The sequence below is a fragment of the bacterium genome, assembly GCA_035529855.1.
In the GTDB taxonomy this organism is placed as follows: Bacteria; RBG-13-66-14; B26-G2; order WVWN01; family WVWN01; genus WVWN01.
The window spans coordinates 1-57,671 of record DATKVX010000039.1 but is presented as its reverse complement, the minus strand read 5'-3'; the positions used below and the strand labels follow the sequence as shown (position 1 = coordinate 57,671).

48 protein-coding genes (1 of these 48 running past the window's edge) are annotated in these 57,671 nt (G+C 63.0%); 33 read left to right on the top strand and 15 right to left on the bottom strand.

Features of this window, described 5'->3' with window-relative positions:
• The 4 genes from VMX79_03590 to VMX79_03575 all read left to right on the top strand — a co-directional run.
• A protein-coding gene (locus tag VMX79_03590) for a DsrE family protein (protein HUV86174.1) crosses the window boundary here: on the top strand, positions 1–207 show its 3' portion. The gene continues 147 nt to the left of window position 1, outside the view; only the last 207 of its 354 coding nucleotides appear in the window; its start codon lies beyond the left edge, outside the window; the stop codon is at positions 205–207.
• 27 nt (positions 208–234) lie between these two features.
• A complete protein-coding gene (gene ftsE / locus VMX79_03585; GenBank protein HUV86173.1) occupies positions 235–900 on the top strand; it encodes a cell division ATP-binding protein FtsE in 666 nt (221 codons plus the stop codon).
• Positions 897–1,760 (top strand): permease-like cell division protein FtsX, encoded by an 864-nt coding sequence (locus VMX79_03580; GenBank protein HUV86172.1) that lies wholly within the window; start codon positions 897–899, stop codon positions 1,758–1,760. The genes ftsE and VMX79_03580 overlap by 4 nt, the downstream gene beginning before the upstream one ends.
• Positions 1,761–1,850: 90 nt before the next feature.
• Positions 1,851–3,968 carry a DUF5916 domain-containing protein gene (locus VMX79_03575; GenBank protein ID HUV86171.1) on the top strand — a complete coding sequence of 706 codons (2,118 nt, stop codon included), beginning with the start codon at positions 1,851–1,853 and terminating at the stop codon, positions 3,966–3,968.
• 46 nt (positions 3,969–4,014) lie between these two features.
• Here VMX79_03575 and VMX79_03570 read toward each other — a convergent pair whose 3' ends face one another.
• Positions 4,015–8,631, bottom strand: coding sequence for a GAF domain-containing protein (locus VMX79_03570; GenBank protein HUV86170.1), 4,617 nt, complete (start codon positions 8,629–8,631; stop codon positions 4,015–4,017).
• Positions 8,632–8,979: 348 nt separating this feature from the next.
• Here VMX79_03570 and VMX79_03565 point away from each other — a divergent pair, with 348 nt between their 5' ends.
• The 8 genes from VMX79_03565 to VMX79_03530 all read left to right on the top strand — a co-directional run bounded on the left by VMX79_03565 (position 8,980) and on the right by VMX79_03530 (position 16,857).
• Positions 8,980–10,470: an aldehyde dehydrogenase family protein gene (locus VMX79_03565; GenBank protein HUV86169.1), complete on the top strand. Its 1,491-nt coding sequence runs from the start codon at positions 8,980–8,982 to the stop codon at positions 10,468–10,470.
• A 78-nt stretch (positions 10,471–10,548) separates the two neighbouring features.
• The gene (locus tag VMX79_03560) at positions 10,549–11,811 is read left to right on the top strand and encodes a CBS domain-containing protein (protein ID HUV86168.1); all 1,263 of its coding nucleotides are present in this window, start codon (positions 10,549–10,551) and stop codon (positions 11,809–11,811) included.
• Position 11,812: 1 nt separating this feature from the next.
• Positions 11,813–13,069 carry an Nramp family divalent metal transporter gene (locus tag VMX79_03555; protein ID HUV86167.1) on the top strand — a complete coding sequence of 419 codons (1,257 nt, stop codon included), beginning with the start codon at positions 11,813–11,815 and terminating at the stop codon, positions 13,067–13,069.
• Positions 13,070–13,144: 75 nt separating this feature from the next.
• Positions 13,145–14,092: a hypothetical protein gene (locus VMX79_03550; protein ID HUV86166.1), complete on the top strand. Its 948-nt coding sequence runs from the start codon at positions 13,145–13,147 to the stop codon at positions 14,090–14,092.
• 27 nt (positions 14,093–14,119) lie between these two features.
• On the top strand, positions 14,120–15,007 hold the full coding sequence (locus VMX79_03545) for a decaprenyl-phosphate phosphoribosyltransferase (protein HUV86165.1): 888 nt from the start codon (positions 14,120–14,122) through the stop codon (positions 15,005–15,007).
• A 19-nt stretch (positions 15,008–15,026) separates the two neighbouring features.
• Positions 15,027–16,070 carry a lysylphosphatidylglycerol synthase transmembrane domain-containing protein gene (locus VMX79_03540; protein HUV86164.1) on the top strand — a complete coding sequence of 348 codons (1,044 nt, stop codon included), beginning with the start codon at positions 15,027–15,029 and terminating at the stop codon, positions 16,068–16,070.
• On the top strand, positions 16,063–16,443 hold the full coding sequence (locus VMX79_03535) for a PilZ domain-containing protein (protein HUV86163.1): 381 nt from the start codon (positions 16,063–16,065) through the stop codon (positions 16,441–16,443). Before VMX79_03540 ends, VMX79_03535 begins: the two co-directional genes overlap by 8 nt.
• A gap of 12 nt (positions 16,444–16,455) precedes the next feature.
• Entirely contained in the window at positions 16,456–16,857 is a 402-nt protein-coding gene (locus tag VMX79_03530; GenBank protein HUV86162.1) for a septal ring lytic transglycosylase RlpA family protein, read from the top strand.
• Between the two features lie 2 nt (positions 16,858–16,859).
• Here VMX79_03530 and VMX79_03525 read toward each other — a convergent pair whose 3' ends face one another.
• The 9 genes from VMX79_03525 to VMX79_03485 all read right to left on the bottom strand — a co-directional run bounded on the left by VMX79_03525 (position 16,860) and on the right by VMX79_03485 (position 27,890).
• The gene (locus VMX79_03525) at positions 16,860–17,966 is read right to left on the bottom strand and encodes a M20/M25/M40 family metallo-hydrolase (GenBank protein HUV86161.1); all 1,107 of its coding nucleotides are present in this window, start codon (positions 17,964–17,966) and stop codon (positions 16,860–16,862) included.
• 6 nt (positions 17,967–17,972) lie between these two features.
• On the bottom strand, positions 17,973–19,016 hold the full coding sequence (locus tag VMX79_03520) for an NHL repeat-containing protein (GenBank protein ID HUV86160.1): 1,044 nt from the start codon (positions 19,014–19,016) through the stop codon (positions 17,973–17,975).
• Between the two features lie 98 nt (positions 19,017–19,114).
• Positions 19,115–20,413 (bottom strand): MFS transporter, encoded by a 1,299-nt coding sequence (locus VMX79_03515; protein HUV86159.1) that lies wholly within the window; start codon positions 20,411–20,413, stop codon positions 19,115–19,117.
• Between the two features lie 2 nt (positions 20,414–20,415).
• Positions 20,416–21,681, bottom strand: coding sequence for an imidazolonepropionase (gene hutI / locus VMX79_03510; GenBank protein ID HUV86158.1), 1,266 nt, complete (start codon positions 21,679–21,681; stop codon positions 20,416–20,418).
• Between the two features lie 2 nt (positions 21,682–21,683).
• Positions 21,684–22,646 (bottom strand): aminopeptidase, encoded by a 963-nt coding sequence (locus VMX79_03505; GenBank protein HUV86157.1) that lies wholly within the window; start codon positions 22,644–22,646, stop codon positions 21,684–21,686.
• 58 nt (positions 22,647–22,704) lie between these two features.
• Complete coding sequence (locus VMX79_03500) at positions 22,705–24,498, bottom strand: sulfatase (protein ID HUV86156.1); 1,794 nt, start codon at positions 24,496–24,498, stop codon at positions 22,705–22,707.
• Between the two features lies 1 nt (position 24,499).
• Complete coding sequence (locus VMX79_03495; GenBank protein ID HUV86155.1) at positions 24,500–25,234, bottom strand: hypothetical protein; 735 nt, start codon at positions 25,232–25,234, stop codon at positions 24,500–24,502.
• Positions 25,235–25,294: 60 nt separating this feature from the next.
• Positions 25,295–26,440, bottom strand: a complete 1,146-nt coding sequence (locus VMX79_03490; GenBank protein ID HUV86154.1) for a glycosyltransferase family 9 protein — start codon at positions 26,438–26,440, stop codon at positions 25,295–25,297.
• Positions 26,441–26,465: 25 nt separating this feature from the next.
• Positions 26,466–27,890: a glycosyltransferase family 39 protein gene (locus tag VMX79_03485; protein ID HUV86153.1), complete on the bottom strand. Its 1,425-nt coding sequence runs from the start codon at positions 27,888–27,890 to the stop codon at positions 26,466–26,468.
• A 131-nt stretch (positions 27,891–28,021) separates the two neighbouring features.
• Here VMX79_03485 and VMX79_03480 point away from each other — a divergent pair, with 131 nt between their 5' ends.
• The 4 genes from VMX79_03480 to VMX79_03465 are packed head-to-tail and all read left to right on the top strand — an operon-like array spanning position 28,022 to position 33,349.
• Entirely contained in the window at positions 28,022–29,464 is a 1,443-nt protein-coding gene (locus VMX79_03480) for an NCS2 family permease (protein HUV86152.1), read from the top strand.
• 18 nt (positions 29,465–29,482) lie between these two features.
• The gene (locus VMX79_03475; GenBank protein ID HUV86151.1) at positions 29,483–31,450 is read left to right on the top strand and encodes a DUF2723 domain-containing protein; all 1,968 of its coding nucleotides are present in this window, start codon (positions 29,483–29,485) and stop codon (positions 31,448–31,450) included.
• A 5-nt stretch (positions 31,451–31,455) separates the two neighbouring features.
• Entirely contained in the window at positions 31,456–32,265 is an 810-nt protein-coding gene (gene rsmA, locus VMX79_03470) for a 16S rRNA (adenine(1518)-N(6)/adenine(1519)-N(6))-dimethyltransferase RsmA (GenBank protein ID HUV86150.1), read from the top strand.
• Between the two features lie 4 nt (positions 32,266–32,269).
• The gene (locus VMX79_03465; GenBank protein ID HUV86149.1) at positions 32,270–33,349 is read left to right on the top strand and encodes a sugar phosphate nucleotidyltransferase; all 1,080 of its coding nucleotides are present in this window, start codon (positions 32,270–32,272) and stop codon (positions 33,347–33,349) included.
• 54 nt (positions 33,350–33,403) lie between these two features.
• Here VMX79_03465 and VMX79_03460 read toward each other — a convergent pair whose 3' ends face one another.
• Entirely contained in the window at positions 33,404–34,726 is a 1,323-nt protein-coding gene (locus tag VMX79_03460) for a multiheme c-type cytochrome (GenBank protein HUV86148.1), read from the bottom strand.
• Positions 34,727–36,151 (bottom strand): family 10 glycosylhydrolase, encoded by a 1,425-nt coding sequence (locus VMX79_03455; GenBank protein HUV86147.1) that lies wholly within the window; start codon positions 36,149–36,151, stop codon positions 34,727–34,729. It abuts the gene before it with no gap.
• Positions 36,152–36,227: 76 nt separating this feature from the next.
• Here VMX79_03455 and VMX79_03450 point away from each other — a divergent pair, with 76 nt between their 5' ends.
• Both VMX79_03450 and VMX79_03445 read left to right on the top strand, forming a co-directional pair.
• The gene (locus tag VMX79_03450) at positions 36,228–38,408 is read left to right on the top strand and encodes a tetratricopeptide repeat protein (protein HUV86146.1); all 2,181 of its coding nucleotides are present in this window, start codon (positions 36,228–36,230) and stop codon (positions 38,406–38,408) included.
• 13 nt (positions 38,409–38,421) lie between these two features.
• The gene (locus VMX79_03445; protein ID HUV86145.1) at positions 38,422–38,910 is read left to right on the top strand and encodes a hypothetical protein; all 489 of its coding nucleotides are present in this window, start codon (positions 38,422–38,424) and stop codon (positions 38,908–38,910) included.
• Positions 38,911–38,982: 72 nt separating this feature from the next.
• Here VMX79_03445 and VMX79_03440 read toward each other — a convergent pair whose 3' ends face one another.
• Positions 38,983–40,083 (bottom strand): hypothetical protein, encoded by a 1,101-nt coding sequence (locus tag VMX79_03440; protein ID HUV86144.1) that lies wholly within the window; start codon positions 40,081–40,083, stop codon positions 38,983–38,985.
• Positions 40,084–40,280: 197 nt separating this feature from the next.
• On the opposite strand from VMX79_03440, the gene VMX79_03435 reads away from it, so the two are divergent.
• From VMX79_03435 to VMX79_03425, 3 genes are all read left to right on the top strand, one after another.
• Positions 40,281–40,754: a superoxide dismutase [Ni] gene (locus tag VMX79_03435; GenBank protein ID HUV86143.1), complete on the top strand. Its 474-nt coding sequence runs from the start codon at positions 40,281–40,283 to the stop codon at positions 40,752–40,754.
• A gap of 98 nt (positions 40,755–40,852) precedes the next feature.
• The gene (locus VMX79_03430) at positions 40,853–41,935 is read left to right on the top strand and encodes a DUF1028 domain-containing protein (GenBank protein ID HUV86142.1); all 1,083 of its coding nucleotides are present in this window, start codon (positions 40,853–40,855) and stop codon (positions 41,933–41,935) included.
• The gene (locus VMX79_03425) at positions 41,919–42,287 is read left to right on the top strand and encodes a hypothetical protein (GenBank protein ID HUV86141.1); all 369 of its coding nucleotides are present in this window, start codon (positions 41,919–41,921) and stop codon (positions 42,285–42,287) included. Before VMX79_03430 ends, VMX79_03425 begins: the two co-directional genes overlap by 17 nt.
• Positions 42,288–42,458: 171 nt before the next feature.
• Here VMX79_03425 and VMX79_03420 read toward each other — a convergent pair whose 3' ends face one another.
• Positions 42,459–44,111, bottom strand: coding sequence for a glycosyltransferase family 39 protein (locus tag VMX79_03420; GenBank protein ID HUV86140.1), 1,653 nt, complete (start codon positions 44,109–44,111; stop codon positions 42,459–42,461).
• A 45-nt stretch (positions 44,112–44,156) separates the two neighbouring features.
• On the bottom strand, positions 44,157–44,678 hold the full coding sequence (locus tag VMX79_03415; GenBank protein ID HUV86139.1) for a gamma carbonic anhydrase family protein: 522 nt from the start codon (positions 44,676–44,678) through the stop codon (positions 44,157–44,159).
• Positions 44,679–44,816: 138 nt separating this feature from the next.
• Between VMX79_03415 and VMX79_03410 the strand changes: the two genes are divergently transcribed.
• From VMX79_03410 to VMX79_03355, 12 genes are all read left to right on the top strand, one after another.
• On the top strand, positions 44,817–45,656 hold the full coding sequence (locus VMX79_03410) for a hypothetical protein (GenBank protein HUV86138.1): 840 nt from the start codon (positions 44,817–44,819) through the stop codon (positions 45,654–45,656).
• Positions 45,657–45,692: 36 nt separating this feature from the next.
• On the top strand, positions 45,693–47,372 hold the full coding sequence (locus VMX79_03405) for a methyl-accepting chemotaxis protein (GenBank protein ID HUV86137.1): 1,680 nt from the start codon (positions 45,693–45,695) through the stop codon (positions 47,370–47,372).
• A 58-nt stretch (positions 47,373–47,430) separates the two neighbouring features.
• Entirely contained in the window at positions 47,431–48,639 is a 1,209-nt protein-coding gene (locus tag VMX79_03400; GenBank protein ID HUV86136.1) for an ABC transporter substrate-binding protein, read from the top strand.
• Between the two features lie 39 nt (positions 48,640–48,678).
• Positions 48,679–50,259 carry a glycosyltransferase family 39 protein gene (locus tag VMX79_03395; protein ID HUV86135.1) on the top strand — a complete coding sequence of 527 codons (1,581 nt, stop codon included), beginning with the start codon at positions 48,679–48,681 and terminating at the stop codon, positions 50,257–50,259.
• Positions 50,260–50,420: 161 nt separating this feature from the next.
• Entirely contained in the window at positions 50,421–50,591 is a 171-nt protein-coding gene (locus VMX79_03390) for a hypothetical protein (protein ID HUV86134.1), read from the top strand.
• A gap of 71 nt (positions 50,592–50,662) precedes the next feature.
• Positions 50,663–51,565 (top strand): branched-chain amino acid ABC transporter permease, encoded by a 903-nt coding sequence (locus VMX79_03385; GenBank protein ID HUV86133.1) that lies wholly within the window; start codon positions 50,663–50,665, stop codon positions 51,563–51,565.
• Between the two features lie 11 nt (positions 51,566–51,576).
• Entirely contained in the window at positions 51,577–52,593 is a 1,017-nt protein-coding gene (locus VMX79_03380) for an SH3 domain-containing protein (protein ID HUV86132.1), read from the top strand.
• Positions 52,594–52,650: 57 nt separating this feature from the next.
• The gene (locus VMX79_03375) at positions 52,651–53,766 is read left to right on the top strand and encodes a branched-chain amino acid ABC transporter permease (protein ID HUV86131.1); all 1,116 of its coding nucleotides are present in this window, start codon (positions 52,651–52,653) and stop codon (positions 53,764–53,766) included.
• A gap of 61 nt (positions 53,767–53,827) precedes the next feature.
• Positions 53,828–54,802 (top strand): hypothetical protein, encoded by a 975-nt coding sequence (locus VMX79_03370; GenBank protein ID HUV86130.1) that lies wholly within the window; start codon positions 53,828–53,830, stop codon positions 54,800–54,802.
• Between the two features lie 24 nt (positions 54,803–54,826).
• Positions 54,827–56,428 (top strand): protein translocase subunit SecD, encoded by a 1,602-nt coding sequence (secD, locus tag VMX79_03365; GenBank protein HUV86129.1) that lies wholly within the window; start codon positions 54,827–54,829, stop codon positions 56,426–56,428.
• 679 nt (positions 56,429–57,107) lie between these two features.
• Positions 57,108–57,350: a DNRLRE domain-containing protein gene (locus tag VMX79_03360; protein ID HUV86128.1), complete on the top strand. Its 243-nt coding sequence runs from the start codon at positions 57,108–57,110 to the stop codon at positions 57,348–57,350.
• A 128-nt stretch (positions 57,351–57,478) separates the two neighbouring features.
• Positions 57,479–57,671 (top strand): hypothetical protein (locus VMX79_03355; GenBank protein HUV86127.1); only part of this gene is annotated, 193 nt, incomplete at its 3' end.

Here is a 57,671-nt window from a genome sequence, read left to right as displayed (position 1 = left end):
GACATCCCTCAACCCGAGAATCCGGAATACGACGCCGACACCGAATTCGAAGTAGCGGCGTGCTCCGGCGTAACGTTCAAGACCTGCGGGACTTGTCTCAAGAACCGTGACCTTCCGGCGGACAAAGTGCACTCCCAGGCGCCGGCGGCGACGTTGAAGGACCTTGCCGATTGGCTCGCGTGGGCCGATAAAGTCTTGACCTTTTAGGGGAAGTAGAGCCGTATGACGGCGCCTATGATAAAGATGCGCAACGTTACCAAGGTCTACGAGAACGGCGTCGTCGCCCTCGACGACGTCACGGTAGACGTAGGTAAGGGCGAGTTGGCCTTCCTCACCGGCCCTTCGGGGGCCGGCAAGTCGACGTTTCTCAAGTTGATAACGGTGGAGGAAAAGGCTACCGAAGGGTTGGTGGAAGTAGCCGGCCACGACTTGGAAGCGCTCCGGAGGCGCGACATCCCGTACCTGCGCCGGCGCATCGGCGTCGTCTTCCAGGATTTCCGGCTCTTAAGCGAGCGGACGGTTCTGGAGAACGTAATGCTGCCGCTGACGATTCTGGGGTTAACGCCGGCGGAGCAGCGCCGCCGGGCTTTGCAAGTCCTTACCGTCGTCGGCCTGGCCCAACGCAAAGACGCGAGACCGCTCGAGCTTTCGGGGGGCGAGCAGCAGCGCGTCGCCATCGCCCGGGCCATAGCGCTCGACCCGGCCATATTGCTCGCCGACGAGCCGACCGGCAACCTCGACCCGGACATCACCTGGCACATAATGAAGCTCTTCCGCGCCATCAACGCCCGGGGCACCGCGGTCGTCATCGCGACCCACGACTATGACGTCGTCAGGAAAATGGACGCCCGAATAATAAAGATCCTCGATGGGAAATTACCCCCGGGGCCGCCGGCGTGAAAAACACCGGCTTTTTCCTGCGGGAGGCTTTCAAGAATATAGGCCGCGGCGGGACCCTCACGGCGGCGGCCGTACTGGCGATAACGTTCGCGGCGCTTATCGCCGGGATATTCGGGACGGTGTACTATAACCTCCGGATGATATACGAGGAGGTAAGGCAAGAGCTTTACGTCGACGTCTATATGAAATACGAGGTCGACGAGGAACGGGCCGCGGCGGTCGGCAAGCATTTGCGGAGGTTGCCGGGGGTAGCGCGCGCCGACTACATATCGCGCGAGAAGGCCGCGGAAGAATTCGTCGGCCTGTTCCCCGAGGACAGCGACCTCTTGAGCGCGTTAGGCGAGAACCCGCTGCCGGCGTCGTACCGCGTGTACCTGGCCGGCGAAGAGCGGGCGCCGGAAGAGGTCGCGAGGTTGGTCGAGGAAATAAAAGCGGTGGACGGCGTGGACGACGCCGTGTACGCCCAAGAGTGGCTCTCGAATTTGGAGCGGGCGGCGCGGGTCGTCGGCGTAGCGGGGGCCGCGGTGGCGGTCGTGCTCGGCGCGGCGGCGATATTGGTCGTTATTAGCACCATCGGCCTGGCGGTATACGCCCGCCGCGAGACTATAGCTATTATGAAGATGGTCGGCGCTACGGACGGTTTCGTGCGGGCGCCTTTCGTCGTGGAGGGTTTTTTAATCGGCGTCTTCGGCGGCCTGCTGGCGTTGGCCGCGTTGTACGGCGGCGTCCAGTTTCTGCAAACGTACGACGTGGCGGTTCGCTTTTTGCCGGAGACGTACGTCGGCGCGGGCTTGGGCGCGTTCGCCCTGGGCGGCGCGTTGGGCTCGAGCGTGGCGGTGCGACGCTTCTTGAAAGTTTAAATCCCCCCGAAATGACGGTGAGTTAAGACGGCGGCAACCTCGCAGCCGGATATACGTATATATCTATATTAAATTAATCCGAGGGGTAGTATGAAGCGAGTCGAGATTGTAGCCTATTTAATTTCGTCCGCCGTCGCGGCGGCCTACGGCGCCGAGGGCGACGAGTGGGTCATGCGCGCGCGCCGGGTGGATACGCCGCCCGTAATCGACGGTGTGCTGGAGGAGGTTTGGCTCGAGGCCGAACCGGCCGGCGGCTTCCGGCAATTCCGGCCCGCGCTGAACGACCCGGTCTTGAAAGACACCGAGGTATACATATTGTACGACGACGAGGCGTTGTACGTGGGATGGGTATGCTACGAGGACGACCCGACGCGTCTCGTGGCCTGCGCTACGGTGCGAGACATGTTTATGAACGACGACGATTGCGTCGACCTCATGCTCGACGCCAACAACGACCGCCAGTCGGCGTACGACTTCATGGTAAACTGGCGGGGCGTGCGGTACGACGGGAGCATTGCGAAAGACGGTTCGGTGGGCGGCTCGGCGTGGGACGGGTATTGGGAGGCGAAGACTTCCGTCGGCGACGACGCCTGGTACTGCGAGATAGCGATACCGTGGTCGACGCTGCGCTACGACCGGGACGCGGGTCACTTCGGCGTCCAGTTCTTACGCTTTAGGAAGCCGACGTTCGAGGAGACGTATTGGGCCAGCGACGGAAGCTTCCTCAACCGCGTTTCGACCTTCGGCCGGGTCGAGGGTTTAGAGAACCTACCCCGGCCGCGGCCGTTGAAGTTTACGCCGTACGTGACGGGGCGCGGCGAGGAAAAGAAAGATACGCCCGCCTACGGCTTAGAACCCACCGACGGGTGGGGGTTCAAACCGCGCTACGGCCTGGACTTCGAATATCGGGCCGGCGCCAAGGCCAGCGTTCTGGCTACGGTATTGCCCGATTACGCGTACATCGAGGCCGACCCGGCGCAGATAAACCTCGAGCCCTCCGAGATATGGCTGGAGGAGAAGCGGCCTTTTTTCACCGAGGGGTACGAGCTTTTCGATACTTACTCCGACCTCGTTTATACGCGGCGTCTCACGGAAATCGCGGCGGGCGCGAAGGTAACGGGACGGACGGGGCCCGTAAACTACGGCGTCCTGGACGCGGCGTTGACGGGGGACGACTTGCTTTACCCCCACAATAACTTCGGCGTGGCCCGGGCGACGTACGATACGCCGGGCGGTTCGTCGTTGGGCTTTATGGTCGTCGACCGGCACGAATTCGGCCGGGAGGCGGCGGGCGAGGAAGAGCCGGGTAACGACTTGCCGCGGTACAACGACGTCGTGATGGCGGACGGTAGGGTGGTATTGCCGGCGCGGTTGGGTTTCGGTTTTGAGGCGGCGAGGTCCCAAACCGCGGGCGACGGCGGCGACGACTACGCGGTCATCGGGAGCTTCGGGAGGTACGGCATAACGGAAAACCTGGAAGCGTGGGCCTCGACGATAGGGGAGGATTTCCGGGCGGACATGGGTTTCCTGCACCCGGAAGATTTGGGCAAGCGCGAGTTCGGGTGTTCCGGGTTGAGGGAGCTGCAGATCAACCGGGGCGGCGTGCGCGCGCTCAGGTTAAACGGGTATTACGAACACGAACGCAACGTAGCCGGCGAGACGGTGAACAATTTCGTATCGTCCACGGCGAGGTTGGCCTCCGAGAACGATTATTACGTAACGTTGAATTACCGAGGCGGGAGGGATTTGCGCTACGTCCCTTCCGGGTACCCCGTATTCCACAACGACGTCTTCGACTTGGCGGCGGGCCACAGCCCGGCGTCGTGGGGGAGTTTCCGCCTGGGCTACTGGCGCGGGATGTGGTACGGCTACTTCTACCATTACTACACGTTGCAAGGCACCCTAATACCCGTCCCCGTCGTCGTCGTTAACGGCGACGTGGAAGTGGGCGACCGGCGCCCGGCGGAGCGCTTCGTAGTCGGGAACGTGAAAGTTACGTACAATTTGACGGATAACATTTTCTGGCGGGTTATCGTACAGGGTAATTCGGACAACCGTATGAGCTCCGCGAGTACGCTTTGGGGTTGGGACTTCCTCCCGGGTAGCACGGCCTACCTCGCGTACGAGCAATGGCGGGATTCCACGGGCCATTTCTCGTTGGTCGAACAGGTGGTGTTCCTGAAGGTATCGTATATGATACCACTGTAGGGGATACCTTTCCGCAATAAGAAACGGCCCGGGCGGGCCGTTTTTTTTATTCGGTTTCGGCGGTAGGTTCGGTTCGAAGCGGCAGGAGGATGGTGAAGGTCGAGCCGACCCCCACTTCCGACGAGACGTCGATGCGGCCGCCGTGGGATTCGGCGGCCCTTTTCGCGATCGTTAGGCCGAGGCCCGTTCCGCCCACCGCGCGCGTGCTGGAGCCGTCCACTTGGTAGAACGTCGAGAAGATGGTCATGAGTTGGTCTTGGGGGATGCCGGGCCCGTCGTCGGCGACGGCGAGCGCCACGTCGCCGTCCCGGGCCCCGGTCGATACGCGCACGCGGCCTCCCGCCGAGTTGAACTGAATGGCGTTTTTTATCAGGTTCGCGAGCGCGCTTCGGACCAGGTTCGGGTCGGCGTACGTGCCGGGGATGCTTTTACCCGGGTCGAATTCCAGCGAAATGCCGTTCCGGTCCGCCATCGGTTGGTACTTTTGGGTCGTCTCGGCGGCGAGGTCGTTGATTTCTACGTACTCGAGGTTCAACTCCAACCGTCTCGATTCCAAGAGAGAGAAGTCGAGGATGCTGTCTACCAGCTCGCGCAGCCGGCGCGCCTCTTTGTCGATGATGCGTACGAATTGGGAGTAGGGAAAGGTGCCGGCTTTGTCGTCGGCGATTATGAGTTCGGCGCTCCCGATTATCGACGTGAGCGGCGTCCGCAGCTCGTGGCTCACGTTGGCGATGAAGTTCTCTTTGAGGAACGTCAGCTCTTTGGATTCCGTGACGTCTCGGAACGTCGCGACGTACCCGACCCTTTCGCCGGCCTGGTTGGCGACGGCGTTGACCAACACGCGGTAATAACCGGTCTTGCCGCCCCCGCCCGGCGGGGTTAACGCGAGTTCGAATTCCGCCACGTCCTTGTCCTGCAGCATGGCGCTTGCCTTTTCGAACGTCTCGTGGAGCGTAGGGGTTTCGATAATCGAGCGTACGTGGTGGTTGATGATGCTCTCCGCTTGCCGCCCCAGCATCTTCTCGGCCGCGGGGTTGACCTCGACGACGCGCAGGCCCATGTCGGTAACGACGATGGCGTCCGCGATGCTCGCGAAGATGGCGTCCAATTTGCGCCGGTGCTCTTCGGCGATCGATATCGACGACAATACGCGGTCGAAAAGGCGGGCGTTCTCGATCGAACCCGCGACCTGCCCGGCGAAGAGGGTAACGAGTTGTAGGTCGCGGTCGGTGAAGACCTCGCCCCCCAAACGCCCCAGCGTCATAACCCCGATGACTTCTTCGCGGGAAATCAACGGCACGCACAACAGCGATTCCCTTTCCTCGTACGGGGTGCCGGGGACTTCCAGCGAGCGGTGGTCCAGGCCGGCGTCGTTGACGTATTCGCCTACGCCGGTTAGCGCCACGTGGCCGGTAATGCCCTCTCCCAGTTTCAGCCGTATTTTCATTACCTCCTCGGGGTACGCGGTCAGACTGACTATGGGCTCGAGGACGCCGGCGTCCCGGTCCAGCAGGAACACGGTACACGCGTCCGTACCGATAAGGTCTTTAACTTTTTGGGCGATGTTATAGATGATTTCCTCGGTGTCGAGCGAAGAAGATAACGTTTTGGAGGTATCCAATAAAGTTACCAACTCTTTCATACGGCTGGCGTTTTGAGCGAAGAGTTGAGCGTTCTCGATAAAGACGGCCAGCTGGTCGCATATAGTTTTGAGCAGGTCGATATCCTCGGCGAGGAACGTCCTCTCTCTTCCGGAGAACAACGTCAGCCTGCCGAGCACTTCTCGCTTGGCGACCAGGGGGAGCGAGACGTACGACGCCGGCCCCTCGGCGTCGCGGGCCGGAAGGCCGAAGGGGTCGGCCTCCGCCGGACGCTCCCGCGTTATCGTATCCTCGGTCAATAAGGCCGCGGCGCGTTCGCCCCCGATGTCCGCGAGTCCCTCCCAACTTTTCGATTTTTCGTCGTCGACGCTCGCGGTCGCGGTTAAGACCAACGAACGGCGTTTCGCGTCGTATAAGTGGACGACGCCGGCGTCGAGTCCGGCGAAGGAACGTATTTTTTCGAGGGCGGCGTCCAGCAGTTCGTCGAACGGCGGCAGCCGGCTGGCGTCGGCGGCGATCGAGCTCAGGATGGCGAGGTAGTCGGTTTGTCTTTTAACGTTTTCAAGGTACAGCAAGTTTTCGACGCCGATGGCGGCTTGGAAGGCGATGCCCTCGAATAACGCGAGGTCCGATTCCGAAACGGCCGGGCGGGGCGTTTGCCAAATAGACAGTAGAAAACCCAAAACGCGATTTTTCTTTTTTAGGGCCGCGACGGCTAACGACCGGGCGGTTAGGCCCGGTAGCAAGTCGCCTTTTACCTTATCATCCGTCGGGCCGACGTCGGCCAGGAATACCGGTTTGTTTCTGGCCGCCGCCTCCTCGAATATGGGGTGGCCCCCCACGTTGATTTCGCCCGAGCTGAGGAGTTTTTCGCTTTCTTCGGACAGGCCGGCCGACGCTTTAAATTGTTTGGGTCCTTTCGCGTCGTCGAGGAGAATTAACGCCGACGCGTCGGCGTCCATAATGGTCCTCGTCTCCTCGACGAGGAACTCTAATGATTTCTCCAAGTCGGGCGTTTGGCTTACTATGTGGCCGATGTGGAGGAGGGTTTCGGCGTTGTGGGTAGCCTTTTGTTCGTCGGTGAGTAGCTTTACGTTCTGGATGGCGACCGCGAGTTGGTCCGCGAAGGTCCGCAGGAGGTCCAGGTCGTGTTTGGTCAGCGCGTCTTTGGCGTTTTCCTGGACGTCGAGAACGCCCACGACGCGGTCGCCGATTTTGATGGGGACGGCGATTTCGGAGCGGGTATCGCCGGGGATGGGGTCGGGTGCGTAGCGCGGGTCGTTGGTCGCGTCGTTGGAGAACGCCACTTCACCCTTCTCCGCGGCCCAGCCGATAAAGCCCTCGCCGAGTTTGATGCGCGGCGGCCTTTCGAGCGCTTTCTCGTACGCCCCCTCGACGACGCTGCCGATAATGGTCTGAACGTCATCCGGGTCTACCAGGAAGGCCGCCACGTTGAAATATTTAAAGTGTCTCCTTATGGCCGCCGACGCCTTCCGCAACAGGGCCGGTACGTCGTGCGCCGCGAGTATTTCTTTACCGAGGTCTCCGATGAGCGCTATCTCGCTCGCCCGCTGCCGTTCCTCGCGCAGCAAGCCGGCGTTTTCGATTATCACGCCGACCTGGTCGGCCAGCGTCGCTAATACCAGCGTATCGCTTTCCTCGAAAGCGCCGGTGCGCCTGCTTTGGATATCTATCACGGCCGCTACCGCCGCCCCGCCGCGACCGATTACCGGTACGCACAGCTCGGACTTGGTTTCCGTCAACGACGGGTTGGCCGCGAGGAATCGGTCGTCTTTTGTTACGTCGTTGACCAGTATTGTGCGTTTCGCTTCGACCGCGGCGCCGACGAGGCCGTCGCTGCGACGCTGACGGTAACCTACCGGAAGGTAGTTGGCGTAACCCCCTACTATGGTCTCGAGGAACAGCTCGTCTTCGCGCGCGTCGACCGAGAATATGGCGACGTTGTAGTAATTGAATTTGTCCTTTATGGCGGCCGCTATTTCTTTATATAACTCGCGCGTGGATGCGCTGAGGAGGGCTTTTTTGCCGATCTCATTTATGAGACTTAGTTGGAGCGCGCGCTTCCGCTCGCCCTCCAAGCGGCGGGCGTTTTCGACGGCGGACGCCGCGCAAGCCGCGAGCGCTTCTACGAAGGTTACGTCCTCTTTTTCGAAGGCGCCCCGTACGTCGCTCCCCAGCGTGATAACGCCGAAGGCGGTTTCGCCGACGGCTATGGGGACGGCGAGGGAGGAACCAACGCTCGTTTCGGCGGTCATCAGGCCGCCGGCCGCGGCGGAGACGTCGACGACGTAGGCCGTTTCGTTATCCTGCAGGGCCTGGTAGGCCAGGCTCTCTCGGAAAGTCTCGGTTATGAGTTGCGCCTCTTCCGGCGTGTAGCCGACGGTGGCCAGTTGCTTTACGGCGTCGCTCTTCTCGTCGTAAAAGTATACGGCGCCTTTGTCGAACGGGATGCCCTTTCTTGTTTCTTGCAGGAGCCGTTCCAACGGCGTCTGCAGGTCTTGGGCCGAGGATAGGGCGGGAGCGGATTCTATGACGAGGCGGAGTTGTTTGTTCTCCCATTTCAGGCGGTCGAGTTCGGCGGACAAATTCTCGCGCCCGCTAATCGCGGTTAGCGTCGCCGCGATTTCGTCGGCGAAGGACCGACTTTCGGCTTCGTCTTCCGGCGAAAAGGCGCCGGCTTCGGCTCCTTTTACCAAGACGGTTACGCCGGTTACGCCGTCCGCCGATTTTAACGGTACGGCCAATACCGAGCCGCCGGCGTAACCCTTGACGAGGGGAAGCCCCGCGAGGTCGTCCGCGGACGCCGACGGCAGGTTCAAGACGCGCCCCGAGCGCAGCGCTCGAGTGGCGACGTTTTCGTCTGCGACCGGCGAAGAGAGTTGACGGTATTTCCCGGAAGGCCCGGTTGAGAGCGCGATTTCGAGTTGGTCGGTGCCCTCGCGCGAGACGATGGCGCACGCTTCGGCGCCGAAGTATTCGGCCAGGCCGCTCGTCGCGAGCGGCAGCAATTCGGCCCGCGACGTCGTACCGTGAACCCGCATTTTTAAAGCGCGGGCGTCTTTTCGGCGTCTCGCGTCGGCGGGTTCGTTATTCCGGGAGGGTGAAGCCATAACTCTAAGTACCTACCTAATTTAATTTTAACCTCGCGTAGATAAATATCAAGGTTAATTTTAGGTGACGCGGCGTTAATCTCGCGCGGCGGCGGCCTTATCCGGAGTCGGGCCTACGCTTCAGCCGGCCGTCGGTTTTTTAACCTACCGCTAAGACGTCGTCGGATGGGCGGCGGAGTTAGGCGCTTTTTGAAAAACCTTGATTTCTATTGCTGAAAACTATACCATATGGCAACGTTCATTTATAGTTCACGAGTTTAAAATCGGAGGAGTGTCGCGATGGCTCATCACTTTAAAAATTATATCGCCGGCGAATGGGTACCGGCGAAATCCGGTAAAACGGTCGAGAATCGTAACCCGGCCGACCAGGACGACCTGGTCGGCGTGTTTCCCGACTCGGCGGCGGGGGATTTGGACGAAGCGGTGGCGGCCGCCCGCGACGCGTACGGCCGGTGGCGGAAGGTCCCGGCGCCGGCCCGGGCGTTAAAGATACAGCGGGCGGGCGAACTTATGCGCGAGCGTAAGGAGGAGATATCCCGCCAGATGACCCGCGAAATGGGCAAGGTCGTCGCGGAGACGCGCGGCGATACGCAGGAGGGCATAGACACCGCGTTCTATATGGCGGGCGAGGGTAGGCGGCTCTTCGGTATAACGACGCCGGTCGAGCTGCCGAGCAAGTTCGGTATGGCGGTTCGGCGGCCTATCGGCGTCGCGGGCCTCATTACGCCGTGGAACTTCCCGATGGCCATTCCTACCTGGAAAGTGTTTCCGGCTCTTATCGCCGGCGATACGGTCGTCCTTAAGCCCGCCACCTATACGCCGGCGACGGTGTGCGAATTGGGTTTAATCTTGGAAGAAGCCGGCGTTCCGTCGGGCGTATTCAATATCGTGTGCGGCTCCGGGTCGACGGTGGGCGAGGCGATACTGGGCCATCCGGACGTCGACGTAATATCGTTCACCGGCTCGAGCGCCGTAGGCCGGCGCATCAACGAGGTGGGCGGAAAAAGCCTCAAGCGAGTGTCGCTCGAGCTCGGCGGCAAGAACGCGCAAATCGTCCTCGCCGACGCGGACCTGGAGCTGGCTCTCGAGGGCGTATTGTGGGGCGCCTACGGTACCGCGGGACAGCGGTGCACCGCCACCAGCCGCCTGATACTCGAGAAAAAAATACACGATAAGTTCGTGAAGATGCTCGTCGACGCCGCGGCGGCGTTGAAGCTCGGCAACGGCCTGGACGAATCGGTCCAGGTGGGCCCGCTGGTAAGCGCCGCGCAGCGCGAGACGGTCCATTCGTACGTCGAGGTGGGGAAGGAGGAAGGAGCGGAGCTCGCGTTGGGCGGTGAATTCTACGAGGAGGGCGAGTGTAAGAAGGGCTTCTTCTACAAGCCCACCGTCTTCCTGGGGGTAAAGCCGACGATGCGGATCGCCCGCGAGGAGATATTCGGGCCCGTGCTGTCGGTTCTCAAGGTCGGCGACGCCGACGAGGCTATCCGCGTGCTGAACGATTCCTCGTACGGCCTCTCGAGCTCGATATACACCCGCGACGTTAACCTGGCCTTCAAGGCCGTCGAAGACATCGAGGCCGGCATCACGTACGTCAACGGCCCCACCATCGGCGCGGAAGTCCACTTGCCCTTCGGCGGCGTCAAGGATACCGGCAACGGCCACCGCGAGGGGTCCTTTACGGTGTTCGATATCTTCACGGAGTGGAAATCCGTATACTTCGACTATTCCGGAAAGCTGCAGCGGGCGCAGATAGACGTCGGGGAATAAGTAGGAAGGGCCGCGAACCGTGGCGTTACGCGCGGGGCGGCCGCAACCGCCCCGTTTAGCTTAGAAGTTGGTGCGGCGATGGACGTCTTCATATTTATGACCGACATAATCGGCAAGGCGCTGCGCGCGTCCGACGGGCGGCGGCTCGGTGAAGTCGTCGATTGCGCGGCGGACGGCCGCGAGCAATATCCCCGCGTCGGCTACTTCGTATGCCGGCAACGGCGGCCGCGCGGCAAGGTCAGGGTCCCGTGGGAAGCGATAGGCCGTATGGAACGCGACGGCGTATTCCTCCGCGAGGGCGAGCCGGCCTTGTTCGAACGGTTCGAGCGGCGCCTGGGCGAGGTGCTGCTGGTGGCGGACTTGTGGGACAAGCAGGTCGTAGACATGAACGGCGCCAAAGTGGAACGCGTTAACGATATCCACTTGTTGAATACGAACCGCGATTTACGCGTAATCCACGCCGACGTCGGCGTGCGGGGGATACTGCGGCGGCTGAACGTACTGCGGCCCTTCGACGCCGTTACGACGTGGTTGTTCGATTACACCGTCAAAGAGCGGTTCGTCAATTGGCGCTACGTCCAGCCCCTCGGCGAGCAGCTGGTAGGGAGCCCTTTGCAGCTCAACGTCGCCGGCCAGCGGCTGAGCCGGCTGCACCCCGCCGACCTGGCCGACATCATCGAGGAGCTGCCGCAACCCGAGCGCGCGGCCGTCTTCGCCGCCTTCGACGACGAGAAAGCGGCCGAGATATTGGAGGAGGTCGACGAGCCCGAGTTGGCGGTCGACCTGCTCGAGACGGTGGGCGAGGAACGCGCGGGCGACATCATCGAGGAGATGGACCCCGACGAGGCGGCGGACGTGCTGGCCGAGCTGGACGAAACGCAGGCCCAGAAGCTCATCGGCGCGATGGAGGACGCGGAGCTCGCCGACGACCTGCGCGAGCTGCTGGACCACGAGGAGGGGACCGCCGGTTCCATAATGACGACGGAGTACGTGGCCGTGAAACCGGACGAAACGGTGGCGGCCGCGTTCAAACGGATTAAGGCGTCGGAGGACGTCGAGGCGTACAGTTACGTGTACGTGGTTAACGACGACGACGTTTTGGTGGGCGTCTTCTCGTTGCGCGACGCGCTGTCGGCGAAGCGCACGACCCCCGCGGCCGAGCTCGCGAGCGAACGGGTGGTCGCGGCGAAATTAGATGACCGGCCCGAGCGCGTCTTCGAGCTTTTCGGGAAGTACGGCTTCGCGACGCTGCCGGTGGTAGACGACGACGGCAAGCTCAAGGGCGTCGTAACGCTGTACGACGCCGTGGCGGCGATGTATCCGGATTTCGAGAAGGAGTAGGTTGGCTCTTAACTTCAAACCGCGCACCTGGCTTACGCCGCGCGTTAAGGGCTTCGCGCTCTTTCTGGCGCTGCTCGGCCCGGGCATCATCACGTCGAACGTGGATAACGACGCCGGCGGCATCGCGACGTATTCCATCTGCGGCGCGCGTTTCGGCTACGCCATGTTGTGGGCGTTCATCCCCATTACGGTTTTCCTTATAGTCGTCCAGGAGATGGGCCTCAGGATGGGCGTCGTAACGGGCAAGGGTTTGTCGGACCTCATCCGCGAGCGCTTCGGCGTACGCGTCACTTTTTATTTGATGTTTGCGATGTTGGTCGTCAACCTCGGCAACACCGTCGCGGAGTTCGCGGGGGTCGCGGCCAGCCTGGGGATAGTCGGCGTCAGCAAGTACGTCTCGGTGCCGGTGGCGGCGGCCGCGTTGTGGCTGCTCGTCGTCAAGTGGGATTATAAACGCGTCGAGAAGGTCTTCCTGGTAGCGTGCCTGGTGTACGTCTCGTACGTCGTGGCCGGGTTCATCGCCAGGCCGGCGTGGCGCGAGGTAGCGGCGAGCGTCGCGGCCCCCGAGATATCCTGGGACGGGGCGTACCTGGCGATGCTGGTCGGCCTGGTGGGGACGACGGTCGCGCCGTGGATGCAGTTCTACCTCCAGGCGGCGGTCGTCGAAAAGGGCGTAAAGATCTCGGAATACCGCCTTTCAAGATGGGACGTCGTCATCGGCTCGGTGGTAGTGAGCGTGGTCGCGTTCTTTATCGTCGTCGTATGCGGCGCGACGTTGTTCCCGCAGGGTATCGTGATAAGCGACGCCGTCGACGCGGCGTTGGCGCTCAAACCGCTCGCCGGGCGATACGCGTCGGTCTTGTTCGGCTTCGGCCTTTTGAACGCGTCGCTCTTCGCGGCGTCCATCCTGCCGCTCGCGACGGCGTTCTTCATATCGGAGGCGTTCGGCTGGGAGGCGGGCGTCGACAAGAAGTTCGCGGAGGCGCCCGGGTTCTACGCGCTCTACACCGCCATCTTGGCGGTGGGGGCCTTGGCGGTGCTATGGCCCGGCGCGCCGCTCTTCAAGATAATGTACTGGTCGCAGGTCGTGAACGGCGTCGCCCTCCCGGCGGTAATCTTCTTCATGCTCGTGTTGGTAAACGACCGGCGCTTGATGGGGGAGTACGTGAACAAGCCGTTACAAAATATCATTTCGGGCGTTACGGCCGTGGTCTTAACGGCGTTATCCATCGCCATGGTAGTAATCTCGGTTTTCTAAGCCGTGGCGACCCGGCCCCAAAACCTCCCTAAAAACTTGGCATCGAATTTTCGGGCCGACCCGGCGCGTTGGCTCTTGAAGGCGCGGTCGCCGCTCGTCAGGTACCGCGCCGCGGTGGACCTCCTGAAGTGGCCGGCCGATTGCGTCGAGGCGGCGGCCTTGTGGGAACGGCGGTACGAGGACCCGAACCTGGCCGCCGTAGCGGATGCGCAGGCCCCGGACGGCCTGTGGTACGCGCCGGGGCCCTTTTTTCAACGGCGCCCTAGTTTGTACGTACCGAAGTACCTGGGCGCTGTTTGGCAGCTGTCGGTCCTCGCGGACTTGGGTATCGGTTTGAACGAGCCGGTAGCGGCGCGGGCGGCGGAGGCCGTACTCGCGCGGCGGACGGCGGACGGTTTCTTCGAGCTGGGCCCGGGCGGCCCGTTCGTCGCGGGTAATGCGCTGGCCGTAAGCTCGCTCGCGGCGTGGGGCGTCGACGACGCGGCGTTGGCGCCTGTGCGGGCGTGGCTGCGAGGACGCCAACGTCACGACGGCGGCTGGGCCGACGAATTCGAGGTGGACGGGGACGCGGCGCCGAGCACGGCGGGTACGACGGCCGAGGTCCTTCGCGCGCTGGCCGGCGGCGCCGGCCGCGACGACAGGACCCTCGCGACGGGGAGAGGGTGCCTTCTCGGGAACCTATTTACGGACTACAACGGCCGCTTCCCGCGCTCGAGCCGGCCTTGGCGGCGGCTGAGCTGGCCGCAATATCGGTACGACGCGCTTACGGTGGCGTCGGGGTTGGCGGCGGCGGGGGCGTCCCGGCTCGAGGTCGCGCCCCTCGCCCGGGCCGTCCGCGAGCTGCAGACGCGACGCGGCTTCTGGCGGCAGCAGGTACCGTTCGGCGAGCCGTGCTGGCTTAAGCCGGTCCGCGCGGGCCGCGCGTCGCGGTGGGTCACGTACCGCGCGACGAAGCTGCTGTTGTGGTATTACGACCCCGACGGTTCGGAAAGTGATTGCGATGTCGGCCGTTATCAATTATAATCGCTTCAAACGAGCGGAGTCCGTTTAATGATAGCGGCAATCGTAAAATTAATGAGGCCCCGGCAGTGGACGAAGAACCTTATCGTCTTCGTAGCGGTGGTTTTTTCGGGCCGCGCGTTGATATTGGCGGACGCGTTTCACGCCGTACTGGGGTTCGTTTTATTCTGTTTTCTCTCGAGCAGCGTTTATATTCTAAACGACGTCTTAGACGCGCGGTACGACCGACGGCACCCGGAGAAGAGAAACCGGCCCATAGCTTCGGGCCGGGTTTCTCCGCTCGCCGGCGTCTTATTGTTCGCGGCCTTTGCCGCGGCGTCGCTCGCGCCTTCGTTCTGGTGGTTGGGCTGGAAGTTCGGCCTATGCGCGGTGACGTACTTCGTCATCAACCTCTCGTACTCGTTCGGCGTAAAGAGGGTCGTGATCGTCGATTCCTTGGCCATAGCGTTGGGTTTCGTGTTGCGAGCCATCGCCGGCATCTACGCCATAGTTTCCGAGCCGGGCCAACTATCGGAGTGGCTGCTTATATGCACCTTCTTCCTGGCGCTGTTTTTGGCGTTCTCGAAGCGGCGCGGCGAAATTACGGACCTCTCGGAGAACGCGGCGGACTACCGCCCGATACTGGCCTCCTATTCCCCCAAGTTAATCGACGAAATGATAGGCGTCACGACGGCGTCGTCGGTGATGTCCTATTCCCTCTACACCATTTGGCCGGGTACGGTCGCGCGTTTGGGCACCAATAAAATGATATACACCATCCCGTTCGTGGTCTACGGGATATTCCGTTACCTCTACCTCATGTACAAGAAGGGTAAGGGCGCGCGACCCTCCGCGATTCTAATCACCGACCGGCCGCTGCAGGTGAACATCTTGCTGTACGTGGCGGTCGTCTTCATCATTTTATACGTCGTAAAATGACCCAGGCCGGCCGCCGGGCGTGAAGATTACCAAAAGAACGCGCATCTTATTGGGACTAGGCGTCAGCCTGGCCTCGGCGATTTTCCTGGCGGTGGTCATCGACTGGCGCGAGTTCGCGGCGACCCTCGCGCGGTTCAACTATTTATATTTAATTCCCGCTACCTGTTGCGTCGTGGCTTCCTATTACTGCCGGGCGCTGCAGTGGCGGTACGTTCTGGGCGGCATCCGGCGGCTGCCGGCCTATCCCCTTTTCCGCATCACGATGCTGGGGTTTTTGGCCAATACGCTGCTGCCGGCGAGGTTGGGCGAAGTCGTGCGGGCGTACATCCTGGCCCGTAAGCAGCGGTTGTCGAAAGGGACCGCCTTCGGCTCCGTCATCGTTACGCGCCTGTTGGACGGCGCCATCCTGTTCCTAATATTGGGCGGCTTCGCGATATTGATACCGGCTAAAATCGCGGGCTTCAAGGCCGGCGGTACTACCGGCTTCATAATTTACGCCGCCATCGTGAGCTTCTTCGTGTTATTCTATTTCAACCGGGACGCGGCGACTTCCATCATCAAGTTTATTTTCGCGCCGTTCTCGAAAAGGCTCGCCATTAAGATCGTCCGCTCGTTGGATAAGTTCACCCACGGCTTCAGCTGCTTCCGGAGCCCGGCGGATTTGGGGAAAGCGTTCCTCTACTCGGGTGCGATCTGGTTGCTCGTGGCGTTGTCGTACTATTTCGTGAACCTCGGGTTTAAGTTTACGTCGACGTTGCCGCTCTACGCGCCGCTCCTACTCGTCGCTATCGTCAGCCTCGCGATATCCATACCGTCGTCGCCGGGCTTCATCGGAACGATGGAGCTGGGCGTATTGGCCGCGCTCCACATTATCGAGCCGGCCCTCACGCGTAACGAGGGGTTGTCGTATGCCATCGTCGTCCACCTCGTCCAGGTCCTGCCCGCGGTTGGGATCGGCCTAGTCTACCTTTGGACGGAACACCTGACCATCGCCGAGTTAGCGAAGGCGGAGGAAATCCAAACGGAGGCCGCATATGCCGAAAAGGGAGGAGGCTATGAATGATACCTTTATCGAACGCCGCCGGTACCCCCGCGCCGCGGTCGACTATAAGGGCGTTTTAGAGACGACCTCCGGGGACAAGGTCTACCTCCGAACCCGGAATATATCCGGCTCCGGTATCTATTTCTATACCGAGAAGAAGCTCACCGAGTTCACGGAGGTATCGCTCATGGTGTCATTACCGCCCGTAGGAAAGGCGGGGGAGCTATCCTTCCGGTGCGCCGGCGTCATCGTCCGCGTCGAAGAGAAGGCGGATAAGCCGGATTGGTCGTTCGCCGCGGCGGTACATTTCACCAGGGTAGACGAGGCCTGCCGTGCGGCTATATGCGCGTACGTCGACGCGGTGTCGGCGGAGCGAAAAAGAGAAGGCCGGTAGCGGAGTTTCGAAGTGAAGGCCGCGGCTAGATACGGCATATCGGCCGCGCTGTGTGCGGCGTTGGCGGTTTCGGCTTGCAGCTTCTCCAGGCGCTATCCGCGCAGTTACGGCCGACCCGCCGCCTATCGCGAAGTAGGCGAGGCTTCGTATTACGGCCGCGAGGCCCACGGGAAGGCCACCGCCTCCGGCGAGAAGTTCAATATGAACGCCTACACGGCGGCCCACAAGACGCTGCCGTTCGGGACCAACGTCCGCGTTACCAATTTAGCCAATAAGAAGAGCGTCGTCGTGCGCGTCAACGACCGCGGGCCCTTCGTCGCCGGCCGCATAATCGATTTGTCGTACGCCGCCGCCAAAAAAATTAAAATGCTCGGCGCCGGCGTCGCCGACGTCGAGCTCGTCGTCGTAAAATAACCCTAGGGCGTTCGGGCCAACGCCGTCGCCAACTCCCCCAGTTTGTAGAGGGAGGCGACGGCGATTCTTTCGTCGACGGTGTGCGGTTTTTCCATGCCGCAGCCCAGTACGATGGCCGCGATGGCGCGTTCGTTGAAGACGTTGGCGTCCGAGCCGCCGCCCCCGGCGACGAACTTGGGCTCCAGCCCTACGGCTCGAGCGGCGCGCGAGAATAGCGCTACCGGCGTAGCGTCTTCCGCTAAGCGGTACGAAACGTACGCCTTCTCCCACGTTATATCGACTTCGCCGCCGAATTCGGCGGCGGCTTTTTTCGCGACGTCGGTTACGTTCTCGAGCTGAGCCGCGAGCTTGGAGGCGTCGTGGGAACGGACCTCGCCTTCGATCCGGGCGGTATCGGAGACGATATTCGTCGCCCGGCCGCCGGAGATAAGGCCAATATTGGCGGTCGTTTCGTGGTCGATGCGGCCGAGCTTCATCGCGGCTACGGCCGAGGCGGCCATTTGGATGGCGTTGATGCCTTTTTCGGGCTCGATGCCGGCGTGGGCCGCGCGGCCGCGGAAGGTCGCCTTGACCGTTTCGGAGCCGGGCGCGGCGTTGACGGCGTACCCGGGCGGTTCCGACGCGTCGAGGACGAAGGCCGTCTTGCTTGTTATGGGGCCGTAGTCGGCGTGCTTCGCCCCCAGGAGGCCGACCTCTTCGGCGACGGTGAATAATATCTCGAGCGACCGGCGCTCTTTTAGGCCGCCGGCGATTTCGGCCAGCTCCAGCAGTACCGCGACCGCGGCGCGGTCGTCGGCGCCGAGGATGGTGTCGCGCTTGCTGTAGACGTAACCGTTCTTAACCCGCGGTTTGACGCCGGCGCACGGTTCGACCGTGTCCATATGTGCCGTCAGTAGGACGGGTTCGCCCCGGCCGTTTATTTTTAGCAGGATGTTGCCGGCGTCGCCCCCTACGACGTCGCCGGCGCCGTCTTCGGCGAGGGGCCATAAGCCGTCGAGCCGATTTAGAATATAATCGGCTACGTCGCGTTCCCTTTTGCTCGGGCCGTACAAGGCGGCGAGTTCTTTAAAGGTCCGGAGCAGTTTGCGTCGGCTTATCGTAGCGGCCATAGACCCTCAGTTTTCGCTCCAAGCGGCCAGCGCCGCGGGGCCGCTGAAACCCGGTATGGTATTTACGGCTTTCCCGTCGCGGTCGTATATCTTGACGTTGCCGCCGCCCATTTCGGCGACGTATACACGGTCGGTCTTCTCGTTGACGAAGACGTCCTCGGGGTGGGCGAGGCCGGACACGACGAAGGTCGCGACGGCGGCGTAATTTTTATGCGTACCGGTTACGCCCCGCGGTAACGCTACCAGTAAGCCTTTTGCGGTATCCACGACGTACACCGCCTTCGCCGTCTCGTCTACCGCGAGAGCGACCGGCGCGTCGAAACCCTCCACCGACGCGAGCTCGGCGGCGTCGACCGATAGCCTGACGACGCGCCCCTCCGCGCGGCTGCAAGCCCAGCCCTTGCCGTCCGCGTCGGCCGCCACCGCCCACGGGTTTTCCATACCCGTGAAGCGGCCTACCTCCACGGCCCGGACCGAGATGTCGCCCGTCGCCGTCGCCGCCACTTTCACGACGGCGTCGTTACCTTCGTCCGCTACCCACACGTCGCCGGCGGCGGGGTCGGCCGAGATGCCGCGCGGGTACTTAAAAGCGGAAACCTTGGCCAGCACGTTGCCGTCCGCGTCGAGGCGTATTACGCGGTTGTTGCCGCGGTCCGAGATCCAACATTCGCCGGACGATTGCGATACCGAGAGGTCCGCGGCGTTGAGAACGAGGGCTCCCACCTCCGGGTCGGGCGAAGCGTAGAGCGGGTTGCCGTCGGCGTCGAACTTACGTATTCGGTTGGTATAGAAGTCGCAGATCCACGCCGCGCCGTCCTCGGCGTATATGTCTATGGCGTTGGGCTTGCTGAATACAACCGGGCCGCCGACGAATTTGAGGAGGTTTCCCGTATCGTCGTATATAACGACCTCCGAATCGGGTTGGTCGGCGACCCAGAGCCTCGTACCGGCGATTGGGGCGCCGTTGCCTTCCGTGTCGGGGCCGCAGCCGGCCGGCACGCCCGCTAACGTCAAGACGGCGCCGTAAAGTATCCATTTTTTCGAAAGCATTTTTTATCCTTCCACGCGCGCGGATGAACCGCGGCCTTTAACGGCGAGTCTTAGTTTATGGCACGAGCCGAGGTAACGATAATATATGTCGCCGTTTTTCACAATACGCCTTTCGCCGCGCGCGGTTTCGCGCGTGTTTTAATAGAGGCGAATACGAAAGCCGCGGCCACCTCCAGCACGGCGAGGGAAGCGACGGCGAGGCGGTACTTTCCCACGGGCCACGCCGCGCCGACGTATATTATGGTTCCCCACAGCAGCGGCCCTATTATCGCGGCGACCCGGCTGGAGAGCGAGTAAAGGCCGAAGAATTCGCCCTGCTCGCTTTCGCCGACCAGGCCGGCTAGAAAAGGCCTCGCCGCGGTCCAGGTGAAACCCAGGCCGACGCCCACCAACGAGCCTCCCACCCAGAACAATATCGGACGATTCGCCGCCGCGATCAGAATGAACGTCGCCGCCCAACCCACGGCGGTGGCGATGGTCGTCTTGCGCGGGCCCCACCGGTCCGTTACGAAGCCCGCGGCCGCCGCGCCCACTACCGCGAACGTCGTCGCGACTATAAATAGGGGTATCTTGGCGGCGTCGGGCATGCCGAAGACGACGTTGGCGTACACCGCCATGAAGACTATCGCCGTCGCGACCGGGTCCTGTAGGAGTACGTTCCCGATGAGGAACCTAAATACGTCGGGCCGTTCGCGCGCCCGCTTGAGCGTGCCGACGACTTTACGGAGCCCCCACCACGCGGACCGGCGTTCCGCGCCCGCCGCGGCCTCTTTTACCAACAGGAAAGTCGGTATAGAAAAAATCAGGAATAATAGACCCGTCGGCACGAAGGCCGACGGCCGGCCTTCCGCGAACCCCGGGACCCACCCTTTGACGAACGGCCACACGAGTAATAGGCCGGCGATGGCGCCGACGTACCCCAGCGCCGTCCCCAGGCCGGAGACGCGGCCCGTTTGCCCGGGCGGCGCCGCGCCGCGAAGGAGCGCGTTGTAGAACGTCTGGCCGCCGATGTAGAAGTAGTTGGCCAGGGCGAACGCGGCGAGCGCCAATACCCCTTTCCAATAGACGGGGCGTATGAGCGCCGCGACGTTGCCGACGGTTATGGTGAAGGCGACGCAGGCGCCGGTATAGACGAGCAGGCAGCGCAGGCGATTTTTACGCGCGTCGGCGAGCGCGCCCAGCGCCGGCATCGTCAAGGCCACCGCTACCATCGACGCGGCGTAAGCTATGCTGTACGATATGTCCTCGAACCCCAGGTCTACGATTATCCACTGGGCGAAGTACATCGTGATGACGTTCATCGAGAAGATCGTGTTGGCGAAGTCGTACGTCGCCCACGCCCACGCCCGCCCGGGGAGGGAGAGGTACGGCGCGTCGGCTATGCGCCGCCGAAACATTTTTAGGGGTTAAAACGAGGCGGGTTGTCGCGACATACGACTTTTCCGTCCGCGACCGTGGCCCAGGCGCGCGTAGGCCCCCAGTCGTAGAACAGCTCGTTGACGTCGGCCGCGTCGAAGACGGCGACGTCCGCGGCCTTGCCCGGCTCGAGGGAACCGAGCCGGTCCGCGCGCGCCAGCGAATAGGCGGCGTTTACGGTTACGGCGTGGAGTATCTCGGCGGGCGTCATCTTCAAATAAGTCGCCGCCGGCGTGAGTACGGTTCGCAAGGACGCGGCGTGGCACGAGCCCGGGTTGTGGTCGCTCCCCACGGCGACCAGGGCGCCGGCGTCGACCAGCTTCCGCGCCGGCGCGAAGCGGCTCGAGCCCAGGAAGACGGTCGTCCCGGGAAGCAGGACCGCCGCCGTGTCGGAGCCGGCCAGCGCTTCTATCCCGGCCGCCGTCACGACCGCCAGGTGCTCGACGGACGCCGCGCCCATCTCGACCGCCAACTCCGTACCGCCCAGCGGCTCGAATTCGTCGGCGTGGAGGCGGAGCTTCAGGCCGGCGTCGCGGGCCGCGGCGAGGACCGCGCGCGTCTCGTCGACGTTGAAGGCGCCGCGGTCGCAGAAGACGTCGGCGTATTCGGCCAGGCCCTCCGCGGTTACGGCCGGGAGCATTTCGTCGGTCACCAGCGCGACGAAGTCGCCCCGGCGGTCGGCGTACTCGGGCGGAATCGCGTGCGCGCCCAGGAACGTGGGGATGATTTTAAGGGGTGTTTCTTTGGCGAGACGGGCCGCGGCGCGCAGCATTTTGAGTTCGTCTTCGGTCGTCAGGCCGTAGCCGGTCTTCACTTCCGCCGCCGTGGTCCCGTGACTTAAGAATACTTCGGCGCGGCGCCGGCTCGAGGCGACGAGCTCGTCTTCGCTCGCGGCGCGCGTGTCCCGGACGGTGGCGTGGATGCCGCCGCCGGCCTCGAATATCTCCAGGTAAGAAGCGCCGCGCAGGCGGCGTTCGTACTCGTCGGCGCGCGAGCCGCCGTAGACCAGGTGGGTGTGGCAGTCTACCAGGCCGGGCGTAACGAGGCGGCCGCCGCAGTCGAGCCCTTCGGCGTCGGAGGCCGCGAGCTTCTCGACGTCGGGCCGCCGTCCGACCGCGACTATGACGCCGTTCCGGGCGAGCAGCGCGTCGCCCGCGGCTACCGTTTTTTCGGCCAGCGCGGCGCCCCGCCTCGGCCCGCCCGCCGCGGTGAATATCTGGCCGGCGTTGTATAGCAACAGCTCGCCCATCTTCAGAAGCGGGGTGTGCCTTCCTCCAGTACGGCCTCGCCGCGGTCGGTTACGAGGGTCGGCGAAAGGATTACGCCGTCGACGTGCACGGCCACGTCGTTGGCCCCGCCGAAGCCGACGTTGTTCCCGAGCGCCAGGTGGACGGTGCCGGCGATCTTCTCGTCCTCCAAAACGACGCCGGTGAGTCGGGCCGTAGGGTGGGTGCCGATGCCTATCTCGGCCAGCACCCTCCCGCCCTCGCCGAAGGGCTCGAGCAAGGCGCGTAGCGCGTCGGCCTTCTCGCCGTCTTCGATGGCCGTCGCGACGCCGTCCTCGAAGGTGACCGTAATCGGTTCCCCCAGAAGGCCCAGGCCGGCGAACGAGCCGTCGAATACCGCCGTCCCCGCGCTGCCTTCCAGGACCGGCCCCGCGCACACCTCGCCCGCGGGCAAGTTGCCGAAATCGCCCGGCTCGCGGTACGTGCCGGTGTCGGCGAAGTATTCGAGGTCCGTGACGTTAATCGTAATGTCGGTTCCGGCGGGCGACGTAAGGCGGAAATATTTTACGCCCGCGAGCGACTCGGCCAGCTTTCGGCTCCGGGCGGCGACGTCGCGGTAGTCGACGGCCATCGTGCGGACCATTATATCCTCGGTTATACCGGGCATCGACGCGCAGCGGGCGCCCGCCTTGCTGGCGGCCTTGCGCGCGCGCGTATGCGACAACGAGGCGTTCGTCGCCAACAACAGGACCGCGCTCTCGAGCATAAGGGCCGCTACGGGCTCCGGCGGCTCCTCGCCGCTGACGCGCCGCGGCGCCATTACCGCCAGTACCGGGTCCGCCCCCAGCTCGCCCGCCTCGCGCGCCAGCGCTTCGCCCACGGCGCGGACGACGTCGTCGGTCACTACCGTTACGACCTCGCCGGCGCGCACGCCCATGCAGTCGGACAGCGTACGCCGCGCGGCTTCTCTCAAGTTGTCGTCGGCCATATCGTTCCTTCGGCCTTAAAATTTTTTATGTAGGGGCCGACCTTCAGGTCGGCCCGGTTTATACGTAACCGAGCGTGCGCAGCTTCTCCATCATCTCGGCGTCGGCCGGGGCGCCCGCCGGTAGCGGCGGTTGCGCCGCGAAGTGTTCTTCCAACCGCTTGAGCAGTACGCGCGTTACCTCCAATCGGTCCCGCGCCAGGTTTTGCGTCTCTCGCGGGTCGGCGTCGAGGTCGTACAGTTCAACCGCACCGGTGCCGGCGTCGAGGATGAGCTTGTAGAGGGGGCTCGAGCCGTCGACGCGCGATATCACCATTCGATAGTTGAGGTCGCCCTCCAGCGACTCGCCGAAGACGGCGGCTTCGGCCGCCGGCGCCGGCTCGTTCCGGCCGCTTGCCGAATCGGACGAATAGGCCGCGATATTATCTAACAAGAAATCGTACAACGAGGCCAACGTCACCAACCCGGGTTCGCTTTTAATAACCGCGCCGCTTAGGCCGCTGAATCCGGGCGGGGCGGCGACCAGCAGCGGTACGCGCATGCACGGCTCGTAGACGTACCGGCCGTGGTCGTAGTAGTAGTCGTGTTCGCCCAAACTCTCGCCGTGGTCGGCTACGGCGACGACGACCGTATTCTCGCGCACGCCCGCGTCATGCAAAGCAGCGAGTAATCCGCCTATCTCGGCGTCCATAAACGCGACCTCGCCGTCGTACGAGCGGACTTGGGGCGGGTCGGCGTCGGTTAATCCCCGGTATCCGTCCGGCGGCTCGTACGGCGTGTGGGGGTCGAAGTAATGGACCCATAGGAAGAACGGCCTGTTCCTCTCGTCGCCCAGCCAACGGAGCGCCCGCGGCGTCACCTCGTCGGCCGGTCGTTGGAGGCGGGCTTTGACGTCGATTATCCCGAACGAACCGGCGAGACGTACGAAGGTAAGGCGGGTTAATGCGCCGGCCGCGGCGAAGTCGTCGTCGAAGTATTCGAATCCCCGGGCGAAGCCGAGCTTGGACGAAACGGGAAAAGCCGCGACGACGGCGCCGGTACGATAACCGCGCGAGCGGAGGGCCTCGGCTAAAGTAGGCGCGTCCGTCGCAAGCGGTGCGCCGTTTTGGACGACGCCGTTCTCGCGCGGCGTAAGGCCGGTGAGGAGCGCCGCGTGGCTGGGCCCCGTCAGCGGCATGGGGCAGTAGGCGCGCTTGAAGACGATACTTGAAGCGGTTAAACGGTCGAGGTTCGGGGTGAGGCCGGGGGGCCCGCCGTACGCGCCCAGGCGGTCGGCGCGCGTCGTGTCCATAGTGACGAGCAATAAATTCGCGGCGCCTTTGGGGGGCGGCGTTTGGGGCGGGCCGAGGCGCCGGCTCGAGCCGGCCGCGGTTACGCTTACGGTTACGGCGCCGGCAAGAAGCACCGCGAACGCCGCGGCCAGCCAGCGACGTCGAATCTTGAAGGATGGCGCGAACCGTACGGCGAGCCAGCATACCGCGAGCAGCGCGACGTCGGCCGCGAGGCTGGCCGGGTGGAGTTTAGCCGGGAGGACGTTGGCGTTCAAATAGTACCCGCCGTAGAACAGGAGGGCCGCGGCTGCGGCGAACGTGACGCCGTCGGTCCGTTCGCCCAATATAAACCGCCCGGGCGGGCTCCGACGGGCCAGGGCGAATATTAACCCGGCCGGGAAAGCGGCCGCCGCGGCGAGCGCGAACGCGGCGCATAAGAGGAGGGCGGCTCCTCCCCGCGAAGTCGTTAGTTCAACGTCGAGTACGACGAGGGCCGCCGCTTCCCAGGCGCCGATAAGGCCCCCTGTCAAGGAGGCCCCCACGGCGAACGCTATTATGGACGGTTTGTTTACGCTGGTTTTCATATTAACCGAACTCGACGTAGAATTCTGTAGTCGTTTTTATCAGGCCGTCGAGCGCCGCCCACCGCGTTTCGGGGTCGGGCGCATCCGCGAAATTCTCGACGCCGTCGTATGCTTTATCCTTGAGGTCGTCGAACTCCGCTTCGCGGCCGCGCGCGGACGGCGGCATCGTCGAACCGAAGAAATTTTTCTGAGCCTCGCGCATGCTAGGCATAATGTGCTTCATGTCGTTGAAACGCTTCTCCCGGAACGCGAGGTCCATCTCGTAGGATATAACGAGAAGCCGCACCGCTTCGTCGCCGGCGGTGTTGACGTTGTTTTTCTCGTGCAGCGCCAAAATTATCTTTTGCGCTTCGAGGGCGCTGACCCGAGCTTCTTCGAACTGGTCCGCTCCAACCTGGTTCTTGATGTCGCCCATTATCTTCGTAAGCGACGCGATATGGTCGCCCCACTCGGTGTCGCCCTGGAATTCCTCGGGCGGTTCTTCGGGCCAGGCGCGTTTAACTTCGCCGAAAGCTTCTTCGCTTCGGCCGGCCGCTTCGGCAGCCTTCCCTTTATTGGGCGTTAGCGAGGTGTAACGAATAGCCTCCCGGAGACCGGCGTAGCCCTCGTCGAATTTGGCGATATCGGTTACGCCCGCCGTTTCGCTCGTACCGGGCGCTTCAACCTTCTTCTTGGCGCAGCCGAAGGCTATAATCAGCAGTATAACAACGCCCAGAAAAACGAACGCCTTTTTCATCTTATCCTCCTAGGCAATTTATTACTGAATACGCGGCGCCGCCGCGATAACTGCCGGAATTTAACACCTCGTTCCGAGGCTGTCAAGGAAATCGTGAACGCGAGTAGCGGTGTACGAGGCCGTTATCGCCGTTAAGCAGCGGCGGTCGTTGCAATCGGGGAAGTAGCCGTCTTCGTAACAAGGTCGGCAATCGGTTTCGTGCGTGAGAATCAGCGCCGGCGTACGCCACGGGCCGTTCACTTTTGGGTCGGTCGGGCCGAAGAAGGCGACGGTGGGCGTTCCCGCGGCCGCGGCCAGGTGCATGGGCGCCGAGTCGTTGCCGATAAAGGCCTTGGCCCTTTTGAATAGAAGATATAACGCCGGCAAGGAAGTCTTGCCGGTAAGGTCGATTGCACCGGTGGCGGCGGCGACGCCGGCGTTTAACGCGGCGTCGGAGGGGCCGCCCACGAGCGCTACTTGGTAGTCGCGTTTCAAAATATCTACGAGTTCGACGTAACGTTCGGCGGGCCAGCGTTTGGCCTCCATTCGGGTCTTGGGGTTAACGCCGCCGCCGGGAGCGACCAGCACCGGCGCTGACGCGGCGAAGGGCGGTTCGCTCAAAAAATGCTCGGCTTCGGCTTCCGCTTCTTCGCCCGGCACGACCGCTAGCGGGCCCGGGTCGCCGGCGGCGCCGCACGCCCGGGCGAGGTCGAAGTATTCCTCCACCTGGTGTCGGCCCCCGAGGCGGGGCACCTTCACGGTATGAGCGAAGCCGTCGCCGCCGCGGTCGAAGCCCACGCGGTTGGGTACGCCGGCCCAAGCGGCGAAGGCCGAGAATTCCCAGGCTAGGTGGAAGACGACGGCGAGGCCGAATTTTTCGCGCGCGAGCCGTTCGCGGAGCCGGCGTAACTCGCGGATACGCCTTTTTACGAATATTCCCTCCGGTATGGTCCAGACGCGGTCGAAGGCGGGCGCCGCCGCGGCGAGGGGCGCGGTCGCGACGCCGGTAAGCAGCGCTATCTCGGCTCGAGGGAACAATTGGCGCAGGGCGGCGAAGGCCGGCGTGGCCATCAAATATTCGCCGATAGCCCATAGTTTGATAACTAGGACCTTACGGATTTCTTCGCGCGGCGGGAGCGCGGCTTCCCGCGGCCTGAGGACCGTTTTGGCGGCGGCTTTCGCCGCGGCGCGTACGGCCCTTTTGAATATATTCCGTTTCTTCGACAAATGGAGGAACCCTAACGCGGCGGCCTTATTCGCCGGCTTTGTATCGCCGAAGCGTTACGCCCCGGCGGGAAGTCGCTTTTTCGAAGTGTTCGGCTAAGGTCGGCTCGAGCGCCTCGGGCGTGTCCAGGCCGTCGAGCGCGAACCGGGCTTTGCCGGAGGCGAGTACCTCCGCCGTTTCGTCGTACGTCATCAAGTGGTAGCGGCGGCGGTCCGCGGCGTTCAGCCTTTCGCCGACGCGGTGCGTGAAGTAGCCGAGCTCCCAACCCGGCAATACCCGCCGCCGGGCGAGGGCGGCGTAGCCGGGCCAACCGGTGTACACGACGTCGCTTTCACGCGTGGCGTCGGCCAGTAGGCGGGCCGCGGCGTACACTTCCGCCGGGCCGACGAGCTCTTTGTGCGCCCGGTCGAACACGACCTTGGCGGCCGGTCGGGCGGCGCCGACGAAGGCCGCGGCGCCCACCACCGCCAGCGCGACGGCCTTTTTCCGGCGCCATAACCACGCCGCGCCGACGCCCGCGGCGGCGGCGAAGGCGGGTACCGCCGGTACGAAGTATTGGCGTTGGCTGCTGCCGGGTACGAGGTGGCCGAGGAGGATGAGGACGCCGGCGGCGAGGGGGAACGCTAAAATTTTACGCCCCTCCGCTCGAAGCGCCAGAAACGCGGCGACGATTAGAATCGCCGGGTCCGGCGGCAGCAGGAGACTCAACGCCGCGGCCCATCGCCCCGTCGCGCCGCCCCCCAGGAACAGCTTGTGTATGCCCCAAACGTTAAAAGCGAACGCGTCCCCCGCGACGGCGCGGAAGTAGACGATTATCGGCGTTACGGCCAAGAAGCCGATGCATAGCGCGCCGACGGCGGCCGCCCGCCGGCCCGGCCGCCGGGGTAGCGAGAGCCAAATGCCGAAGGCCGCGGCCGGGAGGGTTACCGCGACCGTTAGCCGCGCCAGCGTGGCCGCGCCCAGCAAGACGCCTATGACCAGCGCCCGGCCTAAACCCGTTTTCTCGATATCGCCGGGCCAGAGCCAGACGGCGACGGCGAAAGTTAAAGCGGCCGCAGCCGGCGCGTACGCCTTGACCGGGACGAGCCAGGTAAGCGCGAGCGACGACGAACCGAGAAAGACGACGGCGAAGAACGACGCCGGCCCGCCGAAGCGCCGCGCGACCGCTAAGCCGAGGAAGGCCGCGGAGACGGCGAACAGCGCGACGTTCAAACCGCGCAGCGCGTAGAGCGAAGGCCCGAAGACCTTTATTGCGCCGGCGTAGTAGAGCGACGCGAGCGGCATGTGCGGCAGGGCGAAGTCGCGGTAGGGAAGGTCGCCTTCCGCGAAGCGCCACGAAGTATAGAGCCAGAAACCCTCGTCGCGGTCGACCGGGCGGTACCAGATCTGCGCGACGGCGAGTACGAAGATGACGGCCAATACGGCCGCGGCTACGGTTTTTTTAGCGTCCAACGGCTCGACTCCTCTCGCCCGCGCATCATAATATACGGCTCGGCGGCGGTCAAGGCCGAGGGTGGCCGCGGGCGAAATCGTTTGCGCGGTAGGGCTTCATTTGGTATATTGATGCCGTTTGAGAGGTCGCTATGCTCGAGCGATTTTTCCATATAAGAGAAAGAAACTCCACCGTTCGTCGCGAGCTTTTGGGCGGCGTCGTCACTTTCATGACGATGTCGTACATTATTTTCGTGAACCCGGCGATTTTGAGCGCCGCGGGTTTGGATTTCGGCGGCGCCCTCGTCGCGACCTGCGTCGCGGCGGCGACCGGTACGCTCCTCATGGGCCTTCTGGCCAATTACCCCATAGCGCAGGCGCCGGGGATGGGGCTTAATGCGTACTTCGCGTACACCGTCGTCCTGATGATGGGGGTGCCGTGGCAGACCGCGCTCGGCGCCGTCTTCATATCGGGCGTGATATTCACGGTATTGACCCTACTGCGCATCCGCTCGCTCATAGTCGACGCGCTGCCCCCGTCGGTGCGGAAGGCCATAGCCGCGGGCATCGGCCTGTTCATCGCGTTTATCGGCTTCGAGAAGGCGGGTTTTATTAGATTGAATCAGGCCACGTTCGTCACGTTGGGCGACCTGACGCACCCCGCGGCGCTGCTCGCCGTCTTCGGCCTCGTCGTAACCGCCATAATGTTGGTATTGAAGTGGCGGGGCGCGTTGCTCTACGGGATGCTGCTCACCGCCGCGGCGGCGCTCGTCTTCGGCCAGGTCGAGTACACCGGCGTCGTTGCGGTTCCGGAAAGTGTCGCGCCCGTTTTCGTCGGGCCGCTGAAACACCTGGTCGAAGTGGGGCCGCTTCCCAAAGCGACGTTGTTCTTACAGATGGACCTGGCGGGCGCGTTCAAGTTGGGCCTTCTAAACGTAATTTTCGTTTTCCTCTTTATGGATATGTTCGATACGCTGGGGACTTTCCTGGGCATAGCGGAGCAGGGCAAGTTCTTGGACGAAAAGGGGCGGATGCCCCGCATCAACCGCGCCCTTATTTCCGACGGCGTCGCGACGTCGGTGGGCGCGGCCTTCGGCACGTCGACGACGACTTCCTATATCGAGTCCGCGGCCGGCATCGCGGCCGGCGCCCGCACCGGCCTCGCGAACGTCGTAACCGCGGCGCTCTTCTTGGTCGCGCCGCTGTTCTTGCCGCTGGCCAGGATGGTCGGCGGCGGCATAATGGTAACGCAGGGGGCCCCGCTGGAGGGCGTACTCGGCGGCGCGTCGGTGCGCGGCTTCTTCGAGATGACGCGCTTCCTACAGCCCATAACGGCGCCGGCGCTCATAATCGTCGGTTCGTTTATGTTGACGGGGCTCAAGGATATCAAGTGGGACGTCCCGGTGGAGGCCATCCCGGCGTTTGTGACTTTGATCGCCATACCGTTTACGTTCTCGATCGCGAACGGCATCACGCTCGGTTTCATATCGTACCCCATAGTGATGGTCGTCGCGGGGCGGTGGCGGGAGGTAAGCCCGCTGGCGTACGTGCTGGCCGCGCTCTTCGTCGCTCGTTTGATATTCCTGGCGGCGTAGGGCGGATTATCTTTTGTTATGAAAGCTAGATTCCCCTTGCCCGGCGAGCGTTTCTACGTAGCCGCGGCGGTCGCTTTGGCGGCGTTCGTCGTATACGCCAAAACGCTGTGCGGCGACGTCTTCTGGCAGGACTCGGGCCTGTTCAACCGTTCCGTCGGCCTCCTCGGCAGCGGCGTGCCGCCGGGGTTCCCGGGGTGGCATTTAGCGTGTTATCTCTTCGCGATGCTGCCCGGGGTAACCCCCATCGTGGGGATGAACCTCTTTTCGGCGGTCGCGGGCGCGGCTACGGCCTTTTTCGTCGTTCTGCTGGTTTACGAAATAGCGGACGGCGGTTGGGCTACTTCGGTGGGCGCGGCCGTCGCGGGCCTCGCGTATTCGGTGGCCCCTACGGTTTGGATTCAATCCACGACGTGCGAAGTTTACACGATGAACATGGCGCTCACGGCGGCGACGATGCTCGCGCTTTTCGCGTGGCGCCGCCGCGCCGACGTCAGGTGGTTTTACGCCGCGGCCTTCGCGTTCGGTATAGCTTGCACCAACCATCCCCAGCAAGTGGTCCTCTTGATTCCGTACGCGGCGTTCGTCGTTTGGCAGCGGCGCGCCGCCGGCCTTCGCCCCCGCCACCTCTACGTAGCGGCGGCGTTGTGGCTGCTCGCGATGTCCACTTATCTTTACCTGCCGGTGCGGTCCGCGGCCGGCGTCGTCCAGAATTGGGGCAAGCCGCGCACCCTGTACGGCTTGTACTTCCATTTAACCTGTAAGGAGTTCCAGAGCCAGATGTTCAGCGCGCCCTGGGCGGTAGTCGGGTGGCGCGCCAAGACCGCGGCGTGGTTATATTTGGACCAATTCCGGTGGGTGGGTATAGGCGCGGCCGCGGTCGGCGCGGCTTGGCTGGCGTGGCGGCGCCGGGGCTATTTCCTGTATTTCGTCGGCATCTCTTTCTTCACGTTGATCCTCATCGTCAACTACCCGTCTTTCGGCTTTCGGGCGTGGTACTTCCCGTTCTACATGTTGACGGCGATATGCGCCGGCGTCGCGGTAACGCGGGTCGGCGAGGCGTTGGCCAAATGGCGACGGGCTGCGGCTTACGTCTTTTTGGCGCCGGCGGCGGTCGTCGCTCTGTCGCCCGTGCTTACGCGCTTTTACCAGGCGGACAGGACTTACTACCCGTACGTCCGGGATTTCGGGGCGAATTACTTACGTCCGGTAGGGTACGGCGACTTCGTTTTCCTGGGCGAGGAGAACTCGGCGGCTACGACCGGCATACAGGCGTTGACGACGTTGGAGTACGCGCGGCCCGACATTTTCTTCGTCGATACCACGGGTAACGCGAATTATTTCGACGTCTTCGACTTCGGCGGCCGGGACCTGTCGCACGCGCCGGTCAACGTAATAGTCAAATATTTCTACGAAATTATGAGCGACGTTCTCTCGGACAAACGCCACGATTATTATTTCCTCTACCCGTACGATTTCGTAGCGTCGTGGGGCTACGGCCTCGCGAAGGACGGCGCGGTTTACCGGGTTGTACGACGCGGTTCGCCGCCTCCCCGCGCCGACGTCATAGGCCGTTACGTAATTCGCGGCGTAGACCCGCCCGCCACGTACTTGGACCACTGGGCGCAGGGGACGGTGGGGAATTTCCTCTACGATTTGTATACGCGTTTTCGCCCCCGCGACGAGGGCCGGGCCGAAGAGTATTTTACGCTCGCCGACCGCGTAGGCCGCCGTTCGCACGAGGTGCAACATAACTTGGGGACCGTCTTTTACCTTAAAAAGGATTACGCCGGCGCCGTACCCTATCTCGAGAGGTCCGTGGCGCTCGAGCCGACCGATTCCTTCACGCGTTATTTGCTTGCCGACTGTTACCACGAGCTCGGGCGGAAGGACGACGCCCGCCGCGAGGTCGAGACGTCGCTGCGGTATAAGCCGGGTTTTAAACCGGCGGTTTTTACGCTGGAAACGGGTTACTTTATTAAGTGGTAAAGCGGGTGCGTAAAGGCCAGGTATTCCTGGTCGATAACGACGTATTGCGGCGCATCGCCGACGCCGCGGAGATAGCGCCCGACGAGAGCGTGCTCGAAATCGGAATGGGGCGGGGCGAGCTGACGCAGCACCTCGTCCGGCGCGCCCGCGAAGTGGTAGCGGTCGAATTGGAGGAGCGCTTCGTAGACGCCGCCGCGCGCGACTTCGACCGGTACGACAACCTTACCATAGTGCACGGCGACATCCTGGACGTTGACTGGGCCGAGCTGATTCCGGAAGGCCGGCGCGTGGTGGCGGTCGGTAACGTCCCTTTTTATATTACGGGGCCGATACTTAAACTCCTGGGCGAGCACCGGCGGCAGCTTAAGCGCTGGGTGCTTACGCTCCAGAAAGAGGTCGCCGAGCGCATCTGCGCCCCGCCCGGCGGCAAGGCTTACGGCGCGCTGTCGGTAAAGATGCAAACCCGGGGCGAACCGTATATCGCGTTCGTGATACCGGCCGATGCCTTCGAGCCGAAGCCGGAGGTGGACGCCGCCCTCGTAACGTACCGGTACTACGACGAGCAGGCGGTCCCGTTAGCGGGGTCGGAGCTCTTCGGCCACTTCGTGGACTTCGTCTTCGCCGCGCGGCGTAAGAAGGTCGGCAATCGGCTGGCCACCCTTCTGGGCGGCGGCCTTTCGGCGGCGGAGGTGGCTTCCAAGCTCCGCGAGGCCGGCTTCGAGCCGGCCGCCAGGCCGGAGAGCTTTTCGCCGGGCGAGTTCGCCGAGATGTACGCATTACTCGAGCCGTATTTAGACGCCGAGGTCAGGAGGTAACCATATGCCGGGCCCACGCAGGGCGGCCTTGATTATGGCCGGCGGCCGGGGAACGAGGCTCTGGCCTCTCTCCCGGCGCGACAGGCCGAAGCAGTTTCTTTCGTTGGTGACGGACCGAACGCTGCTCGAGGACGCGTACGAGCGCGTCGCGCCGCTGCTCGAGCCGTCGCGGATATACGTCATAGCCGAAGAGGACATCTTGCTCCAGGCGCGGCCGCTGTTGCGGGAGATACCGCTGGCCAACTTCGTCGCCGAGCCGGCGGCGCGCAACACCTGGCCCGGTTGCGTTTTGGGGACGCTGGAGGTAGCGGACCGCCTCGGCTCGAAAGCCGCGGTCCTCGTCCTGCCGGCCGACCACGCCGTCGACGACGGGGACGCTTTTCGCTGCGCGTTGGCGGCCGGTTTCGGGCGCGCCGCGGAGGGGGCCATAGTTACCTTCGGCATAAAGCCGGACCGTCCCGAAACCGGGTACGGTTACGTCAAGTGCGGCGAGGTTTTGGAGGCCGGCGCGCCGCGCGTTCGGCAAGGCCTCGCGTTCAAGGAGAAGCCGGACGAGGCGACGGCGCGCGATTACCTGGCCTCGGGGGACTACTTGTGGAATAGCGGGATGTTCGTTTGGCGCGCCGACCGCTTCCTCGAGGTGGCCGCCGAGTGTTGCCCGGACCAGTTCGCGGTCGCGAAGAGCCTGAAGAGGCCGTTGGCGGCGGGCGAGACGGCGAAAGTGGCGGATTTGTACGGGAGGTTCGAGGCGACGTCCGTGGATTACGCCTTTATGGAGAAGTTGCCCGCGTTCGAGGTGGTCGAAACCGATTGCGGGTGGGACGACATCGGTTCCTTCGACGCGCTCGAGCGCGTGTTGCCGCGCGACGACCGCGGCAACATAGGCCGGGGCGACGTTTACCAGCTGGGGGGCGTGGGGAACATCGTCCTCGCCGGCGGCCGGCGGCCGGTAGTGTTGTTCGGCGTGGACAACAACGTCGTCGTCGACGCCGGCGACGTCGTCCTCGTATACCCGAAGGGGGCCGGCCAGGACGTACGGAAGGTCGTCGAGCTGTTGGAGGAGGAGCGGCCGGACCTCGTTTAAAGGCGCTGCGACGGACGTTGAGGGCGGGCCCCGGGCCCGCCTTTTCGTCGCCGCTTAGTGGCGGACCGGCTCGAGGAACTTGGCGTAGTCGAACGCCGGGCTGCGCTCCGCGTCGTGGCAGCGGGTGCAGGTATTTCCGTTGATGGGGGGCGTTTTGACCGCGGGCGATTGCGCGTGCCCTTCACCCGGGCCGTGGCATTCCTCGCAGCCGACGTTCAATACAGCCGGTTTCCGGGCGCCCACGAAGCCGCCGCGGAAGCCGTAGCCGGTAACGTGGCAGGCGACGCACTCCGGGTCCGTCTCGCGGCCCGCTTCTTCGAGGGATGCGTACGCCGCGGCGTGGGCCGTCGCGCGCCATTGTTTCGTTTGCGAGCCGTGGCACTCGGCGCACCGACTCGTGCCCACGTAGATGAAACCGCCCGGCGGCACGTCTTCCGGCGGTTTCAACAGCTTCTTTTCGTCGACCAGTTCTCGCAGCGCGGCGTAGTACTTCTCGACCAGTACCTGCGCAGCCTCGTCTTTCGCCGTCTCTCTCGTCACCGGCAAGACGTGGTTTTCGGCCGCGACGACGTTTAACTCCTCGTCGAGCGAGAGCTTGAGCATGCCGACGTAGCGGTTGCGGCTTCGCGTGTAAACCATCCAGCGGCCTTTGACCTTTTCCGCTTGCGACGTTTGGCCGCCGCGGTGCCCCGCGATGACGACGTCTATCTCCTTGGGGCACTTGGCGGCGAAGGCGCGGGCTTTGTCGACGTTGCCGACGTGGGCGAGGCAGATGACGACGTCGGCCCGGCGCGCGAGTTCGGACGTCGCCGCTTTGAGGCTCTTTTTATACGGCTTGACGTCGACGCCGCGGAAGTCTTTTCCGGCGACGAGCTCGGGGTTGAGAAAGCCCACGATGCCGATTTTCAGGCCGGCGCGGTCGACCACGCTGAAGGCCGGCGCGAACGGTTCCCCCTCCGCGGCGACGTTGGCCGATATTATCGGGATATCGTTGGTTTCGACCAGGTTCGTTAAAAAACCCAGGCCGAAGTTGAAGTCGTCTTCGCCCAGGTTGACGGCGTCGTAGTCGAAAGCGCCGTACGCCTCGGCCGAGATTTCGTTTTTAAGGCGGTCTTGTTCGCCGACGTTGGGGCTGAGGAAGTCGCCGGCGTCGACGAGGACGGCGTCGGGATGGGCGGCGCGGATGACGTTGACGAGCGCGGCGCGGCGGGCCAGGCCGCCGTAAGCGAGCAGGTTGCAGCCGCAAGATTCGACTTCGGCGCCGCTGTCGCCGGTATATATAATTACCAGTTCGCGGGGCCCGGTGCCTTCCGGCGAGACCGATAAGGCCCATAGGACCAGGCCGCAAACCAGGGCCGCTCTAAGGTGCCGATTCATCTAATAACCGAGACGCGCGAGCTTGTCGCGGAGTTCGGCCGCGGCGGGGCGCTCGTCGTACGCGCCGGCGTAGACGCGGTACGTTCGGTCGGACGCGGCTTTTATGAATACGTCGGCGTTCGCGCGCGCCGAGATTTCTTTGGCGAGCAAGTAGGCGTGGCGGCGCGGGACGTCTTGTTCGACGCGTACGGCGAATCTCGGCTCGCCTTTTACGTAGACCGTAACGACGGCCGCGCCGGCGGCAAGCGGTACTTCGCCCTTCCAAGCCATTTCGGGGGGCTCGGCCGGTTCGGCGAACAATCCCTCGCGCATCGCCCGGGCGACGAGCGCGTCTTCCTTCAACGCGCCTTTGCTCGAGAATACCACCAATCCGTCGGCTCCGGCCTCCCTGGCTGCGCGACCCTTCGCGACCATCTCCTCGCCGACGGCGTCGTCGAATTCGTCGGCCGCCACCTCCGGGACCATAATGCCGGCGTAAATGTGGCGGCCTGACGCGACGCCCACGGCGTCGTCGATTTGCTTGCCTACTATGCCGGCGTCGCGGCTGTACGCCATCGGCATTACGGCGTCTACGTAGCCGCCCTCGAGCCAGGCGGTCCAGTCCTGGAGGCAGTCGTTATAGGCCGTCCCCTTTCGCGAGGCGAAGGCGGCCGCCGTAAACCGGCAAGCGGGCTTAAGCGCGGCAAGGCCGTCGTAAAGCCGATTCAGGAAGGCGTTTATTTTTTGCCGGCGCCAGTCCGCGAAGGCCTGCGCGTCTTCCAGCGTCTTCCCGGTTTCGGCTTGATATAATTCTATGGCTTTAGGGTGCCGGCCGAAGGCGGGCGAGGGGTAGCGGACGTAATCGAGGTGCAGGCCGTCGACGTCGTAGTTGGCGACGATATCGCCGAATACATTATAGAGGTAGTCCCGGACTTCGGGCAGCGCGGGCTCGAGCCAGGCCATGCCGTGCGGGTCCCACGTTTCGCCGCGGCCGTTCTGGCTCAACCACTCGGGATGCTCGAGCGCGGGGTGGCCGGGCGGCGTGGGCGTCTTCCGGTTCAAAACGACGTACGTCGTTACCCAGGCGTGGACCTCCAGGCCGGCGGCGTGGCCTTTTTCGATTATCTCTTCCAGCGGGTCGAAGTCGGCCGGTTGGCCGGCGAGGTGGGGGGAGCGGGGTTCCGGATTGGGGAAGCGGCCGTCGTTCTTGTTGGGAACGTAGAGCGCGTCGCCGCGGTAGCGAACCTCGACGAAAAGGGCGTTGAAGTTGTACCTCGCGGCGGCGTTTATAACGCGGTCCACGGCCGCGGGGGAGTTCACGTCCCACGGACATACCCACAGGCCGCGCAGTTCGTCGGTCGGCGCGGCGCCGCCGGGCAACGGCGAGACCGCGAACGCCAATAGCATAAGCAGGCACGGGGCTTTCGCGCGTTCCACGGGAACCATAATATGTAAAAACGCGGGCGGAGGCAAACCTTTATTTGTGTTGAGGAAGGCGTAAGGCCGGTGTTATATTCCCGCAATGGTAACGGAAGAAGTGGATAAGGGTTGGACGCGGCGCGATTGGTTAATACTGGCCGGCGTCGTGGTGTGGGCCGTCGCCGTCCGGTTGCTCTTGCTGGCGACGGCCGGCGACCACGCGTACTACCGGACCCCCGTTATGGATATGTCCTACCACGACGCGTGGGCGCGTCGCATCGCCGGCGGCGACTTCTGGGGGGACGAGGTTTTCTTCCGGGCGCCGCTGTACCCGTACTTTTTGGGGTTATTGTACTGGTTGGGTAAAGGGTCGGTCCTGTTTGCGCGCGTAGCGCAGGGTTTCGTAGGCGGCTTAAGCGCGGGGCTTTGTTTCCTCCTGGGCCGCGAGTTCTTCGACCGGCGGGTGGGCGCCGTAGCGGCGGTCGCGCTGGGCACGATATGGACCGCCGTCTTTTACGACGTTGAATTGTTGTTGGTGGTGCTGGAGGTCCCGCTGGGGCTCGCGTTCGTGTACGCCGTCGTGCGTTCGGCGAAGACCGGCAATTACCGGTGGGCCGCGGCGGCGGGCGTAGCGCTGGGGTTGGCCGCTATAACCAGGCCCAACGTTCTCGCGGTGGCGGCCTTCATCTGGCTGGCGTACGTCGCGGCCCGGGCCGGGAAGCGTTTGCCGCGGCGACGTATAATCGTATCGCTCGCTATCTTGTACGGCCTCGCCGGGGCGTTCGTGGGCGCGGTGGCGGCGCGGAACTACGCCGTCGCCCGGGAGCCGGTCCTGATATCCTGGCAGGGCGGCGTCAACCTGTGGATAGGCAACAACCCCGAAGCGGACGGTATGACGGCGATGGTGCCGGGGACCCACGGCGACTGGTGGCGGGGCCATTACGAATCGATACGGATGGCGGAGGAGGCCGTCGGCAGGCCGCTAAGCCGTTCCGAAGTAGATCACTACTACCTGGCTCGCGTAGCCGAGTTCGGTCGCACGGAGCCGTTGACGGCGCTCAGGTTACTAGCGCAGAAAACTTATTTCTTCACGAACGCGTACGAGGTCGCGAACAATTTCGACCTCTATTATTTGAAAAAGCATTTCTGGGTGTTGAAATACGACCCGGTGAGCCTGTACGTCGTTTTACCGTTCGCCTTCTTCGGAATGATTCTATATGCGCGGCGGTGGCGGCAATTGGCGCCGTCGTATATTTATGTCGTCGCCTATTCGGCGTCGGTGATATTGTTCTTCGTGAACGCGCGTTTCCGGATGCCGGTCGTGCCTTATTTTTGCGTTTTCGCCGCCGCGGCTTTCTTCTATTTCTGGGAAAATTTGCGGCGGTGGCGCGGCGTACGAATCGGTTGGCGCGTCGCGGCGCTCGCGGCGCTGTTCGTATTCTGCGATGCGGACCCGTTCGGAATAGGCCGGCAGTCGAAGTTCGAGGCGCAAGGGCATTATGCGATGGGTACGGTATACCTCGCCGACGGCGACTTCGACGCCGCCGAGCGCGAGTACGAGGCGGCGCTGGAGGCGGATTGGGAAATCGCCGGCATGAACACGCTCAACGACCTCGGCATCATCGCCGCGCGGCGGGGCGATATGGAAAAGGCGGAATATTACTTCCGGCTGGTGGCCAAGGTAGAACCCACGTACGCCAAGGCGTGGAATAACATAGGCAACATCCGCGCGCAGGCCGGCGACGTGGAGGGGGCGCGCGAGTGCTACGAGCGCGCGCTAACTTTGGAGCCCGAGGACGGCCGGGCGTATTATTTCTACGGTAAACTCCTTTTGGGGGAAGGCGACATCGACGGCGCCGCCGAGAAATTAGAACGTTCCGTTCACTTCCAGCCCAACTTCAGCGCGGCCTGGTACGAGCTGGGCAACGTCACCCGCGACCGGGGCGACCTCGAGCAGGCCCGCGACTATTATGAGGAGGCGGCGTACTACGAGCCGAAGGCCCTGGACGTCAGGCACAGGCTGGCCGAGGTCCTCCATCAAATGGGCGACTACGCCGCGGCGGCGCGGGAGTACCGCGTTATCTTAAAGATGGGCGAAGACCCCCGGGCGAGGTACAACCTGGCGTGCGCGCTGGCACAGCAAGGCCGCGGCGACGAAGCGATGGCGGAGCTAGGCCGCGCCGTAGAACTCGCGCCGGCCCGTTATAAGAAAATGGCTGCAGAGGACGGGGACCTCGCGTCGCTGCGCGGCAGGTCCGATTTCGAGCGCCTGGTAGTCCGGTAAAAAGGTGAACATTATGTTGGTGTGGAACCCGGAAATTACGATGGGCAACGTTATCCTGGCCAGTTTGTTGTTGCTGACGTTCGTCGGCCTGATAACGAACTTCGTTCAGATGCGGAAGAACCTTCTGCAGAAACGCGCCGAGTTTTTAATTACGCTCGCCCGGGATTACTTGTTGGACCCGGACCTGGTGGAGCTGTATTACGAAATAGATTACGAGCGGTTCAAGTTCGACGAGAGCGTGCTGCAAACCGACCAGGAGAAAAAGCTGGATAAACTGCTCTATGTCTACGAGAACATCGCCCGCATGTACGTAATGGACAATATAAATAAGAACGACATCAGATACTTCGCGTACCGCTTCATCCGCGTCTACCAGAACCCGGAAGTGAAGAAGTACGTCGCATTATTGAACGGGTGGTACGGGAAGAAGTTGTCGGTCAAGCCGTTCGAGGCGTTCCAGAAGGTCGGGCCGATACTGGAGAGGGAATTCCGGCGCCGATAAGGGCCGTATCGATTTTGGAAAAAACCGCCGGCTTAGCCGGCGGCTTTTTTTACGCACCGTCCTCTTGGGATATTAGGCCGGTGCCCGGGCGCCCTCGACTACGCAGTCGAATAGCGCCGACGTGCTCGCGCAGTATCCGCCGCCGAGGCAAGCTATCGCTATTACGATCAATACGACGACGATTACCGCGACGACGACGGCGATTACTATTTTCGTTTTGCTTACGGGTTTCTTGCCGGTCACGGCTCCCGTCACGCCGTCCATGACGCAATTGTACGCCTTGGCCTTGTACGAATAAGTGAGCCACCAGAAAGGGTGATACGAGAGGCGCGCGGTGAGGTTCGAGAGCTGGGTGCTGCACGAACCGAGGCGCTCCACCTCGCCCTCGCAGGCCGCGCGCTCGAGCGCTTCCACCTTCATCTTGGCCCGCCGTTTGGCCTCGGCGGCGTCGAAGGCCGTGCGCTCCACCGGGAAGTTATCCTCGCGGACGGCGCGGCCGTACGGCTCGGCCCCCTCGTCGCTCGTAAAGTTGCCCGGGTCGCCGACGAGCTTGTCCAGGTCGTCCTGGGGGATGCCGCTCGAGGCCGCCAGCGCGACGCGGTAATGCCCCACGTGGGTCCCGGAGGCGCTGTGCCATTCTTTGTACGGTTCCTCCTCCTGATACGTTGAGCGCGCGTCCTGGGCGTCGGTGCGGGTCTTCGTTACGGTGCGGTGTTCGGTAGTGCTGTTCCGGCCGGTCCACGCGGAGGTCGCGTCGCAGTTGCAGACGTACAGCGGAACGTATTTGGCGGTTGCTTTGGTTACGGCCGCGGCGGTGTCCGCGTCGCCGGCGGTAAAGACCCCCTTATCGAGCCACTTGTTCAGGTGCTCGAGCATATCGTTCTGGAAGATTTTGAACGTCGTAATATATTCCGGGACGTCGGCCTTGGTGACCGGCGCCGCCGCGGCCGGCAGCAGGTACGACGCGCCGCAATATTGGCACAAGGCCTCCGCCATCCCCGGCTGCAGGTCTATCGTGCCGCCGCAGCCCGCGCACTTCAGGCTGATGAGTTTTTCGGCGGCCTCGACCGCGAACACCTCGGCGCCGCAGCTCGCGCACTTGACGGCCTTTCCCGCGTCGGCGTCGGTATAGGGTATGGCGGTGTCGCACTTGGGGCATTTTACCTCGGGCATCGCTGGCTCTCCTTTCGACGTTGACGCCGGAAATTATCATAACGGCGGCGTCAAGTCAAAACGAAAACGGAAAGCGGCCCGGGGATAAAAGGACCTATTCGGCGCGGCTGAAGAAAGGTTTGCATAAAAATGCGGCCGTGGTAAAATGCCGTTGGGTTACGATATCCTTTTAGGCGGGGTGAAATAGGAGGTGCGAGATGAAGGGGGCTTTCGCGGCGATGTGTTTGATGTCGGCCGGGGTGGTTTTAGCGCCGGCGGCCTTTTCGCATTGCCAGGTTCCGTGCGGTATTTACGACGACGAGATCCGTATAAAGGTTATCGCCGAAGATATAACCACGGTCGAAAAGTGCATGAAGATGATAGACGAGCTTTCGGCCGAAGGCGAGCTGAATTTTAATCAAATCGTCCGCTGGGTCAACACCAAAGAATACCACGCCGACGATATTATGGGCGTCGTCGCCGACTACTTCATGGCCCAACGCATCAAGGCCGTCGGCGCCGACGAGGGCGGGGCGTACGGCGAGTACGTTACCCGGCTCACGTTGCTACACAAGATAATGTATTACGCGATGAAGGCCAAGCAGTCGACGGACCCGGCGCACGTGGCCACGCTGCGGTCGCTGCTTCGCGAGTTCGAGGTGGCGTATTTCGGCCATCCCGTCGGCGAGTAGGGTTATGGACGTTTATGGGATGTGGTTAGGCCGGCCGGTTCGACGCGACGGCGGCGAGCCGGTTGAGCAAACGGACTACGAGGTGCTTTAACGTGAGCATGAAAATACACGGCATTATGGCATTAACCGCCGCCTTTTTATCCCTCGGGCGTTTGCCTACGTACGGCGGCTCGGTAGGGAATTACGCGGGGACCTTCTCCATCGTGGCGTACGACGCCGAAGCCGGCGAGTGGGGCGTGGCCGTCGCCTCGAGGGTTCTGGCGGCCGGGTACATCGTCCCGTGGGCGAAGGCCGGCGCGGGCGCGGTGGCGACGCAGGCGTACGCCAACCTCGACTACGGCGTCGAGGGGCTCGAGCTGCTGGCGGAGGGACTGTCGGCGGAGGAGGCGCTCGAGAGCTTGCGCGAGAATGACGCGGAAGCCCCGCGGCGCCAGGTCGCGATAGTCGACGCCGCCGGCAACGTCGCCGTCTTCACCGGCGAGGGGGCGCCCGCGTGGTCGGGCCATATCGCCGGCGACGGCTACTCGGTCCAGGGTAATATTCTGGTCGGCGAGGAAGTTCTAACGGAGATGGAACGGGCGTACATCTCGGCCGAGGGGCCGCTGGCGCGGCGGCTGCTCGAGGCGCTCAAGGCCGGCGACGCCGCGGGCGGCGACAAACGCGGCAAGGAGTCCGCGGCGCTCCTCGTCGTCCGCGAGGGCGGCGGCTACCAGGGCAAGACGGACCGTATGGTCGACGTCCGCGTCGACGACCACGCCGAGCCGGTGGCCGAGCTCAAGCGTATTTACGACCTCTGGGAATTCAAGTTTCTCGTCGAACGATATCTCGCGCTCGGCGGCGACAGGGAGGCCGCGTACGCGCTCGCTATAATGGACCGCGTCGCCGCGGCGGGCGCCGCCGACGCCGCGACCCTTAACGACTTCGCCTGGGCCCTCGCGACGCGGAAGCTCTACCCGGCCCGGGCGCTCGAGCTCGCGCTTATGGCGCACGCGCTTACGCCGGACGACGCCAACGTTATGGACACCGTAGCCGAGGCGTACTACGCCGCGGGCGAGTACGGCAAGGCGCTCGAGTGGGAAAAGAAGGCGCTCGGGGCCGACGCGACGAACGAGTTCTTCGACGAACAGCTGAAGAAGTTCGAGGCCGCGGCGAAGGCGGGACGCGGTGACCAGGACCGCTAAGGTATGGTTGATAGTCGTCCTCGTGGCGGTGGTGCTGCTGCTGTGCTGCGTCGTGACGGTGGCGGCGGCCGTATTCCTGGCCGGCGTCTTCAACGTCGGCGACGTAATAGACGTGGCGCAGGGGCCGGGCTCGCCGAACGTCACGCTCGCGAATTATGACCGGATTCAAGTTGGGACGACGCATCAGGAAGTCGCCGCGATCTTCGGCGGCGCGGGCGTCCGGACCGCGCAGATGGAATTGGCCGGCGAGCGGCTCGAGTTCTACACGTGGAAAGATACGGCGAAAGGCCAGGCGACGATAACGTTTAAAAACGGCCTGGTTACGGATAAGAGCCAGAACGGGTTGAGGTGAACGGGGCCGCGGTTCCGGCGTCTCTTTCCGCAGTTTCAAAGGGGGCCGCGAGGTCGCGCCGGAGTTGCTGACGGCGCGGGATTTGTACGGGGGAGTAGGTTTAAGTTCGTATTGAGACGCCGCCCTCCCGGGCGGCTTTTTCTTCGGCTCGAGTAATAACCGGTCCCGGTCCTATTTAATGAATAGGATATAGCGCCCCGACTCCACGCGGGAGCCGCCGCTTCGCTCGAGGCCGGCCGCCAGCCGCGCCGCCAGCTCGGGCCTCGTCTCCTTATCCAGAAGAATTAGATAGCCCTCCCGGTAATGCTCCTCCAAGTACGCCGGGTCCACCCGCGTCCACGTCGGGTTCAACATCAACCGCTCGGCGCCGCCGAAGCCCGGCATAAGGCGGTGGAAGTAGAAGAGGTGCGTCGGCAACTCGTCGGCGGTTACCATCACCACGCCGGCGTAGCGCGCGTCCTCCAGCCGGCCCTTGAGCGGCTGCCAGTCCCGCCGGCCGTACACGAGTTGGCCTACGGCCCCCGTCGCGAGCTGGACGTATATCGCGACCAGGAGGGTTGCGGCGGCGGCCTTCGGCGCCCGCCGGTACCAGAAGTAGAAGGCGAAGGCCAGCGCGGTCGCGGCCGCGGCGGCGGCCGCCGTGAGCATCCAACCGCCGTTCCCGCGCGCGAACTCGGGGGTAATCCAGGCGACGAACGGTCCCCGCACCCGGGAGGAGTCCGCCCAGCCGCCGGCGAAGAGCGCCGCCCCGGCCAGGACGGCCGCGCCGACTTTCCCTAGCTGCGCCCGGCCGAATTTCGCGAGCCAACCGCCGGCTATAACGCACATCGGCGCCAATATGGCCGCGAGGTATATCTCCCGTTTGAACCGAACTACCATCAGGACCGCCAGCGACAAGACGACCCACAGGACCACGGCGAGGCGGTCGGGCCGGTTCCGCCAGGTATCCTTCGACGCCAGCAGCGCGACCAGGCCGGCGAAGAAGAAGGGCGCGACGCCCTTCAAAAAGATTACGGTGGAATTGTAATAAAATAGAAAACGGAGCGGCGACGTCGCGGGTTTTATTTGCGCCGCGATGCCGTCGCCGCGGTATAGCAGGATGTAACCGGCGTAATGCTCGAGGAAATAGTCGCCGTGTTTGGCGTACATGTAGATATGCCAGGGCGCCGCGACGGCCAGCCCGACGCCGACGACCAGCGCCAGGGCGCCGACATCCCGGGCCCTGTTCGGCCCGCCGCCCGGGGTGAGGACGGCGGCCGCGGCCGCGGCGACGAAGACGAACGGCACCGCGATTTTGGTCATTAAGGCCAGGCCGAGGGCGAAGCCGCACAGGACGGCCGTTAACCATCTACGGTTTCGGTAGTATTCCACCCACAGCCAAAACGTCAGCAGAACGAAAAACGCCACCGGGGCGTCGAATTGCGCCATGCGGCTCACGCGCACGAAGCCGGGCAGCGCGGCCAGCGCGCCGGCGGCGTACAGGCCGGCGGTTCGGCCGTAGAGGCGCGTACCCAAGAGGTACGCTATCGGTATCGCGGCGAGGCCCAATAGCGCGGCCCACAAACGCGCGGCGAACTCGTTGGGCCCGAGCACTTTCATCGTCGCGCCGGCGAGCCACACGAACAGCGGCGGGTAGCACGCGTTCGCCATGCGGTTGGGGCAGTAGTCGTTCTGGTCGAGCCAGGCGTCGTCTTCCGCTGCGGCCCGGGCGCGGAGCGCGTAAAAAGGCTCGTCCCAGGGTCGCAAATCGTAGCGGCCCAACGTGACGAGCCCCAATGCCGACGCCAATATAATCAGCAGCAATATTCTAATATGTTTGTCCAATAAAACCTCCCGGCGCGGGCGGCAGGGCCGCCGGCCGGCCGGCGGCTACGCGTTGTCCTTCCGGTCCCGCAAGAAGGTCGCGGCGAGCTTGGCGTACTTTTCGGCCCAGTAGCGGTTGTGGCCTATTTCGTCGTCCGAGAGCTTCCTCACCACTTTGGCGGGCGAGCCGAGGGCGAGGACGCCGGCCGCGACCTCTTTGCCCGGCGGCACCAGCGAGCCCGCGCCTACGATGGCGCCGTCGCCCACCCTGGCGCCGTTCAGCACGATGGCGCCCATGCCGATTAAGCAATTATCGCCCACCTCGCAGGCGTGCAGTATGGCGCCGTGGCCTACCGTCACGTACGCGCCCACGACGAGCGGCAAGTCGTCCTCCAGGTGGCCCACACACAGGTCCTGGATGTTGGTGTACTCGCCGACGATTATCTCGTTGATGTCGCCGCGCAGGACCGCGCCCGGCCAAACGGAAGCGCGTTCGCCCAGCGTAACGCGCCCCAGCACCAGCGCCGTGGGCGCGACGTAGACATCCCGGCCCAGCCGGGGTTCGTATTCCAAATAACCCTCGATCATATATTCTCCTCGTGTGCTTCGACGAGCAAATTAACACACGAAGGCCGCGGTGTCAACGCCGGCCGCGGCCGAAAATGGTTGATAAAGGACGTTAAAGATGTTACAAAAGTCCAAGTATTAACGGCATTAGGGTAGAATATGTATAGGGCCTATTATTTGGCGGCGGCGGTGGTGGCGGCGGCCGCAGCGGCTTCCGCGGTGCCGGTTAATTACGCCGTTAGCGTCGTCGCGACGCACGAGATCGACGGCGCGTCCGCGGAAGTAGCGAACGCGTTCGGCATACCGTCGCTCAGCCGCACCGAGACGTCGGCGACCTTCTCGCTGGAGGAGCTCGACGGCGGCGTGTACCGGTTGACGTTCGTGACCGCGAACCAACAAACGCTCGCGGGCGACGCGGTGATACCGGACGTCGAGAAGGTGGCCGGGTTTTTACCCGGGCGGTGGCTCGAGTTCGCGCCCTGGACGTTGGCCGAGGGCGGCGTGAAGCGCGCGCCGGCGTTCGTCAAGGACAGCGAGGAAATCAGTTATAACTTATTGGCGTTGATGCTCTTTCCGCCCGGCGGCCCGAAGGCCGACTTGTGGCGCGACGGCGCCCGGGCGGCGGTGGCGCGTTCCTACGGTACGAGCGTCGTATCTATGGAAGCGGCCGAGGCGCAGCCGTTGCCCGCTTTCGAGGGGGAAGAGGGCGCACAAGTCGAATTTTCGGTCGTATTTAACCAAAAACTCAGCCAGGATACGAAGTTCAGCACCATGACGGGGCGGTCTTCGTACGAGGGCGCGGGTGCGGCCGTCCCGGCTCCCGACGGCCTGCCGGCGTACGCCCGTCTCGATGTCGCCGGCACGCGGGAGAGGTCTTTTATAATCGGCGGCAAGCAGCGCGATTTGGGAGAACACGTCGCGACGACGATGAAACTCGTCCGGGAAGGTTACGCGTTGCCGGCGGAATGGCTCGAGGCCGAGGAGGTTACGGCCGAATAGATACGTCCGGAGTAAAAGCCCGAGGTGGTAGCTAACGTGGCTGCGCGAGACGAAACCGGCGTCGACGTCCCCCGAGTGGCGTTTACGCAAGCGTTATTGTTCGTCGCTTTTTACGTATTGCCGGCGGCGGCGGCCTTATTCCTGACCGCCGGCCTCGAAGCCGCGGCGCAACGCCGCCTGGTATACGCCCATCTGTACGTAGTCGCGCCGTTGGGCCTGGCGTCGGTCGTCGTCGTTGCGGCTATGGCGGCGTCGCTGGCGCGGGCGGTTTCGTTCTTGACGCCGGCCGCTACCCAAAATGATTTCGAACCGCCGGCCGCCAAGCGGATCAGGGCGTTCCCGTTTTTAGCGGCCCTCGTCGCTTTCGTGAGCGGCGTCGTGGCGTACGTCATTTGCGGAGCCGCGGCAGCAGGGCCCGCCGGTTACGCCGGGGTAGCGGCGATTTGGTGTATCGGCGTCGGGGCCGCCCTTATGTACGGCCTCGTTTCGTACGCGGCCGCGGAGCGTTATTTGGCGCCGATTTTCGCGTTCCTAACGGCGAAGAGGATTAGGTTCGCGCCGCGGCGGGGTGTATCGCTCGGTGTTCGGTACCTTATCGCGGGTGGCGCGGGCGCGGCGGCTTTAATCGCGTTAGCGGCCGTCGGCCCCGGTTTGGGCGGCGGGGCCGCGTGGGGTTTGGGCCGGTGGGCGGCGGCGGCGGTGTTGGTAGCCGTATCCGCGGCGGCGGCGTACGTCGCTTCCGGTCACGTAACGGTGCCGCTCAGGAATACCGCTACGGCGGCGCCGATTACGTATTACGTAGGCGGCGAGGTCGAGGAGTTGACGGCCGCGTACCGACGGTTCTTCGACGATGCCCGCGCGTTTGACGAAAAAACACGGCGCGCAGCGGAAGAACTCGCCGGCGGGGCCGGCCGCGCCCGCGAGAGTTTGACGGAACAAGCGAGCATAGCGGCGGAGCAGGCCTCGGCTATTTCCCAGACTTCGGTTACGATGAAGGAGCTGGCGGGGACGGTTAAGCAGACCGCGGCGCGGGCGGAGGAAATATCGGGGCGCGTCGACTCGTCGGCGGGATTGATAAAGACCGCCCGGGACCAGATATCGGGGAACACGGAGAGAATAGGGGCGTTGGCCGAGGAGGCCCATACCACCGCCAAACTCGCGGTGACCTTAAACGAGAGCGCGCGCCGGATGGACGACATCGTGGCTCTGGTCAACGACCTCGCGGAACAGTCGACGGTCTTGGCGTTGAACGCCTCCATCGAGGCGGCGAAAGCGGGCGAGTTCGGCCGAGGTTTCGCCGCGGTGGCGCGGGAGGTGAAGAACTTAGCCGGGTCGTCGAAAGAGGGCACCGAGGAAATACGAAAAGTCCTGCACGACATAAGGGACGGGACGGTGAAGACGGTGGCGTCGGCGCGGGGGAGCGCCGAGCAGTCGAGTATCTTACGCGAGGGCGCCGCGAAGACGAAGAGTTTGATCGAGGAAATCGTCCCGTTAGTCGACGAGATGGGCCGGACGTCTAAACAAATCGCGGCGTCGGCGCGACAACAGAGTTTGGGTCTGGAGCAAGTCACTACCGCGGTCGAGAATATAAACGAGGCCGCGGCCGAAGCCTTGGGCCAGGTTAAGGCGGTGCGCGACGCCGTGGATAACATGGCGCGAATAAGTTCGCGGCTCGCCGAAGAGGCCGACGCCTCCGGGCGGTGGATTAACCGGTAGGTTGAGCGGTTTCGTTTGGGCCGCGCCGCGCCCCGGGCTTGGGCGTAGGAGGAGGAAAATGAGCAGGGTTTTCAAGGCTGCCGTCGTTGCAGCGCTCATTTTAGTCGTATTCGGCGGTTGCGGCAGGAAGGCCGAAAAGACCTACCTGGTGGGCGTGACCGGCCCGTTTACGGGCGACGGCGCCCAGTACGGCGAAATGTTGCGGATGGCGGCCGAGATGCGGGCCGACGAGATAAACGAAGCCGGGGGCATCAACGGCATCCCCCTCGAGCTCGAGTTCCAGGACGATAAGGGCGACCCGAAAGAGGCGGCGAACACGGCGCAGAAATTGGGTTCTAACCCGAACGTTTTGGCCGTACTCGGCCACTTCAACTCCAGTTGTTCGCTCGCGGGCAAAGAAGTGTATAACTCGATGGGCGTGCTCCAGCTTTCGCCCGGCTCGACCAACGTTACGGTGTGCGCCGGCGGCGACTGGACCTTTCGGAACGTCTACCGCGACGATTTCCAAGGCCGGTTTATCGCCGAATATATTAAATACGTCCTGGGGTATAACCGCGTCGCCGTCTTCTTCGACAACGACGATTACGGGCGGGGACTCAGGGACGCCTTCGCGGCTCGCGCCGAAGAAATCGGCCTGGAGATAGTGCGCGAGGAAGCCTACGTCCGCGACACCCAGGAGTACACGCCGCAGCTTACGCAAATTATGGCGAAGAACCCGGACATCATCTTCGTCTCCGGCCTGTACGCCAACGCGGCGATGATACTCACCCAGGCCCGCAACCTCGGCATGGAGACGCCGTTCATCGGCGGCGACGGCCTACTCTCGGCGGACCTGGTGACGAACGCCGGCAAGGCCTCGGAGGGCGTCATCGTTACCTGCCCGTTCTTGCCCACCGTGGGGGAAGAGAAGACGCGGAACTTCGTCACGTCTTTTAAGCAGCGCTACGGTATCGAGCCCGACGCGTGGGCGGCGCTGACGTACGACGCGTTGGGGATAGCGGCGGAGGCCATCGAGAAGGCGGGGCCGGACCGCAAGGCTATTCGCGACTACGTGGCGGCGATGGATTCGGCGGAGAAGGGTTACAAAGGCGTGGCGGGCCTTACGTACTTCAACGAAGACGGCGATTGTATGAAGCCGCTCGTCGTCGCGGTCGTGAAGGACGGCGAATTCGTCCCCTTCCGAAAACAGGCCGAGGACCTCGAGCGGGCCAAGGAAGCTTTGAAAGCGTCGGCGCCCGCGGAGCCGAGCCCGCCTGAAGGGAGTTAGGGCGCCGCGCTCGGTCGCGCCGCGCCCGGGACGTCTGTCTTGCGCGAGCGGCGGCAATATCTTTGGGGTGTAACGGCGGCCGCCGCGGCCTTAGCCGTGGCGGCGATTTACCTTGTATTCCGGTCCGCCTATTATTTCCCGGACGGCATGCGGTGGGAATTGGCGATTGCGGAATTCGGGGCCCCCGCCGTATGGCACCAGCATCACCTCTCGTATAATCCCTTGGCGTTGGCGTTCCAAGCGGCCTTGCGGTTGTTCGGTTACGGCGGCCGGCTGCTCGGCGCTATGCAAATTCTGGACGCTTTGGTGGGGGGCGTCGGTTTCGTTTTATGTTATATGGTATTGAGGAAGGCCGGCGCGCCGCGGCCTATGTCTTTGGCGGGGAGTTTCGCGCTCGCGTTTTCGTACGGGTATTGGGCGTACTCGTGCAACGCGGAGTGCGTAATCGTCAGTACCGTCGCCGCGATGGCGACCTTCCTTTCGGCGCAATGGGCGTCGGAAGCGCGCGATTTCCGCCGCTGGGCGTTGTGCGCGGCGGTCGCCGGCGCCGCCGTTTTAACCCATATAACTAACGGCCTGCTCTTTCTGTTCTTAATCGCGGCCTACTTCATCTCGAGGCCGGACAAATATTTGCGGCGTTTGCCGGCTTTGGTTTTGACGTATTTATCGCCGGGGGTCGTCGCATACGTCGTCGTAGGCTTCGGCGTTTTGGGTTACCGCGGCCCGGGCGAACTTTGGCGCTGGGCTTTCGGCACGCCGGGCCGGACGCATTACTACATGACCTATCGCCTGGTGAACGTCGCGCTCGACCTTTACGCGTTGGCGCGAAACGTCTTCGGCCTGCGTTGGATAAAAGACGTGCTGGCCGGCGATTGGGCCTGGCAGTCGTACGCGGTGGCGGCCTTGATTATTTTGGGCGCGGCGGCGTTGCTCGCGGCGTTCGTGGGGGCCGTGTCGCGCTTCTCCGCTCGAGGGGCGTCGCGCCGGCAGGCGTGGCTGGCGTTGGCGTTCTTTTTGCCGTACGCCGTCTTCTTCACGTTTCGCGACGCCGGCGGCACGGACCGGTGGACGCCGCAAGCCTTCGCCGTTATATTCTTTTTATACGCGAGTGCCGGCGCCGCGGCGACGAAGCGCTTAGGCCGGGTAGTGCTGTACGCGCTGCCGGTCCTGCTGTTCGCGGGGAACTTCTGGGGTTCGATATACCCCGAGTCCAAGGCCGAGTACAACGAGCATTTATCGTTCGCGAGGTTCGTGGATGACGTGACGGCCCCGGACGACCTGGTAATCTTCTCGGGTTTGGACGGCCTCGGGCCGGGGATATATTCCGACTACTTCGCGGGCGTCGAGACCGCCGGCATATATTTCGGCGTCCGGGACCCGGACGACTTCAAGAGGCGGATAGACGATAAATTAGCCGCGGGCCGCGCCGTTTACGTCAGCGACGCCCGGCCGGCGACGTCTTCCACGGACTTGCTCGCCCCCGGCGCGCGCGAGGAGTACGGCGTAACCGGCGCCGAGGCCGAGAAGCTCTTGGCGTCGTACGAACGCGAGTTCGTCGCCGCGTACGAGGGCCCGCGCTACGAACCGAGTAATTTCTGGCGGTTGGTTCCGAAAAGATAATTATTATATAAGGCTGGACGGAGAAAGCGTCTCATGGCGAAGGTAGTACCGAAGCGCTTGCGGGAACGCTGGGGCTCGAGGTTCGGTTTCATCCGGGCGGCGACGGGCTCCGCTACAAGTCGATATCGGGGACGGTCTTCTTCCTGCCGCTCGGGGGCCTGTTGATAGCGCTCTTCGTGGGGTGGGGTTGGGGCCCGAAGGCGATACAGGCCGCGGCGGAGGGCTCCTACCACGGCTTCCCGACGGGTAAAATCTGGCTCTGGATGTGCCGGACGATCACGCCGCTCGCGGTCGCGATTATTATAATCGCGAAGCTGGCCGGGATAGGTTAAGGGCGCCGTTCGGGCCTTGCGGGCCGGGCGTCTTCGGGATATTATTCGCGTACGGTTTCGACCGCTTAGCGATGTTCCTCCAACAGCTCATCAACGGTTTGACGATAGGCGCGGTGTACGCGCTCATCGCCGTCGGCTACACGATGGTCTACGGCATCGTGGAGCTTATCAACTTCGCCCACGGCGAAATTTACATGATGGCGACGTTCGTCGCGATGACGCTTTTCAGGCTCGCGGGGTATCCGATTTGGCTCGCGGCGCCGGCGGCCATCGTGGCGGCGATGATAATGGGCGTCACGTTGGAATACATCGCGTACAGGCCGCTGCGCCGGAGCCCCCGGCTGGTGGCGCTCATATCCGCCATCGGCGCGTCGCTCTTCTTCCAGAACCTGGCGATGAAGGTCTGGGGCGCGCGCCGCCAACCGTTCCTCGACGCCGAGAGGCCGCTCGCGTTCTTCCAGGTAAAGCACCAGCTCATCGTCCCGGTTCTGGGCGAGGCCACGTTCTCCAACATGCAGCTAACGATATTGGGGACCGCCGCGGCGATGATGGTTTTCCTGACGTTGATAATCGGCAAGACGAAGTTGGGGCGGGCGATGCGGGCCTGCGCCCAGGACCAGGTGGCCGCGAAGCTTATGGGCGTCAACGTCGACCGGACCATATCCGCCACGTTCGCCATCGGCTCGGCGATGGCCGCGGTCGCCGGCATCCTCGTCGGCATGAACTACAACCAGGTGTGGCCGATGATGGGGTATATGGCCGGCCTGAAGGCGTTCACGGCGGCGGTGCTGGGCGGCATCGGGAACATGCCGGGGGCGTTCGTGGGGGGCCTCGTCCTGGGGTTGGCGGAGGGTTTCGCCGGCGCGTACATCTCGTCGCTGTGGATGGACGCCATCGCCTTCGCGATTTTAATAATAGTATTGATATACCGCCCCTCGGGAATATTGGGCAAGCAGATCCCGCGGAGGACGTAAAAGGGGAATCGGTGGTTCAGACACTAAGATACTTAAGTGCCCTAATTTTATTACCGGGGGTAAGTTTAGCGAATATCGGGCCGTTCGGCGATTGGACCTATACTTCCGATTTAGGCGTTACTGGGGAATGGAAGACATACGGGTACGAATATGCGGATATAGATACGGTGGCTTTACGGAGTAACGAGTTAACTATAACTTTGGAGTATCCGGATCGGGTATCCGTACGGTCCAAATATTTTTTCGAATCGTTAAAACCCCGTCAGGACTTACTAGTATCTTACATACCCGATACCGGGGTTAAAATCGGGCGGCCCGAAATAGGCGGCCGAGCTCCTTACGCTTTTGATAAATTTCGGGTGTTAGTTGGGGGAACTGAGTTAAAAAAGGGCGATATCGATTTCGTTACGGAAGAGAAGGACGAAGCGGTACCGGTAATTGCGATATTTCGTTTGGGGTTCGATGACGTTGGGCAGTATACGGTGGTTATCGAGTATTCGTATACGCTCGAGAAATCGTTCGAGAGAACGGAACGATCGCATATTAAATCGCTAATAGGGCTTTGTTACGATTTGTCGCCTGTGAAGTATTGGGCGGGAGTGGTTGACTCGATAAGGGTTTATTTGGTTTGTAAAGGTGGGGACATCTCTGAACTCGCTATGGTAAGGCCTTACGATTTCGTTTTTACGGACGACGGTTGCCGTTGGTTTTGGGAGGATGTTTCGGGAGACGATATAGGGTTCGCAGGAACTGAAAGAATTGAACTCTATTTTAGTCCTTACGATTTTTTTAGTGGTAGCGGCGATTTTATTACTGTAAATGACGACGCTGGTTTAATCGTCCGCGCTGGGCCGGGGAATAGTTATGATATTTTAGCTACCGTACCGATGAGTGAAAGGATATATATCTATTATGACGACGGAAACGATTTGTTGTCTAAAGCAAACGATCCTTATGGTGATTATAGTTGGTATAATTGCCGGCTACGTAATAATTCTGAGGGGTTCGTTTATTTAAGCAACGATTAAACAGCTAACCGCTCAAACGTACGGTTTCGCAAAAATTAGGAACCGGCGTGAATTAAATTGCACGGGATAGTCACATCCGACCTGGAGCGCTTCGAGCGCAACGTGGGCGCGCTGTTGCAGTACCCGGCGCGGGCGGCGGCCATATTCCTCGCGATCGGCGCGGCCGTGGCGCTGGGCCTGACGGTCCTCAACCTGCCCGTCGGCCTCGTCGCCGTCGCGGCGGCCATCGCCGTCGGCTCGCTGCTCTTCGCGCGGACGAAGGTTCTGCTTATCGCGTTCTTCGTCGTGGCGCTCGCGATCGTGCCGTTCGTCGTCCGCGACCAATACTGGCTCCGCGTCACGGTTACCATGGGCGTCTACGCCATCCTGGCGCTGGGCCTCAACATCATCGTCGGCTTCGCCGGCGTCCTCGACCTCGGCTTCATCGCGTTCTACGGCATCGGCGCGTACACCGCGGCGCTACTGATGCTCAAGTGCGGCTGGTCGTTCTGGGCCGCGCTGCCGGTGGCGACGGCGGCCGGAGCGCTGCTGGGCGTCCTCCGCGGCCTGCCGGCGCTACGCCTCTCCGGCGACTACCTCGCCATCGTGACGCTGGGCTTCGGCGAGATCGTGCGCCTGACGTTTACCAACTGGGTCGGCCTGACCAACGGCCCGATGGGCCTGCGCGGCATCGAGGCCCCTACGATAGGCGCGTTCTCGTTCGGCTTCGACGCCGCTCGCGGCGGCTACATGCGCTACTACTTCCTGGTCTTAATTTTGCTGGCGCTGGCGGTGTACGTCGTATACCGCTTGCGGCGGTCGCGGCCCGGGCGCGCGCTGTTGGCCATCCGCGACAACGAGACGGCCGCCGCGGCGATGGGCGTTCACCTCTCGCGCTACAAGACGCTGGCGTACGCGCTGGGGGCGGCCTTCGGCGGCGCCGCGGGCGCGTTCTTCGTCTCCTTCAACCTCTTCGTCTCGCCCAACTCGTTCGTCTTCTTCGAGTCGGCGATAGTGTTGTGTATGGTGGTCGTGGGCGGGATGGGTTCCATCCCCGGCGCTATTATAGGCGCGGTCATCCTGGCGTCGTTCCCGGAGCTATTGCGCTTCCTGGCGGATTTCCGCTACCTCATTTTCGGCGCGCTTATGGTCGCGGTGGCGGTATTCAGGCCGCGGGGCCTTATGAAGGCTTAATCCTTTTAGAGTTTGACACGCCCTCGACGATATTATAGAATTCTGGAGCCGAAAGGGCGCTATGTTGAAAAGGCTGACTTTTTTTATTTTGACGGCCGCGGCGCTGACCTGGGCGTCGGGCTTGCCGGAGGAATATACGCCCCGGGTACGGCCCGAGGTTGAAAAGCCGCCCGCTAAGGAGGAAATCCCCCGCGTCGAGAAGCCCGGGCGGGAAGGCCCCGGCGCGGCGCTCCACGACGTGCGCGTCATCCTGGCCGTCGGCGGCGTGGCCGAGGCCGACGTCCCGGCGGCGACGGCGAAGTTATTGCCGATTCTCGAGCGGCGGGCGGCGCAGCTGGCGCGGCGGCACGATGTCGAACGCGGCCCGGGCGAGGGGCAGATTACGGTGGAGCTCTTCGACTGCCCGGACCCGGCGCGGGCGCTCGAGATCCTGACGGCGCCGGGCCTGTTGGAGCTGCAGGCGGTGGCGGAGCGCGGCGAGTTCGTAGAAACGCTGGCCGCGGCCGGGTGGCCCGCCGACCGGCTCTTGCCCTACGAACACGGCAACGTGGTTTTGGTCGCCGCGTCGGACCGCGAGGGTGTAGCGGACGCGCTCCGGGCTACCTTAAAGCCGGGCGAGAGGGTGGTGTGGACCCGCGAGCTCGAGGCCGAGGAGGGCGACGTCTATAAAGCGGCGCTCGCGACCGGCGACGGTATGGCCGTAACGAGCGCCGTGGACGCCGCCGTGGTAAAGGGCTCGGGCGGCGAGCCGGAGGTCTACTTCGACCTGAGCGAGCGCGACGGCGTTATTTTTTCGGGGCTCACGGCCCGCCACGTCGGCGAGGCGCTCGCGGTGGTGTTCGATGACGAGCTGTTCTACACCGCTCGCGTTAAAGAACAGACCTACAAGAGCGGCCGGATAATAGGCGAGCTCGACGAGGCGCGCGCCGCGGACATTGTGCTGCTGATGTCGTCGGGTTCGCTGCCGGCGACGCTGACGGCGCTTGAGTATTACGTGGACGGCGAGAGCCGCCCGATACCGCAACCGTCGAAATAAACCGCTTCCCGGAGGTAACCAGCTTTGCGTTATCGCACCGTCTTACGCGCGACTTTAATAATTATCGTCGCCGTCCTGGCGTTTCTCTACGTCTGTCCGACTATTGACTTCTACCGGTGGTGGCAGGACGAATACGAGGAGGACCACTTCGTCCTGAACTGGCCCGGCGGATACGAGACCGACTTCCCGTCGTGGCTCGCGCCCGTCGGCCGCGTCCTACCGAAGCGAGCTATTAAGCTGGGGCTCGACCTCAAAGGCGGCATATACCTCATTTACGAGGTAGACGAGACCGGCTTGTCCGACAAGGAGCTCCGGGACGCCGTCAACCTGACGGTGGAGATAATCCGCAAGCGCGTCGACGAGCTGGGCGTGGCCGAGCCGGAAATTCAGAGCGAGGGCCGCAACCGCATCGTCGTCAAACTACCCGGCATCAAGGACCCGGCCCGGGCCAAGGAACTCATCGGGACGACGGCGCTCTTGGAGTTTAAACTCGTCAATCCCACCGACGCGTTGTACAAGTTGATTCAGGAGTACGATAAGGCAAAGGCCGAGGAGGCGGCCGGCGGCAAGTACGCCGCGTTGGGCGACAAGCTCCAGACCATCCGCGGCGATACCGTCTTCTACGAGGACGACTACGAGTGGGTCAAGGAGACTTTCGCCCGGGCGGCCGAAACGGGGCTCGTACCCGACGGCTGGATAGTCGCGTATTCCAACGCCGTACGGCTCGAGGACGACGAGACGCACATAGAGCTGGGCGGCGACTACCGGTCCGTCTACCTGGTCAACGAGGAGACGCCCATCACCGGCAAGTACCTGCGCAACGCCCAGATGGCGTACGACCAGTACGGCAAGCCCAACGTCGAGTTCACGTGGAACGGCGAGGGGGCCCGCATCTTCGGCGATTTGACCGGCGCCCACATCAAGGAACGGCTCGCCATCCTGCTCGACGGCTTCGTCCAATCGGCGCCCGTCATTCAGTCCCGCATTACGACCCGCGGCGAAATAACGGGCAACTTCTCGAGCGAGGAGGCGTCGGACCTGGCGCTCGTCCTCCGCTCGGGCGCGCTGCCGGCCAAGTTGTGGCAGATCCAGGAGCAGGTGGTCGGGCCGTCGCTGGGCCGCGACGCCATCCGCAACGGCGTCATCGCCTCGCTCGTCGCGTTAGCCATCATCGTCTTCCTGACGATATTCTACTATCACCTCGCCGGCATCGTCGCCGACATGGCGCTGTTATTCAACCTCGTCATCGTCGTCGCCGTTATGGTCCTGCTGCACGCGACGCTCACGCTGCCGGGCATCGCGGGCCTGATACTCTCCGTCGCGATGGCCATAGATGCGAACGTGCTCATCTACGAGCGAATACGGGAGGAGCTGCGGGCCGGGAAGACGGTCAAGGCCGCGGTGGATACCGGCTACCGCCGCGCCTTCCTGACCATATTCGACTCCAACATAACGACCGTTATCGCGGCCGTCTTCCTGTACCTCTTCGGGACCGGGCCCGTGCGCGGCTTCGCCGTAACGCTGACCATCGGCATCGCGGCGTCGATGTTCACCGCCATCGTCGTCACCAAGTCCGTATTCGACTACTTCACCGGCCGGCGGGTCAAGAGGTTGTATATCGGCTAAGTTTTTGACAAAGTGCACTTAGGTGCACATATATTAATAATATAAAAGGCGGGCCCGCGAGGTTAATTTAAAAGGGAACCGTTAGGCTCCCTTAAATTACGGGATATAAGTGTTAATCGTCGATTGCCGGCCAGGCGAAATCCATAGCTACGCTGTAAGTGGTGTCAGGGTACGCTTCCCATGCGGCGGAGTAACGCTCACCTAATCCTTGTTTATAGAACCTTACCCTAGCCGGATCGCGGGACTGCCAACAATTAAGCGCTTCGTAACACCCTTGGTCGTCGGTGTAAACGGTTTTAACGGTCCCCCAGTTAGGGTCCGGGGGATCAGGGGGTACTGATATAAAATAAACCTGGATGTCAACCCTGCAATTGTCTACCGGGTCGCCGTAGTTCCAAACGATACCTTCGACGTTCCAGCCGCCATCGGTTTCCGGTAGTTCCATAGGTGTAGGTATCGTACCTGGGCCGTTTTGGCAACCTAGGATACCCAGAACGATTACCGTACCTACGCCGAACGACAGTATGTTTTTTAACATTTCTCCTCCTTTTGATTATATGGCTAACTATTTAGCCACGGTATAAATAATAACAAACCTACCTGACAGGAACTGTCAGTTTAAAAACCCGCGAAAGAAAAATATTCCCGGCCGCACTTTGCGACGGCGTACGCTACGGTAATGTTTTACGGCGTGGCCCATTACAAGTTTAACGTCAAGACGCTGGTCCAGGTTTGGGTAAGCGGTACATATCCGGACTACGGCTTTAAGGTTATAAAAGGCACCGAGGGGCCCGGTACATACCCGTACGTCTGCTCGAGCGACCACGCCACCGCGGACTACCGGCCCAAGCTCACGGTGGACTACACGCCTTCGGCAATCGCGCCCACGTCCTTCGGCAAAGTGAAAGCCCTTTTCAAGTAAGAGGGCGACCGCGACCTAAGCCGGCCCCAGCGGGCCGGCTTTTTTTAGGTGCTCCGTAATTTCCCTTGACCGCGCTAAGACCTCTACGTATAATGTTAAAAATAATAACGCCAAAGGAGGTTGTAAACGTGAGGGTTTTAACGGCTTTAGCGGCCATATTGTCGGTCGCGTCGTGGGCTTTCGCCGAGGAACTTACCCTTCAGCCCGGCGCCGAGGGCAAGGACGCGATGGTGAACATACTGCAGCCTTCGGTGAACTTCGGGAACAACGCGTACTTAACGGCTAATTTCGGGCCCGCGACCGAGGTGCGCGGGCTGGTGG

Coding starts and splice junctions, on each gene's coding strand:
- VMX79_03505 (HUV86157.1), bottom strand. CDS start 22,646: ATGGCCGACGACAACTTGAGAGAAGCCGCGCGGCGTACGCTGTCCGAC.
- VMX79_03480 (HUV86152.1), top strand. CDS start 28,022: ATGCTCGAGCGATTTTTCCATATAAGAGAAAGAAACTCCACCGTTCGT.
- VMX79_03465 (HUV86149.1), top strand. CDS start 32,270: ATGCCGGGCCCACGCAGGGCGGCCTTGATTATGGCCGGCGGCCGGGGA.
- VMX79_03500 (HUV86156.1), bottom strand. CDS start 24,498: ATGAAAACCAGCGTAAACAAACCGTCCATAATAGCGTTCGCCGTGGGG.
- VMX79_03430 (HUV86142.1), top strand. CDS start 40,853: ATGAAAATACACGGCATTATGGCATTAACCGCCGCCTTTTTATCCCTC.
- VMX79_03400 (HUV86136.1), top strand. CDS start 47,431: ATGAGCAGGGTTTTCAAGGCTGCCGTCGTTGCAGCGCTCATTTTAGTC.
- VMX79_03415 (HUV86139.1), bottom strand. CDS start 44,678: ATGATCGAGGGTTATTTGGAATACGAACCCCGGCTGGGCCGGGATGTC.
- VMX79_03575 (HUV86171.1), top strand. CDS start 1,851: ATGAAGCGAGTCGAGATTGTAGCCTATTTAATTTCGTCCGCCGTCGCG.
- VMX79_03460 (HUV86148.1), bottom strand. CDS start 34,726: ATGAATCGGCACCTTAGAGCGGCCCTGGTTTGCGGCCTGGTCCTATGG.
- VMX79_03370 (HUV86130.1), top strand. CDS start 53,828: ATGTTGAAAAGGCTGACTTTTTTTATTTTGACGGCCGCGGCGCTGACC.
- VMX79_03385 (HUV86133.1), top strand. CDS start 50,663: ATGTTCCTCCAACAGCTCATCAACGGTTTGACGATAGGCGCGGTGTAC.
- VMX79_03535 (HUV86163.1), top strand. CDS start 16,063: ATGAATGATACCTTTATCGAACGCCGCCGGTACCCCCGCGCCGCGGTC.
- VMX79_03525 (HUV86161.1), bottom strand. CDS start 17,966: ATGGCCGCTACGATAAGCCGACGCAAACTGCTCCGGACCTTTAAAGAA.
- VMX79_03440 (HUV86144.1), bottom strand. CDS start 40,083: ATGCCCGAGGTAAAATGCCCCAAGTGCGACACCGCCATACCCTATACC.
- VMX79_03570 (HUV86170.1), bottom strand. CDS start 8,631: ATGCGGGTTCACGGTACGACGTCGCGGGCCGAATTGCTGCCGCTCGCG.
- ftsE (HUV86173.1), top strand. CDS start 235: ATGATAAAGATGCGCAACGTTACCAAGGTCTACGAGAACGGCGTCGTC.
- VMX79_03565 (HUV86169.1), top strand. CDS start 8,980: ATGGCTCATCACTTTAAAAATTATATCGCCGGCGAATGGGTACCGGCG.
- hutI (HUV86158.1), bottom strand. CDS start 21,681: ATGGGCGAGCTGTTGCTATACAACGCCGGCCAGATATTCACCGCGGCG.
- VMX79_03495 (HUV86155.1), bottom strand. CDS start 25,234: ATGAAAAAGGCGTTCGTTTTTCTGGGCGTTGTTATACTGCTGATTATA.
- VMX79_03435 (HUV86143.1), top strand. CDS start 40,281: ATGAAGGGGGCTTTCGCGGCGATGTGTTTGATGTCGGCCGGGGTGGTT.
- VMX79_03515 (HUV86159.1), bottom strand. CDS start 20,413: ATGTTTCGGCGGCGCATAGCCGACGCGCCGTACCTCTCCCTCCCCGGG.
- VMX79_03455 (HUV86147.1), bottom strand. CDS start 36,151: ATGGTTCCCGTGGAACGCGCGAAAGCCCCGTGCCTGCTTATGCTATTG.
- VMX79_03545 (HUV86165.1), top strand. CDS start 14,120: ATGATAGCGGCAATCGTAAAATTAATGAGGCCCCGGCAGTGGACGAAG.
- VMX79_03360 (HUV86128.1), top strand. CDS start 57,108: ATGTTTTACGGCGTGGCCCATTACAAGTTTAACGTCAAGACGCTGGTC.
- VMX79_03445 (HUV86145.1), top strand. CDS start 38,422: ATGTTGGTGTGGAACCCGGAAATTACGATGGGCAACGTTATCCTGGCC.
- VMX79_03410 (HUV86138.1), top strand. CDS start 44,817: ATGTATAGGGCCTATTATTTGGCGGCGGCGGTGGTGGCGGCGGCCGCA.
- VMX79_03475 (HUV86151.1), top strand. CDS start 29,483: ATGAAAGCTAGATTCCCCTTGCCCGGCGAGCGTTTCTACGTAGCCGCG.
- VMX79_03450 (HUV86146.1), top strand. CDS start 36,228: ATGGTAACGGAAGAAGTGGATAAGGGTTGGACGCGGCGCGATTGGTTA.
- VMX79_03560 (HUV86168.1), top strand. CDS start 10,549: ATGGACGTCTTCATATTTATGACCGACATAATCGGCAAGGCGCTGCGC.
- VMX79_03520 (HUV86160.1), bottom strand. CDS start 19,016: ATGCTTTCGAAAAAATGGATACTTTACGGCGCCGTCTTGACGTTAGCG.